At 70.2% G+C, this 54261-nt stretch carries 63 protein-coding genes, 1 tRNA gene and 1 riboswitch (1 of these 65 only partly in view); of the genes, 33 read left to right on the forward strand and 31 right to left on the reverse strand.

The annotated features are described in order from the left end of the window. Nucleotides 1–123: 123 nt before the first annotated feature. Nucleotides 124–196: transfer RNA gene (locus tag KXC43_RS13820), tRNA-Asn, on the reverse strand. 190 nt (nucleotides 197–386) lie between these two features. Between KXC43_RS13820 and KXC43_RS13825 the strand changes: the two genes are divergently transcribed. Next, nucleotides 387–701: a hypothetical protein gene (locus tag KXC43_RS13825; RefSeq protein ID WP_221376449.1), complete on the forward strand. Its 315-nt coding sequence runs from the start codon at nucleotides 387–389 to the stop codon at nucleotides 699–701. 70 nt (nucleotides 702–771) lie between these two features. Here the strand turns inward: KXC43_RS13825 and KXC43_RS13830 are convergent, their stop codons facing one another. The 3 genes from KXC43_RS13830 to KXC43_RS13840 form a co-directional block, all read right to left on the reverse strand. After that, nucleotides 772–1776: a sugar phosphate isomerase/epimerase family protein gene (locus KXC43_RS13830; RefSeq protein WP_221376450.1), complete on the reverse strand. Its 1005-nt coding sequence runs from the start codon at nucleotides 1774–1776 to the stop codon at nucleotides 772–774. Between the two features lie 159 nt (nucleotides 1777–1935). Next, on the reverse strand, nucleotides 1936–2790 hold the full coding sequence (locus tag KXC43_RS13835; RefSeq protein ID WP_308129075.1) for a sugar phosphate isomerase/epimerase family protein: 855 nt from the start codon (nucleotides 2788–2790) through the stop codon (nucleotides 1936–1938). Between the two features lie 470 nt (nucleotides 2791–3260). Continuing rightward, a complete protein-coding gene (locus KXC43_RS13840; protein WP_221376452.1) occupies nucleotides 3261–3902 on the reverse strand; it encodes a response regulator in 642 nt (213 codons plus the stop codon). Between the two features lie 82 nt (nucleotides 3903–3984). Between KXC43_RS13840 and KXC43_RS13845 the strand changes: the two genes are divergently transcribed. From KXC43_RS13845 to KXC43_RS13860, 4 genes are all read left to right on the forward strand, one after another. Continuing rightward, nucleotides 3985–5646: a GAF domain-containing sensor histidine kinase gene (locus tag KXC43_RS13845; protein ID WP_255644074.1), complete on the forward strand. Its 1662-nt coding sequence runs from the start codon at nucleotides 3985–3987 to the stop codon at nucleotides 5644–5646. Nucleotides 5647–5721: 75 nt separating this feature from the next. Further along, nucleotides 5722–6672, forward strand: a complete 951-nt coding sequence (locus KXC43_RS13850) for an Acg family FMN-binding oxidoreductase (protein ID WP_221376453.1) — start codon at nucleotides 5722–5724, stop codon at nucleotides 6670–6672. Between the two features lie 11 nt (nucleotides 6673–6683). Next, on the forward strand, nucleotides 6684–7643 hold the full coding sequence (locus tag KXC43_RS13855; RefSeq protein ID WP_221376454.1) for an Acg family FMN-binding oxidoreductase: 960 nt from the start codon (nucleotides 6684–6686) through the stop codon (nucleotides 7641–7643). A gap of 488 nt (nucleotides 7644–8131) precedes the next feature. Further along, nucleotides 8132–8362: a hypothetical protein gene (locus tag KXC43_RS13860; RefSeq protein WP_221376455.1), complete on the forward strand. Its 231-nt coding sequence runs from the start codon at nucleotides 8132–8134 to the stop codon at nucleotides 8360–8362. A 56-nt stretch (nucleotides 8363–8418) separates the two neighbouring features. Here KXC43_RS13860 and KXC43_RS13865 read toward each other — a convergent pair whose 3' ends face one another. The 3 genes from KXC43_RS13865 to KXC43_RS13875 are packed head-to-tail and all read right to left on the reverse strand — an operon-like array spanning nucleotide 8419 to nucleotide 10004. Beyond that, nucleotides 8419–9225, reverse strand: coding sequence for a metallophosphoesterase family protein (locus KXC43_RS13865; protein ID WP_221376456.1), 807 nt, complete (start codon nucleotides 9223–9225; stop codon nucleotides 8419–8421). Between the two features lie 6 nt (nucleotides 9226–9231). Beyond that, nucleotides 9232–9609, reverse strand: a complete 378-nt coding sequence (locus KXC43_RS13870; protein WP_221376457.1) for a hypothetical protein — start codon at nucleotides 9607–9609, stop codon at nucleotides 9232–9234. Further along, nucleotides 9600–10004 (reverse strand): hypothetical protein, encoded by a 405-nt coding sequence (locus tag KXC43_RS13875; RefSeq protein WP_221376458.1) that lies wholly within the window; start codon nucleotides 10002–10004, stop codon nucleotides 9600–9602. Before KXC43_RS13875 ends, KXC43_RS13870 begins: the two co-directional genes overlap by 10 nt. 432 nt (nucleotides 10005–10436) lie before the next feature. Between KXC43_RS13875 and KXC43_RS13880 the strand changes: the two genes are divergently transcribed. Continuing rightward, the gene (locus KXC43_RS13880) at nucleotides 10437–10964 is read left to right on the forward strand and encodes a hypothetical protein (protein ID WP_221376459.1); all 528 of its coding nucleotides are present in this window, start codon (nucleotides 10437–10439) and stop codon (nucleotides 10962–10964) included. A gap of 5 nt (nucleotides 10965–10969) precedes the next feature. Beyond that, nucleotides 10970–11302 (forward strand): hypothetical protein, encoded by a 333-nt coding sequence (locus KXC43_RS13885; protein WP_221376460.1) that lies wholly within the window; start codon nucleotides 10970–10972, stop codon nucleotides 11300–11302. 36 nt (nucleotides 11303–11338) lie between these two features. Here the strand turns inward: KXC43_RS13885 and KXC43_RS52690 are convergent, their stop codons facing one another. The 5 genes from KXC43_RS52690 to KXC43_RS13910 all read right to left on the reverse strand — a co-directional run bounded on the left by KXC43_RS52690 (nucleotide 11339) and on the right by KXC43_RS13910 (nucleotide 18483). Next, nucleotides 11339–12529, reverse strand: coding sequence for a DUF1996 domain-containing protein (locus tag KXC43_RS52690; RefSeq protein ID WP_221376461.1), 1191 nt, complete (start codon nucleotides 12527–12529; stop codon nucleotides 11339–11341). 73 nt (nucleotides 12530–12602) lie between these two features. Beyond that, a complete protein-coding gene (locus tag KXC43_RS13895; RefSeq protein WP_221376462.1) occupies nucleotides 12603–13193 on the reverse strand; it encodes a class I SAM-dependent methyltransferase in 591 nt (196 codons plus the stop codon). A 94-nt stretch (nucleotides 13194–13287) separates the two neighbouring features. After that, the gene (locus KXC43_RS13900) at nucleotides 13288–16629 is read right to left on the reverse strand and encodes a helicase HerA domain-containing protein (protein ID WP_221376463.1); all 3342 of its coding nucleotides are present in this window, start codon (nucleotides 16627–16629) and stop codon (nucleotides 13288–13290) included. After that, on the reverse strand, nucleotides 16629–17258 hold the full coding sequence (locus tag KXC43_RS13905) for a hypothetical protein (protein ID WP_221376464.1): 630 nt from the start codon (nucleotides 17256–17258) through the stop codon (nucleotides 16629–16631). The genes KXC43_RS13900 and KXC43_RS13905 overlap by 1 nt, the downstream gene beginning before the upstream one ends. Next, nucleotides 17245–18483 carry an endonuclease domain-containing protein gene (locus KXC43_RS13910; RefSeq protein ID WP_255644060.1) on the reverse strand — a complete coding sequence of 413 codons (1239 nt, stop codon included), beginning with the start codon at nucleotides 18481–18483 and terminating at the stop codon, nucleotides 17245–17247. The genes KXC43_RS13905 and KXC43_RS13910 overlap by 14 nt, the downstream gene beginning before the upstream one ends. Before the next feature lie 324 nt (nucleotides 18484–18807). Between KXC43_RS13910 and KXC43_RS13915 the strand changes: the two genes are divergently transcribed. The 7 genes from KXC43_RS13915 (at nucleotide 18808) to KXC43_RS13945 (ending at nucleotide 21759) form a co-directional block, all read left to right on the forward strand. Continuing rightward, complete coding sequence (locus tag KXC43_RS13915) at nucleotides 18808–19293, forward strand: hypothetical protein (RefSeq protein WP_221376465.1); 486 nt, start codon at nucleotides 18808–18810, stop codon at nucleotides 19291–19293. A 43-nt stretch (nucleotides 19294–19336) separates the two neighbouring features. Next, on the forward strand, nucleotides 19337–19663 hold the full coding sequence (locus tag KXC43_RS13920) for a glycoside hydrolase family 18 protein (protein ID WP_221376466.1): 327 nt from the start codon (nucleotides 19337–19339) through the stop codon (nucleotides 19661–19663). 6 nt (nucleotides 19664–19669) lie between these two features. Then, on the forward strand, nucleotides 19670–19984 hold the full coding sequence (locus KXC43_RS13925; protein ID WP_221376467.1) for a hypothetical protein: 315 nt from the start codon (nucleotides 19670–19672) through the stop codon (nucleotides 19982–19984). A 26-nt stretch (nucleotides 19985–20010) separates the two neighbouring features. Further along, nucleotides 20011–20385: a YbaB/EbfC family nucleoid-associated protein gene (locus KXC43_RS13930; protein ID WP_221376468.1), complete on the forward strand. Its 375-nt coding sequence runs from the start codon at nucleotides 20011–20013 to the stop codon at nucleotides 20383–20385. Further along, nucleotides 20378–20692: a type VII secretion target gene (locus KXC43_RS13935; RefSeq protein ID WP_221376469.1), complete on the forward strand. Its 315-nt coding sequence runs from the start codon at nucleotides 20378–20380 to the stop codon at nucleotides 20690–20692. The genes KXC43_RS13930 and KXC43_RS13935 overlap by 8 nt, the downstream gene beginning before the upstream one ends. After that, nucleotides 20689–21381 carry a WXG100 family type VII secretion target gene (locus KXC43_RS13940; RefSeq protein ID WP_221376470.1) on the forward strand — a complete coding sequence of 231 codons (693 nt, stop codon included), beginning with the start codon at nucleotides 20689–20691 and terminating at the stop codon, nucleotides 21379–21381. The genes KXC43_RS13935 and KXC43_RS13940 overlap by 4 nt, the downstream gene beginning before the upstream one ends. Before the next feature lie 66 nt (nucleotides 21382–21447). Next, nucleotides 21448–21759, forward strand: a complete 312-nt coding sequence (locus KXC43_RS13945) for a hypothetical protein (protein WP_221376471.1) — start codon at nucleotides 21448–21450, stop codon at nucleotides 21757–21759. A 70-nt stretch (nucleotides 21760–21829) separates the two neighbouring features. Here KXC43_RS13945 and KXC43_RS13950 read toward each other — a convergent pair whose 3' ends face one another. The 13 genes from KXC43_RS13950 to KXC43_RS14010 form a co-directional block, all read right to left on the reverse strand. After that, complete coding sequence (locus KXC43_RS13950) at nucleotides 21830–23017, reverse strand: Gfo/Idh/MocA family protein (RefSeq protein WP_221376472.1); 1188 nt, start codon at nucleotides 23015–23017, stop codon at nucleotides 21830–21832. Nucleotides 23018–23058: 41 nt separating this feature from the next. Continuing rightward, entirely contained in the window at nucleotides 23059–24105 is a 1047-nt protein-coding gene (locus KXC43_RS13955) for a substrate-binding domain-containing protein (RefSeq protein WP_221376473.1), read from the reverse strand. A gap of 48 nt (nucleotides 24106–24153) precedes the next feature. Continuing rightward, nucleotides 24154–25170 (reverse strand): ABC transporter permease, encoded by a 1017-nt coding sequence (locus KXC43_RS13960; protein ID WP_221376474.1) that lies wholly within the window; start codon nucleotides 25168–25170, stop codon nucleotides 24154–24156. After that, nucleotides 25167–26684: a sugar ABC transporter ATP-binding protein gene (locus KXC43_RS13965; protein WP_308129083.1), complete on the reverse strand. Its 1518-nt coding sequence runs from the start codon at nucleotides 26682–26684 to the stop codon at nucleotides 25167–25169. The genes KXC43_RS13960 and KXC43_RS13965 overlap by 4 nt, the downstream gene beginning before the upstream one ends. A gap of 110 nt (nucleotides 26685–26794) precedes the next feature. After that, complete coding sequence (locus tag KXC43_RS13970; protein WP_221376476.1) at nucleotides 26795–28039, reverse strand: ROK family transcriptional regulator; 1245 nt, start codon at nucleotides 28037–28039, stop codon at nucleotides 26795–26797. Nucleotides 28040–28284: 245 nt separating this feature from the next. After that, the gene (locus KXC43_RS13975; protein WP_221376477.1) at nucleotides 28285–29388 is read right to left on the reverse strand and encodes a YihY/virulence factor BrkB family protein; all 1104 of its coding nucleotides are present in this window, start codon (nucleotides 29386–29388) and stop codon (nucleotides 28285–28287) included. A 257-nt stretch (nucleotides 29389–29645) separates the two neighbouring features. Then, nucleotides 29646–30455 (reverse strand): ABC transporter permease, encoded by an 810-nt coding sequence (locus KXC43_RS13980; protein ID WP_221376478.1) that lies wholly within the window; start codon nucleotides 30453–30455, stop codon nucleotides 29646–29648. A 2-nt stretch (nucleotides 30456–30457) separates the two neighbouring features. After that, on the reverse strand, nucleotides 30458–31216 hold the full coding sequence (locus KXC43_RS13985; RefSeq protein WP_221376479.1) for an ABC transporter permease: 759 nt from the start codon (nucleotides 31214–31216) through the stop codon (nucleotides 30458–30460). Next, nucleotides 31216–32163 (reverse strand): ABC transporter ATP-binding protein, encoded by a 948-nt coding sequence (locus KXC43_RS13990; protein ID WP_221376480.1) that lies wholly within the window; start codon nucleotides 32161–32163, stop codon nucleotides 31216–31218. The genes KXC43_RS13985 and KXC43_RS13990 overlap by 1 nt, the downstream gene beginning before the upstream one ends. A 42-nt stretch (nucleotides 32164–32205) precedes the next feature. Continuing rightward, on the reverse strand, nucleotides 32206–32736 hold the full coding sequence (locus KXC43_RS13995) for a hypothetical protein (RefSeq protein ID WP_221376481.1): 531 nt from the start codon (nucleotides 32734–32736) through the stop codon (nucleotides 32206–32208). Then, nucleotides 32733–34595: a DNA primase gene (gene dnaG, locus KXC43_RS14000; protein ID WP_221376482.1), complete on the reverse strand. Its 1863-nt coding sequence runs from the start codon at nucleotides 34593–34595 to the stop codon at nucleotides 32733–32735. Before dnaG ends, KXC43_RS13995 begins: the two co-directional genes overlap by 4 nt. 11 nt (nucleotides 34596–34606) lie before the next feature. Next, complete coding sequence (locus tag KXC43_RS14005; protein WP_221376483.1) at nucleotides 34607–35821, reverse strand: deoxyguanosinetriphosphate triphosphohydrolase; 1215 nt, start codon at nucleotides 35819–35821, stop codon at nucleotides 34607–34609. 29 nt (nucleotides 35822–35850) lie between these two features. Next, nucleotides 35851–36204: a VOC family protein gene (locus KXC43_RS14010; protein WP_221376484.1), complete on the reverse strand. Its 354-nt coding sequence runs from the start codon at nucleotides 36202–36204 to the stop codon at nucleotides 35851–35853. Nucleotides 36205–36322: 118 nt separating this feature from the next. Between KXC43_RS14010 and KXC43_RS14015 the strand changes: the two genes are divergently transcribed. The 7 genes from KXC43_RS14015 to KXC43_RS14045 all read left to right on the forward strand — a co-directional run bounded on the left by KXC43_RS14015 (nucleotide 36323) and on the right by KXC43_RS14045 (nucleotide 41698). Then, on the forward strand, nucleotides 36323–36853 hold the full coding sequence (locus tag KXC43_RS14015; RefSeq protein WP_221376485.1) for a DUF4388 domain-containing protein: 531 nt from the start codon (nucleotides 36323–36325) through the stop codon (nucleotides 36851–36853). Between the two features lie 176 nt (nucleotides 36854–37029). Continuing rightward, nucleotides 37030–37377, forward strand: a complete 348-nt coding sequence (locus tag KXC43_RS14020) for a roadblock/LC7 domain-containing protein (protein ID WP_255644061.1) — start codon at nucleotides 37030–37032, stop codon at nucleotides 37375–37377. A gap of 17 nt (nucleotides 37378–37394) precedes the next feature. Then, nucleotides 37395–38417 carry a DUF4388 domain-containing protein gene (locus KXC43_RS14025; RefSeq protein WP_221376487.1) on the forward strand — a complete coding sequence of 341 codons (1023 nt, stop codon included), beginning with the start codon at nucleotides 37395–37397 and terminating at the stop codon, nucleotides 38415–38417. 36 nt (nucleotides 38418–38453) lie between these two features. Further along, nucleotides 38454–38942, forward strand: a complete 489-nt coding sequence (locus KXC43_RS14030) for a roadblock/LC7 domain-containing protein (RefSeq protein WP_221376488.1) — start codon at nucleotides 38454–38456, stop codon at nucleotides 38940–38942. A gap of 70 nt (nucleotides 38943–39012) precedes the next feature. Next, nucleotides 39013–39384 carry a hypothetical protein gene (locus tag KXC43_RS14035; RefSeq protein WP_221376489.1) on the forward strand — a complete coding sequence of 124 codons (372 nt, stop codon included), beginning with the start codon at nucleotides 39013–39015 and terminating at the stop codon, nucleotides 39382–39384. Between the two features lie 71 nt (nucleotides 39385–39455). Beyond that, on the forward strand, nucleotides 39456–40541 hold the full coding sequence (locus KXC43_RS14040; protein WP_221376490.1) for a DUF2786 domain-containing protein: 1086 nt from the start codon (nucleotides 39456–39458) through the stop codon (nucleotides 40539–40541). A 68-nt stretch (nucleotides 40542–40609) separates the two neighbouring features. Continuing rightward, nucleotides 40610–41698: an MFS transporter gene (locus KXC43_RS14045; RefSeq protein ID WP_221376491.1), complete on the forward strand. Its 1089-nt coding sequence runs from the start codon at nucleotides 40610–40612 to the stop codon at nucleotides 41696–41698. Here the strand turns inward: KXC43_RS14045 and dusB are convergent. After that, nucleotides 41695–42813, reverse strand: a complete 1119-nt coding sequence (gene dusB, locus KXC43_RS14050; protein WP_221376594.1) for a tRNA dihydrouridine synthase DusB — start codon at nucleotides 42811–42813, stop codon at nucleotides 41695–41697. The two genes, KXC43_RS14045 and dusB, sit on opposite strands and share 4 nt — an antisense overlap. A gap of 55 nt (nucleotides 42814–42868) precedes the next feature. Here dusB and KXC43_RS14055 point away from each other — a divergent pair, with 55 nt between their 5' ends. Both KXC43_RS14055 and KXC43_RS14060 read left to right on the forward strand, forming a co-directional pair. Then, nucleotides 42869–43321: a hypothetical protein gene (locus KXC43_RS14055; RefSeq protein ID WP_255644063.1), complete on the forward strand. Its 453-nt coding sequence runs from the start codon at nucleotides 42869–42871 to the stop codon at nucleotides 43319–43321. A gap of 37 nt (nucleotides 43322–43358) precedes the next feature. After that, nucleotides 43359–43841, forward strand: coding sequence for an XdhC family protein (locus KXC43_RS14060; protein ID WP_221376492.1), 483 nt, complete (start codon nucleotides 43359–43361; stop codon nucleotides 43839–43841). Between the two features lie 3 nt (nucleotides 43842–43844). Here KXC43_RS14060 and KXC43_RS14065 read toward each other — a convergent pair whose 3' ends face one another. The 3 genes from KXC43_RS14065 to KXC43_RS14075 all read right to left on the reverse strand — a co-directional run bounded on the left by KXC43_RS14065 (nucleotide 43845) and on the right by KXC43_RS14075 (nucleotide 46148). Next, nucleotides 43845–45224: a glycine--tRNA ligase gene (locus tag KXC43_RS14065; protein WP_221376493.1), complete on the reverse strand. Its 1380-nt coding sequence runs from the start codon at nucleotides 45222–45224 to the stop codon at nucleotides 43845–43847. A gap of 70 nt (nucleotides 45225–45294) precedes the next feature. After that, a complete protein-coding gene (locus KXC43_RS14070; protein WP_221376494.1) occupies nucleotides 45295–45789 on the reverse strand; it encodes a hypothetical protein in 495 nt (164 codons plus the stop codon). Between the two features lie 17 nt (nucleotides 45790–45806). Continuing rightward, complete coding sequence (locus KXC43_RS14075; RefSeq protein ID WP_221376495.1) at nucleotides 45807–46148, reverse strand: antibiotic biosynthesis monooxygenase family protein; 342 nt, start codon at nucleotides 46146–46148, stop codon at nucleotides 45807–45809. On the opposite strand from KXC43_RS14075, the gene KXC43_RS14080 reads away from it, so the two are divergent. From KXC43_RS14080 to KXC43_RS14110, 7 genes are read left to right on the forward strand one after another with little or no spacing between them, the layout of a single operon-like run. Then, entirely contained in the window at nucleotides 46083–46424 is a 342-nt protein-coding gene (locus KXC43_RS14080) for a DUF6703 family protein (protein ID WP_308129076.1), read from the forward strand. The genes KXC43_RS14075 and KXC43_RS14080 overlap by 66 nt on opposite strands. A 49-nt stretch (nucleotides 46425–46473) precedes the next feature. Next, nucleotides 46474–47379 carry a metal ABC transporter substrate-binding protein gene (locus tag KXC43_RS14085; RefSeq protein WP_221376497.1) on the forward strand — a complete coding sequence of 302 codons (906 nt, stop codon included), beginning with the start codon at nucleotides 46474–46476 and terminating at the stop codon, nucleotides 47377–47379. Then, nucleotides 47379–48230: a metal ABC transporter ATP-binding protein gene (locus KXC43_RS14090; protein WP_221376498.1), complete on the forward strand. Its 852-nt coding sequence runs from the start codon at nucleotides 47379–47381 to the stop codon at nucleotides 48228–48230. Before KXC43_RS14085 ends, KXC43_RS14090 begins: the two co-directional genes overlap by 1 nt. 2 nt (nucleotides 48231–48232) lie before the next feature. Next, nucleotides 48233–49105 (forward strand): metal ABC transporter permease, encoded by an 873-nt coding sequence (locus KXC43_RS14095; protein WP_221376499.1) that lies wholly within the window; start codon nucleotides 48233–48235, stop codon nucleotides 49103–49105. After that, complete coding sequence (locus tag KXC43_RS14100; protein WP_221376500.1) at nucleotides 49102–49398, forward strand: ArsR/SmtB family transcription factor; 297 nt, start codon at nucleotides 49102–49104, stop codon at nucleotides 49396–49398. Before KXC43_RS14095 ends, KXC43_RS14100 begins: the two co-directional genes overlap by 4 nt. Continuing rightward, the gene (locus KXC43_RS14105) at nucleotides 49395–49799 is read left to right on the forward strand and encodes a Fur family transcriptional regulator (RefSeq protein ID WP_221376501.1); all 405 of its coding nucleotides are present in this window, start codon (nucleotides 49395–49397) and stop codon (nucleotides 49797–49799) included. The genes KXC43_RS14100 and KXC43_RS14105 overlap by 4 nt, the downstream gene beginning before the upstream one ends. Before the next feature lie 27 nt (nucleotides 49800–49826). After that, entirely contained in the window at nucleotides 49827–50435 is a 609-nt protein-coding gene (locus tag KXC43_RS14110) for a hypothetical protein (protein WP_221376502.1), read from the forward strand. On the opposite strand, the gene KXC43_RS14115 is transcribed toward KXC43_RS14110, so the two are convergent. After that, nucleotides 50401–50949: a DUF6328 family protein gene (locus KXC43_RS14115; RefSeq protein ID WP_221376503.1), complete on the reverse strand. Its 549-nt coding sequence runs from the start codon at nucleotides 50947–50949 to the stop codon at nucleotides 50401–50403. The genes KXC43_RS14110 and KXC43_RS14115 overlap by 35 nt on opposite strands. Nucleotides 50950–50980: 31 nt before the next feature. After that, entirely contained in the window at nucleotides 50981–51802 is an 822-nt protein-coding gene (locus KXC43_RS14120) for an alpha/beta fold hydrolase (RefSeq protein ID WP_221376504.1), read from the reverse strand. A 66-nt stretch (nucleotides 51803–51868) separates the two neighbouring features. Beyond that, nucleotides 51869–51971, forward strand: a riboswitch (TPP riboswitch). A gap of 73 nt (nucleotides 51972–52044) precedes the next feature. On the opposite strand from KXC43_RS14120, the gene KXC43_RS14125 reads away from it, so the two are divergent. The 3 genes in view from KXC43_RS14125 to KXC43_RS14135 are tightly spaced (at most 19 nt apart) and all read left to right on the forward strand, a layout consistent with a single transcriptional unit that may run on beyond the window. Beyond that, nucleotides 52045–52617: an ECF transporter S component gene (locus tag KXC43_RS14125; protein WP_221376505.1), complete on the forward strand. Its 573-nt coding sequence runs from the start codon at nucleotides 52045–52047 to the stop codon at nucleotides 52615–52617. Nucleotides 52618–52636: 19 nt separating this feature from the next. Continuing rightward, nucleotides 52637–54124: an ABC transporter ATP-binding protein gene (locus tag KXC43_RS14130; RefSeq protein WP_221376506.1), complete on the forward strand. Its 1488-nt coding sequence runs from the start codon at nucleotides 52637–52639 to the stop codon at nucleotides 54122–54124. Next, nucleotides 54121–54261 carry the start of an energy-coupling factor transporter transmembrane component T family protein gene (locus tag KXC43_RS14135; protein WP_221376507.1) on the forward strand. The gene runs 660 nt beyond the window's last position, so only the first 141 of its 801 coding nucleotides appear in the window; its start codon is at nucleotides 54121–54123; the stop codon falls past the right edge of the window. The genes KXC43_RS14130 and KXC43_RS14135 overlap by 4 nt, the downstream gene beginning before the upstream one ends.

The raw sequence follows: 54261 nt of genomic DNA on the forward strand, positions 1-54261 counted from the left end.
CGCAGGCAAATCCCGCACCGGATGACCGCACCGTGGGGTTTCAGGGGGCTCGGCCCCCTGAGCAGACATGCGACAAAGGCCCCCGGTTCGCGCGTTCCGCGAACAGGAGGCCCCGCCGACTCGCTCCCCCGATTGGACTCGAACCAATAACCTGCCGGTTAACAGCCGGCTGCTCTGCCAATTGAGCTACAGGGGATTGCTGCGCCGCTTGAGGCTTGCCCCTAGCGACGGAGAACAGACTACATGACAGCCGGGGCGGGGCGCGAAGGGGTTACCCGCCACGCCGTCGAGGACGGCAAACGCAGGACGCAGGCATACGAAAGCGGCAGCATGGGTAAGCACCGAGCAACGACGCACGCGCGTCACGAACGGAAGGAGCCGCCATCATGCGCGGAAAGCTGATGTTCATCACCGGTCTCGCGGCGGGCTTCGTCCTGGGCAGCCGTGCCGGCCGGGAGAAGTACGAGGAGATCCGGTCCAACGCCAAGAAGGTGTGGGAGCACCCGTCGGTCCAGGAGGCTGCCGGAGTGGCCCAGGCGCAGGCCAACAAGCTGTACAGCGAGAGCAAGGACAAGATCCAGTCGTCGAAGCTGGGTGAGAAGCTGAACACGACGTCCTCGACGTCCAGCAGCACCAGCGACTCGGACCTGACCCAGCCGCTCGCGTCCTCGAACAGCAAGCCCGGCGGCACCACTCTCTGAACGCCGGACGGATAAAGGCTCTGGGGCCGCCCTCAACGACGAGGGCGGCCCCAGCCTTGTCCGGGAGGCGTCAGGACCGCGAGAAGGCCGCGTCGAACGCCGCCGTCGGGGCGTCGAAGGCCAGCCGCCGCACGAACTCGAGCGCCTCGGGCGCGCCGATCAGGCGGTCCATGCCGGCGTCCTCCCACTCGATCGAGATCGGGCCGTCGTAGCCGATGGCGTTCAGCGCGCGGAAGCAGTCTTCCCACGGCACGTCGCCGTGACCGGTGGAGACGAAGTCCCAGCCGCGGCGCAGGTCGGCCCAGGGCAGGTGGGAGCTCATCCGGCCGCGCCGGCCGTCGCCGGTGCGAACCTTGGCGTCCTTGCAGTCGACGTGGTAGATCCGGTCCTTGAACTCGAGGATGAAGTTGACCGGGTCGAGGTCCTGCCACACGAAGTGCGACGGGTCCCAGTTCAGGCCGAAGGCGGGGCGGTCGCCGATCGCCTCCAGCGTGCGGCGGGTGGTCCAGTAGTCGTAGGCGATCTCGCTGGGGTGCACCTCGTGCGCGAACCGCACGCCCACCTCGTCGAACACGTCGAGGATCGGGTTCCACCGGTCGGCGAAGTCCTGGTAGCCACGCTCGATCATGGCCGGCGGCACGGGCGGGAACATGGCCACCGTGTGCCAGATCGACGAGCCGGTGAAGCCGACAACCGTCTTCACGCCCAGCCGGGCGGCGGCGCGGGCCGTGTCCTTCATGCGCTCGGCGGCCCGCTGGCGTACGCCCTCGGCGTCCCCGTCGCCCCAGATGTCGGCGGACAGGATGTCCTGGTGGCGCTCGTCGATCGGGTGGTCGCAGACGGCCTGCCCGACCAGGTGGTTGCTGATCGCGTACACCTTGAGGTTGTGCTTTTCCAACAACGAGCGCTTGCGGTCGATGTAGTCGGGTTCGGCCAGGGCCCGGTCGACCTCGAAGTGATCACCCCAGCAGGCGATCTCGAGCCCGTCGTAGCCCCACTCGGAGGCGAGCCGGCAGACCTCTTCGAAGGGCAGGTCGGCCCATTGGCCGGTGAAGAGCGTGATGGGTCGCGCCATGGTGTTTCTCCCTCGGAAATGAGCAGCTGGAGATTGGGCGGCGAGGGAGGCCGCCCGGTGGCACGACTGGCTGCGGGGTGTCACGACCGGCGGGGGTTGCGCCTCCCACGACCCGGACCACCCGTGGACAGCGGTGCCACGACTGACTCTAGACGGATTTCAGCGTACGGGGCAGGGCTCATTTTCCGGCGCCAGGCCGAGGGCGGCGAGCTCGGCCAACAGGTACGCCACATCGCCCGCGATCTGCTCGACCGGCTGGTCCGGAGCCCGGCCGACCAGGGTGAGGTTCTCGGTGAGCGGGCCCTGCCGGCCGAACAACCGGCTCAGGCCCTCACGCCAGGCGCCGGTGGTCGACCCGGCCACAGCGCTCAGCCGCACCTCGACGATGGCCAGGCCGGCGTCGGTGAGGGTCTCGACGCCGGCGGCCGGATCGTCCCAGTGTTCGGCGACGTGGCCCAGGTCGAGGCTGACGCCCAGCCTGTCCTTGTCGATCCGGCTGAGCGCGGCCACCGTCTGCTCGGGGCTGTCGAGCACCTGCCCGGTGGCGGGCTGGAAGCCCACCCGGACGGCGCGGCCGTTCTGCCAGGCGAGGTCGGCGAGGCCGTGCGACAGGCGGCGCAGGATGCCGGCGGCCGCCTTCTCCTCCGCCTCGCCCCAGCCCTCGCGGGCGCCGAGACCGATGGTGCTGACGTTGCCGCGCACGGCGTCCTCGTCGAGCAGGTCGAGCAGGATGCGCGCGAGGTCGAGGGTGTACTCGCGGCGGGCGGGTTCGGTCCAGGCCGGGGTCTCGCCGCCGCCCTCGCCGAAGGGCGCGCCGCTCAACGTGACGACTTCGAGCCGACGGGCGTCGAGTTCGGCACGAAGCCGGGTACGGGCGCGGCTCTCTACGGCAAGGGCGGCGGCGAGCGCGGGGGGAAGCCAGAGGCACACGCCGAGAGCGTCGACGCCGAGCCGGGCCCGGACGGCGCCGTAGGTGTCGAGCTGCGCGACGACGGCGGGTAGATTGCTCGCCACGGCGGGAGTGATCTCGCAGGAAAGGTGCACGATTCGGCCGGAAGGATGTCTCAGCCGCATCAGAGTCCTCCCCGGACAAGAGCACCGGCGCATCTGCACGTGCATCCGCACGTGCTCACGGGTCCAGTATGGACCACGTGGTGGCTGTTGCTCGACGCGCGCGTGGCGGGCTTGCGCGTGGTCATGTTGTCTCCATCCGTGGACTCACCTGCCCACGGATACGAGAGTCATGCGTTCTCAGGATCAGCGGCGTACGCGCCGTGCGACGCCGTGACCGGCCCGAACATGATCGAAGAGGCCTCAAGAAATAGGCAAGGGTCGATCATCACGGCCATTGTGACCTGCCGGTAGAACCGGAAAGGGTGCTGCCGAATCGGTTCCACAACGATCGATCGGTGTGCACCATGTGGTAATTCGGGCGCGCACAGAACGATCACACGTGCGAATGTCGGCGGATCTTGTCGCGTGCGTCAGTGCGGGAGCTCCCCGAGCAGCCGGGTGGCCAGGACGGCGGCCTGCGTGCGGCGCTCCAGGCCCAGCTTGGCGAGCATGCTCGAGACGTAGTTCTTGACCGTCTTCTCGGCCAGGAACATGCGGTTGGCGATCTCACGGTTGGTCAGGCCTTCGGCCACGAACTCGAGGATCCGGCGCTCCTGGTCGGTCAGGGCGGCCAGCTCTCGGGGCTGCTCCACGCCGTTGCGGATGCGTTCGAGCACCCGCTGGGTCACCGCGGGGTCGAGCAGCGACTGACCCTGGGCGACCCGGCGCACCGCGTCGACCAGATCGGTGCCGCGGATCTGCTTGAGCACATAACCGGAGGCGCCGGCCATGATCGCCGCGAACAGGGCCTCGTCATCCTCGTACGAGGTGAGAATGAGGCCCCGGATCGAGGAGTCGACCGCACGGACGTCACGGCACACGTCGATACCGTTGCCGTCGGGCAGCCGCGCGTCGAGGATCGCCACGTCGGGGCGCAGGGCGGGGATGCGCCGAGCCGCCTCCTGCGCGGAGCCGGACTCGCCCACGACCTCGATGTCACCACCGGACTGGAGCAGGTCGACGAGGCCGCGGCGGACGACCTCGTGGTCGTCGAGGAGGAAGACTCGGATCATTCGACCTTCCTATCGCGTACGGAAGCCCCGGCCCCAGGGTCTTAAGTCCCGCCACCGTTAATCTTCAGTGGTGGCGGAGCAGATGAAGCCCTCCCTCGGACTCGGTCCACTCTCCCGGGTGCACCTCGACGAGCTATTGCAAGAGATGCTCGACCGCGTCGGCGAGGTGATGACCAGCCGGGAACGCCTGCGCGCGCTGCTCGACGCCGTGGTCGGCATCGGCACCGACCTCGACCTGCGCAGCACCCTGCAGCGCATCGTCGAATCGGCCTGCGCCCTGGCCGGCGCGAGATACGGGGCGCTCGGGGTGATCGGGGGCGACCGCACCCAGCTGTCCGACTTCATCACGCACGGCATCGGGCCCGAGCTGCACGCGCGGATCGGCGACCTGCCGCACGGCCGCGGGGTGCTCGGGCTGCTCATCACCGACCCGCAACCCGTGCGTCTGCCCGACATCACCCGGCATCCCCACTCGTACGGCTTCCCGCCGCACCATCCACCGATGCACAGCTTCCTGGGTGTGCCCGTCCGGATCCGCGACCACGTCTTCGGCAACCTCTATCTGGCCGAGAAGCAGGGCGCCGCCGAGTTCAGCGACGACGACGAGGAGATCGTGGTGGCGCTGGCCGCCGCGGCCGGCGTCGCCATCGACAACGCCCGGCTGTTCACGCTGGCGCAGCGGCGCGAACGCTGGCTCGCGGCCACCGCCGAGATCACCGGTGTGCTGCTCGGGACGGTTCGCCGTACGGAAGCTCTGCAGTTGATCGCGCGCCGCGCGCGGGAGGTCGCCGACGCCGGCCTGGTGCTCGTGCTGCTGTTCGACGATTCCTCCTACACGATCGAGGTCGCCGACGGCGCCGACCCGGCGTGCGCGAGCCTGACCGGCGGCCGGATCGCCATGGACGACTTCGACCCCGGCGGCTACCGGGTCATCGACGACCTGCGCGCAGTGGCCGACTGGCCCGGTCCGGTGCCCGCCGGCCCGGCCGTCATCGTCCCGCTGACCGGCGCGGACACCCCGCACGGCCTGCTGATCGTCACCCAGGCGGCCGGCCAGCCGGTCGCCGACGAGGACGCGGTGCTGCTGTCTACCTTCGCCGGCCAGGCCGCGCTCGCCCTCGAACGGGCCCGCGCCCAGGAGGAACGCGAACTTCTGGCCGTGCTGGCCGACCGCGAGCGGATCGCCCGCGACCTGCACGACGTCGTCATCCAGCGGCTGTTCGCCACCGGCATGCAGCTGCAGGGCGCCGCCTCGCAGACGTCGAGGGCCGAGACGACCAAGCGCATCAACGCCACCGTCGACGACCTCGACGAGACGATCCGCGACATCCGCCGGTCGATCTTCGAGCTGCGGGCGCCGGTCGGGCCGTCGCTGCGGGCCGCGCTGCGCGAGACCGTCGAGGCGGCAGCTCTCGGGTTCCGCCCCACCCTCGATACCAGCGGGCCGGTCGACAGCGCGATCCCCGACGACATCGTTCCCGAACTGCTCGCGGTGCTTCGCGAGGCGCTGTCGAACGTGGCCCGGCATGCGAACGCGACGGCCGTACGGGTCTCCGTGCACGCGGGCTCGGCCGTGAGCCTGCGGGTCGAGGACAACGGGGCCGGCATCCCGCCCGAGGCGGCGGCCCGGGGCGGCCTGCTCAACATGGCCGAGCGGGCCCACGACCTCGGCGGCTCCTTCACGGTCGAGCCCGGGGCGGGCGGCGGCACGGTGCTCACCTGGCGGGTGCCGATTTCCTCCTGAGACGGGACCTTTGACCCTGCACTTCGGGGGTGGCCGGGGCACAGGCTGGGGGCGCACAGGAAATCGGAGGTCCCCATGACACCCCTCGAGCAGGCCGCCACTGCCGCGCTGCACGCCCCGTCCGTCTTCAACACCCAGCCCTGGAGCTGGCGGATCGACGGCGACACGATGGAGCTTCACGCCGACGCGTCCCGCCGGCTCGACACCACCGACCGGGACGGCCGGCTGCTGGCGCTCAGCTGCGGGGCGGCTTTGCACCACGCGCTCACCAAGCTGGCCGCTCTGGGCTGGTCCTTTGATGTGAGCCGGCTGCCCGACCCGGCGCAACCGTCGCTGCTGGCACGCGTTCACCTCGGTTCGCCGGTGCCGCCGGCTTCGGTGCGCCTGGCTGACGCAATTCCGCAGCGCCGCACCGACCGCCGCCCGTTCGGCACCCGCACGGTCTCCGACGAGGAGCTCACGAAGTTGCGGCAGCTGGTCGAGGCGGCCGGGGCCTACCTGCACGTCGTGCCGCGCGACCAGATCACCGCGCTGGCGATCTCGGCCGAACTGGCCGGCCACGCCGAGCTGAACGACCCCGAATACCGCGAGGAACTGAGGCAGTGGACCCATCGCCCGGCAGGCTCGGGCGACGGCATTCCCGCGGCGACGGCGGTCGAGCCTGGCTTGCGCCGGGTTCCCGTACGGGACTACGTGCCGGACGAGCAGGCCGGCCTCCCGGTCGGCGCCGCGCACGACGAGGGCGCCTCGTTCGTGATCCTCTTCGGCCGCGGCGACGCCCCCATCCAGCTGCTGCAGGCGGGCGAAGCCCTGTCGGCGCTGCTGCTGCAGGCGACGGCCGACGGCCTGGCAACCGCCCCGCTGAGCGACGCCATCGAGGTGGAGTGGCCGCGCGTCCTGGTCCGTGGTCTGCTGGCCGACCTGGGCGAGCCCTACCTGGCCGTCCGCCTCGGCTACCCGGCCGACATCACCCCGCTGCCGCCGCGCCCGCGCCGCACCGCCGCCGACGTAATCGTCTCGACCTGAAGGAAGTGGTGATGATGGTCGGCTACGGCCGGGAGGACCTCCTGCGTGCGGCCTCCGCCGGCATTCGCGCACCCTCCCTGCACAACACGCAGCCGTGGATGTTCCGCCTGCGCGAAGGCACGATCGAGATCCTGGCCGACCCGTCCCGCCGGCTCGCCGTGGCCGACCGGGCGGGCTGGGCGGTGCGCCTGGCCTGCGGCGCCGCCACCTACAACGCGCGCCTGGCCCTCGCCACGGCCGGCCGTCCGGCTGAGGTCACGCTCCGCCCCGACCGCGCCCAGCCCGACCTGATGGCCCGCCTGACCCCGGCCCGTTCCCGCCGCCCGACGTACGCCGAAAGCGACCTCTACGCGGCGATCCCCCGCCGCCACAGCCACCGAGCCCCCTTCTGGCCCGACCCGGTGCCGGCCGAGACCCGGCGCCGCCTGCTGGACGCCGCCCGCGCCGAGAACGCGTGGCTCGACCTGCTGGTGGGCATGGTGCCGCTGGCCGGCTTCGCCGAGATAGCGCACAGCGCCGACCGCGTCCTCCGCCGAGACGCCCGCTATCAGCTCGAGATGTCCGGCTGGACCCACGCCGACGCAGCCCTCGACGGCATACCGGTGGCCGCCGGCGCCCCCACCCCCGAACCCCAGGATCTGCTGCCGCAGAGATCCTTCACGGAACGCCGCCGCTCCCCCGGCCGCGACTACGAGCCCGAACCGCTGGTGGCCGTCCTGGGCTCGGCCGGCGACCGCCCGGCCGACCAACTACAGGCAGGCCAGGCCCTGCAACGAGTCCTACTGACCGCCACCGACTCGGGCCTGGCCGCCTCGATGATTTCCCAGCCCATCGAGGTCCCCGCCGCCCGGGAACAACTACGCCGCTCCTTGAGCCGTTCCGGCTTTCCGCAGTTGGCCTTGAGGGTCGGCTACGGCCAGTCCGCGCCCACCACCCCCCGCCGCCCCGTCGCCGACGTCCTCGTCAGCTGATGATGCGCTCCGGCGCCCAGGGGATCGCACGGTCACAACCATGACTGGACGGCCGCGGACACCGAAAGGACCGCCCAGCAATCATGGACCCCGCATCGGTGCCCGCCCCGTGTCCACGGTCGCCCAGGCTCAGGACGCGGTTGGAGCTTCAGCCGTGGAAGGCCGCATCGGCACCGGGATGTCAGGTCCGAAGGACGACGCCACTCGGCTGACCCATGGTGGCCATTCCAACCGCCCTTATGACAATGCCGACTTCGAACGCCTGGATCGTTGGGCAAATGCCGCCTACGACGACATCCGAGCCAATCCGGACGCCCACGTCATCGCCGGCCATCTGCGTGACGTCGAACGTCTCGACGGCTCGACAGACTTCTCCGACGAGGAAATCGACGAATACGCGACCACGTCTTCTTCGAAGGACATCCGCTGTCCGACTACGACGGCGGAATCGTCCATCACGAGGACTACTCGGAGCCGTGGAGGTAACGATGGGAATGATGGTTGTCGGGCGCAAGGTCGCCGAGACGGAGGACGAGGTGCGGTACGAGTTCGGCCTCGATCGTCAGTTCGACCGGATCCTGACCATCGACAAGCGCACCTGGCACGCGTCCGCCGAGGACGGCCGTTTCGACTCAGCTGCGGGCGCCGTCGCTTCGAAGATCAAGCGCGCCTGGCAGGACCGAGGCGAATTCCCGCCCGGCGTTGTGTTCTCCAGCTAGCGACCCATTGCTGTTGGGAGGTTCCTAGCTGAGCAGCCGTGGGAGCGTTGTCCCCGTCAGCTGGAAGACCCTGGTACGAGAACGACCACGCGGGCGTCCACGTTGATGACGTGACCGGCGCCCAGGAGCGCGGTGGGGCGCGGCCAATGCACGTGGCCGCACACCGTGAGGGCCGGAGCGCGGCGCTCGATCAAGGCGCGGAGGGCTGGATTGCCGCGCTGGTCGGCGGAGTCACCAGTGGGCCCCTCATGTAGGAGCAGCACGTCCGGGGATGGAGTCACGGCTGCCTTCACGGCTGTGTGAAAGTCCTCTTCGGTACGCCGTAACGGACGGCCCGGATCGCCGATGACGCCGCTGACACCAGCGACCGTCAGACCCCCGAAGTGCCGCCGGTCGCCATCGAGCAGCGCGACATCGGGTCCGAGCGCGGCGACCTGCGCGGCGGTCACCTCATCGTGATTGCCCGCCACGCCGAATACGGCGGAACACCCGGCGGCCACGAAGGCCAGCCACACGTCGTCCACCGGGCCGGAGGCGCCGCGACGGTCCGCACCGGGAGCCGAATACAGGTCGCCGGCGAGAAGGACACCGACCTCGGACGGCGGCGGCAGCAAGCCTTGCCCGGCCCAGATCTCGAGATAATCGGCGACCGCGATGCCCAGCAGCCCGGGCCGTCCACCGAGCGGCGACGGCGCGACGCCTTGCAGGTCCCCGGCCGCCAGGATCGCCCGGCACCCGTCCGGCACCGAGTCGACGCGCAGCCGCTCGACCGCGAGTTGCACGCTTTCTGTTCCCCCACCGGGCGCAGCCGCCTGATACGAAACAGTCGCCAGCCGCTCGGCCCGGCCGTCGAGCAGCCGCATCACCGGTCAGTCCAGCTCTCGCCGCCGCAGAAAGGCCCACTGCGGCAGGCCCGCCAGCCGCTGTCGTACCTCGTCGGGCTGCTGCGACTTGTTGACGAACAACAGGAAGCGGTGATCAGGAAAGTCGGGCAGTTGAAGATAATCGCCGGTTTCATCCCGGAGGTCGTTGGACTGCAGAACCAGGCGACCACCGATCGGGGACGGGCCCTGGGCTTGGAAGTACTCGCCGCGGTAATCACTGCGCCGCTGCTCCCAAGTGACGCCCAGGACCTCGGCGAGCAGTGCCGGCTCGTTGCCGAGCGTGGGCTCGGCCAGCCCGTACACGTCATAGATGAAAGGCACGCCCGTCTTCCATTCATTCAGGCCCGGACCGGTCAAAACCATACCTTGATGGTCGGTTTGCGGTCGGCGGCGTCGGCGATCGAACGGTAGATCATCACGTTGACGGGCCGGCCGGCCTCGTCGGACGCGTCGCTGACGATGTCCTCGAGTCCGAGGACATGCAGATCGTCGTCACCGAGCGGGCCGGTCGACACGCCATCGCCGCGGAACGGTACCCCCCGCTCACGAGCGGCGGCGTACAGGGAATCGCCGGAGATGGCGATGTCGAAGTCACTCGTACGGCCCAGGTCGAAAGGTTTGTGTTCGTCGGCGCTGCGTCCGGTGACCGCGCTGCCTTGAAAGCCCATCTCGAGGTCCGGGTACCGCTCACGCATGCGTTGTCGTAGCGGCCCAGCGAAATTCTGGAAAGCCTGGAAGCTGTCGAAGCCGTGCGGCACAGTCCGACGGTCCGGCGGTCGCGTTGCGCCGGTGCCCGTCCCGGAGGCGTCGAGACGCCCACCCACGGCGGCGTCCCCCGCCTGCCCCTCTGCTGCCCGGATGCTTTGCGGCGGCCCGCTCCCACCGCCCCGCGGTCCTCGACGTCGACCCGTCACGACGGCCGGCGCTTCGATCCGGCCTCTTCCTGCGTTAGGCCGTGACTGCGAACGCGGTGCGAACAGAGAACCATGTGACATCCCCGATCCATGGCAAGGCGACGCCTCTCAGCCGCCGCATCGTATCGACGGTTGTCACGTGAACGTCGCCATTTCAGGGGACGGCGAGGACTGCCCATTCTGGACGCGGGTTGTTAGCTTCACAGCCGTGGGCAGCCTCTCGAGGCGAAGACGGCCATGACTGGACGTCCTCGATCTCCCGACGAGGAGATCACCGTGGCCGGTACTGCACCGGGCCGCGGACGCACGGCTGCCGAGAACCCATCGCACAATGCCGGCAGCGTGACCCAAGCCCACGAAGCCGTCACAAGCGTGGCGCGGAAAGGACGATCGAGCACCGATGACGGTCTGATTGGTCTGCGCCGGGAAGGCGACGGCATCGTCCGGAACAAAGAAAAGATCTTGATGAGCCGGGAGAACGTTCTCGCGGTCGCCGAGAAATACGGCGTGGACATGGACGGCGTCAGGTTCTCACTGGACATGCTCCGTCGCGGATCGGGGCCGGGGCGGGAATTCTTCGGAGTGACCATGCCCGACGGCGAGATCAAGCTGGCCCGCGACGCGTTCATGAACGAGGAGCAACTGGCTCGCACCCTCGCGCATGAGCGGTTCCACCTCGACGAGCTTCGAAGTGGCAACAAGTTCCCTTGGGAGGAGGCTGCCCGCGCCGCCTACGAGAGTCGTGCGTACGCCTATGAGGAACGATGGTGGCAGGCGCACAAGCACCTGATGGATGCGGAGTAGATGGCATGGCCGAGATGACGGATTCCCAGCGCACCTGGGAGGCTTGGTTCGACGCCTTCACGAGAATCAGGGATGCGTGGCCCACGCGGATCGATGTGCCCTGCCCGGACGGCGATGGCGGGCGCCTGCACATCACCTACACCGGGAGTTTCGAGACCCGTATCGGCTTTGCGACCCTGTGGTGCGACGTGGGACGCAACGGCATTTTTCTGTCCAGGGTCGGCATCCCGGAGGGCGCCGACATGCTCTCCTTCGACGCGACCCCCGAGCAGCGCGCCGCCGTCATCCCGGACATCAGGCTCATTCCTACTGACCCCTACGTTTCCGACGAGGATTAGAGGGGTCGCGGCTGAGGCGTATTGAACGGCCCGGAGTTATCGCAGATAGCCGTTGTTGTCACAGGTGCGGCGCTGGAGGATGCAGTTCTTGGTCTGCTTGGCCATGAAGTCGGGGTCCCACATGACGAAGGCGTCGCCGTGCATGGAGGAGGCGCTCTTGCCCTGTTTGTCGGACGAGAGGTAGTAGCCGGCCTTCGTGCCCGTCACGCCGTACTGGATGTCGAACGTGATGGCTGGGATGCGGACCGGATGGCTGGAGGGGCAGGCCCGGCCGGAGCCGAAGGTCACGTGGGCCTTGTGGGTGGGGCTGTCCAGGTTCTTGCCGTCCCAGCAGTCGGGGAACTGCATCATGAAGTGGAACGTGGCGCCCTTGCCGCAGATCGGCCAGTTGCCGTTGTCGCTGCGGGCGACGCCGTCGAGGTCGCCGGGGCCGTAGAAGGCGCAGTAGAACTGGCCCTGCGCGCCGCGTGGTGTCGGCTCCTTCTTCTTGGCGTCGCCGGCGATCATGCGGAGGCCGTTGGGCATCGGCAGCACGTCGCCTGAGTTGTCGCGCAGCGAGCGGTAGTACACCCGGAAGCCGGTGGTCTCGACCGGTTTGCCGGTGGCGTTGTCGTAGAGCGTCGGCACCCAGTACGCGGAGTGGTCCTGGGCCGGCTTGCAGGTGCTGGCGGTGAACTTCATCAGGTCGCCGGCCGTCGTGTACGCGTCGAGCTTCTTGTTGCCGACGAACGAGTGCATGTGCGAGGCGCCGGGCAGGCCGGGCAGCACGATCGGGTCGTCGGCCCGCCGGTGGCTGTATGTGCAGTCGGCCCGGAACTCGGGCAGGTTGCCGACGCTGCCGGGCGCGGGGTCGATCTTCCTGCCCTTGTACGCCGCCACCTGCTTCTTCCATGCCGGCTGATCGACCGGGATCCAGCCCGCCTTGGGAACCGGGCGGACGAGCGGCGCCGCCTCGGCCGTTTTGGAAACGCGGGCCGACGGCTTCGGGGCAGCGCTGGGCGAAGTGGCGGAGGGAAGCCCTGCCGGTCGGGACGTGACGACGACTGCCGGTACTGCCGGTGCTGCCGTCGACGGCTCATTCCCCGTATCCGCCAGGGCCACCGCGCCCACCGTCACCGCCACCGCGGTCACAGCGATGCCGGCGCAGACGACCGCCAGCGCCCGGCGGGGCCGGCGGCGGTGCTGCGGCCCGGCCGCCTCGGGCCGGTTGTCCGTCGCGTACGACACGGGTTGCTCCTCACCAGGCGCTTGATCACTGGCTAGGGAGACGTGGTGCGAGGACACCGATAACCAAAAAACGCTACTCAGTGCGCAGAACCGCGACCAAGAACTCCGCCTCCGGCCCGAACGGGCGCAGGTCCCACGTCGCGAGCAGAAGGTCGCTGGTGAGGCCCGCGGACGCCGCGTCGGCCAGGAAGTCGTCGAAGGCGTACCCGCGCCCGGCGCCGAACCCGACGACCAGCCGGCCGCCGTCGCCGAGGTGACGGACGAACCGGCGCAGGATCTCGACGCGGGTGCTGGGCGCCACGAAGGTCATCACATTGCCGGCGCTGACGATGACGTCGAACCGCTCGGGCAGATCGAGCTCGCTGAGGTCCCCCACCAGCCACCGGGCGTCCGGATGGTTCGCCTGAGCCTCGGCGATCAGGGCCGGGTCGAGATCGACGCCGACCACCTCGTGCCCCGCCGCGGCGAGATAGCCGCCGAGCCGGCCCGTGCCGCACCCGGCGTCGAGCACCCGGGCTCCGCGCCCGAGCATCGCGTCGACGAAGCGCGCCTCGCCGGCCAGATCGGCGCCGGCCTCGGCCATCGACCGGAACCGGTCGATGTACCACTGCGAGTGCTGGGGGTTCTCGTCGAGCAGCTTGAGCCAGCCGTTCTGATCACTCATTTCCCCGATGCTAACCGGCGGCGCGCTTCACCAACTCGGCAATGCGCGCCTCGACCTGCACCCGCTCGGCCAGCTCCGGTCCTCCCCCGACATCTCAGCGCGGCTCTTCCGGACCTCCTGCGCCCGCTCCTTCATCGCGGCCCGCTCCTCGGCGGTGAAGTTCTCGGCCATCTCCGGCTCCTCCCACGTTTCCGCTGTTTACGAGCCTTACGGTAGGGGCCTCACCGGACCCGCCGCTTCTCGAGAACTGATCGCTTGAGCGAGCCCGTTCCAGCACCTCCTCGGCGGTCAGCGGGCTGCGCGGGTGGTGTGTGAGGGACAGCGCCGTACGGATCTTGCGGGGTGCGGCGCCCTCAGCGGCCAGGTAGAACTCGCCGACCGTGAGGCGGGAGATGTCGGGGACGTCGCCGCCCTTGGCCTTGGCCATGTCGCGGGCGGCCTCGATCTGGATAGGGCTGTTCATCAGGCCGTACATCTGGGTGGCGGCGTTGCCGGGGATGCGGTTGTGCAGGCCCTTGGGCGCCTGGGTGGCGAAGATCAGGCCCAGGCCGTACTTGCGGGCCTGCGCGGCCAGTGCCAGCGTGCTCTGCGTGCAGGCGGTCATCGCGCCGGACGGGGCGAACGTCTGGGCCTCGTCCATGACCAGCAGGCCGAGCAATGGGCGGTCGCCGGCCGGGTTCTTCCTGATCCAGGCGAACAGCGCCATCTGCAACTGGTTGACGAAGCTCTGCCGTACGTCGTCGGACGGCAGCCCTACGAGGCTGACCACCGAGACGCGGGCCCGCTTGCCCTCGGCCGGGGTGAGCAGCAGCCCCGGATCCATGGGCGTGCCGTGGCCGCCGAACAACGGGTCGTTGACCATCGCCGCGGTGAGGGTCTGCGACAGCGCGAGCCCGATCTTGTCGGCGTCGTCGATGTCGATGAGGCCGTCGGGCAGGTTGCCGAGCGTGTCGATCAGCCCCTTGAGGCGAGTGCCGCCCCGCCGGCCGTAATGCTCGACGGCTTTGCGCAGCACGGCCAGACCCAACTGCGTTTTGTTCGTACGACCGGTGAGCCCGGCCCGTGGCGTGAGGGCGGCGACGGCGGCCTCGACCGCCTCGTGGAACTCGTCCTCGTCGTCGCGAACGCTGCGGAAGTCGGGCAGCGGCTGAAAGCTGAGCGGCCGGCCGGATGCGCGCCGCGGCGTCCATACGACGACGTCGGTGTTCGCGAGATAGTCGGTGGCCCGGGCGGCGTCGTCCGGGCCCCACTGCGGCGGCGGTGACGGCCATCCTTCGCCGAGGCGGGCCAGGTCGTTGTTGGGGTCGAGCACGATCGCGGAGACGCCCTGCAGCGCGCACTCCTCGACGATCCGCCGGATCAGCACCGTCTTGCCCGAGCCGGATCCGGCGAAGATCGTCGCGTGCTTCCGTAGGGCCTCGAGCGGCAGCCGCGCCGCCGAGCCGTCGTGGTAGTCGTACCCGACGGTGAATGCGGGTCCGGCAACCGACGAGACCGGCGTTACGACGGAGCTGCTCGCGGGAACAGCGACCGGCCGGACAGGAGTTGGCAGCGCTCGATCGACGCCGGATTCCACAGCGGCACCGGCCACCGACCGTGCTCCACCCACGCGCTGTTCCACATCGGACAAGGCTTGCTGCAGGAAGGAGATGCCATGCGCCGGCCGTCGCTCGGCCAGCCACCCCTGCAGGTCCATTGTGGTTTCAGCCAGCATGACCCGGAGAGCCGACATCGTCCGCAGGTCGTCCTCGCTCAACGCGAGAGTTCCCCCGCTCCCCTCCTCCAGCTTCGCCACCGCAGCCCGAGTCCGCTCCCCCGCCGCCCATTTCCCGTTACGCAGCAGGAAAAGCTGCCGCTTCGGAGTGCCCGCATCCACCGCGGCCGCCATCGAGGCTTTGCGGATGCGCGACAACGCCGCGCTGTGGTGGTGCTCGTCGCTGATCGCGCGGAAGCACCAGTGCGCCTGGTCCTCGGTGTTCTCGTCCAGCGTGAGCCGCAGCCGGGCGTGCAACGGCGGATCGTTGCTCGGCGGCGGATCCACGCTGAACGCCTCGTCACCGCGCTCGAGAATCCAGGCCGTGAGCCCGGCCGCCAGCAACGGCGGCACCGTCTGATCCTCGGTCGCCCGGCCGAGCGGGGCCAGCACGTCGGCCGTCTTGCGCAGCTCGGCGAACCTCAAGTCGTACGCCTGAAGGTCTCCGCCCTGGGTGGGCAAAGGCCCCGGAGCGGACTCCCGAGGCTCGCCCAGCCGTTCCAGGATGCGCACCTCGCCGTCGGCGAGGCAGGCGCGGACGTGCTGGTCGATCTCGATCAGCAGCTGGCGCGGGGTGAACTGGCCCGCGTCGGCGAAGGCCTCCGCGGCGATCGGCCACGTCGGGAACGGCGGCTCGAAGCCCGCCTCCGCGTAGCGCAACCGGAACCGTTTCTCGATGATGGCCCGGGCCAGATCGTCGTCGTTGATGCGCTTGAGCTGCGGCGTCAGCCGGAACCGATCGGCCACGGTGTCGGCGGCGGTCGACGAGACGATGGTCCACGAGTTGGGGATGCAGGCCAGGACCGTCAACGTACGACGGGTGAGCTGCCGCAATGTCATGAGCCCGTCGGCCATGCGAGCCAGCATCAGCGCCTGCTCCGGTTCGACCACCGCCGTCGCGGCCAGGCTGGGGTCGCTCAGCACCGCGACCTGCGCGATGAGCGTGTCGATCTGGTCGATCGCGATCACCGACGGACCGGTGAGCGCGAGCAGCCAGGACAGGTCCTGCACGATGAGCCGCGCCGGGCGTGGTGAGCGGCGCATGCCCCAGGCATGGCGTTCGCCCGGCACGTTCTCCTCGCCCGAGACGAAGTAGTTCTCGGCGAGGTCGCGGTGGGCGACGTCCTCCGAGGCGCTCAGCGCGAGCGCCCGGGCCGTCTCCTGACTCGACCGCGCGACCTGCCGGTCGAACTCGCCGAGTCCCTCGATGAAGGCATCCAGATCGGCGCGGGTCAGCTCGGTGTCACCCATGACCGCGCGGCGCGACTTGCGGGGCGCGCCGACCATCGCCGACAGCCGGCGCAGCAGCACGGTGAGCTGGGTCTGATCGGCGCCGGGGATCGGCCGGGACAGCCCGTCGAGCATCGCGGCGAGCACACTGTCCCAGAACCCGCCGGCGTCGAGCAGGCTGACGAGGAAGAAGTATCCGCCCCGCTCCTGCACCTGCTGCCGCACCCAGCCGAGCAGGTGCGTCTTGCCGGAGCCGCGCTGCCCCTGAACGACCAGGCCGATGGGACTGGCGTCGCGGCTGGCCGTGGCATCGGCGAATCCGTCCGCGATGTCGCGCAGCGCCGGCAGGTGCAGGCCGTCGACGTGGAACGGCAGCGGCCGCCAGATGTCGTCCGGCACCGGCGCCCAGTTGAACCGCAGGGAGGCCAGCGCCGCCCGTTGCTCCTCGTTCATCACACGCCGATCGCCAGCAGGTGATTCTCCTGACCCCCGAGCCGCAGGGCGGCTTCGCGGTCGGCCGGGGTGAGAGCCTTCTGGTTGGACTCGGGCACGATGTTCACACCGTCGGCGCGGCTGAGGTCACGCAGGGCCTCGTCGAGCTCGTCCCGGGCGACGTCGGCGAAGAACGGGCGCAGCCGGCGCAGGCTCACCCACGCTCCCGGCTCGTCCGCGAGAGCGTTGTAAGCACTGGCGATACGCGGGCCCAGACCGCCGGTCGGCGCGCGCATCTCGCTCTGGGCAAACAGTTCGGTCAGGTTGGCAGCGCCGCTGCGGTCGAGGATGCGCTCGCGCAGATTGGCGTGCAGGGCGGTCAGCGCGGCGCCCAGAGCCTTCGCGCCACGCGCGTTGAAGTCGAAGTCGCTCTGCATGCGGACCCAGCCCTTGTCGTCCAGCTGCATCGCGACCGTGCGGCCGCTGCGGCGGCTCGACACGTAGTGCAGGCGGCCGAGTTTGTCGCGCTGTTCCTTGCGTACGTCGAGCCCGTACCGCTCTTTGAGCTCGGTGTTCAACACCTCACGGGCCTCGACCATCAGCACCATCAGGATCGCGCCCTCGGACGGGGTCAGGTCATCGCCGGCCATAATTGCTTCCTTCCGCTGTATCGCGCCGCCGGCTCCGCACAAAGGTGCCGATCTGGTGAACCACGGCGCCGACATCATGAACGATTCGGGCATTGGTGAAACGCAGAACGGCATAACCGTCCAGAGTCAGTCGCACGTCACGCCGCCGATCGAGCTCATACCGCTCGGGTCGGCAGTGTTCCGGCCCGTCGATCTCCACCACACACCGTTCCTCCGGCCACCAGAGATCCAGCCGTACGGGCGGAGTCAGCGCATTCGACCGGTAATCCTGATTCCAGCGGCGACCGGTCGCCCACGACTCCCGCGCCAGCGCCGCCTCGAGGGCAGCCTCGACCGTGCTCGCGGGATGGGGCCTACCCGCCTCCGCGACACTGCCGTTTGAAGGTCCAATTCGCGCCCGTACGGTGGGGAGCCGCTCGTTCCGCACGCCGACCAACCAGACGGCGGGCCCGCCGCTGCTCACGAGCCATTCGGCGCCGGCGACCATCGCGTCGCCGCTCATCCCGCCGCCCACCGCGCCTGCTTCGCCGCCGATTCCGTCCGCACCGCCGGCCACCGCGCCCGTACCGGCGTCCACAGCGTCGACCAGCAGCACCGTGCGGCGGCGCCCGAAGGCCTGGGCGACCAGCCGGGCCAGTTCCCGGGCGCGGATCCGGAGCGGTAGCGAGTGGTGCGGGCGACGCCCGGTGAGCGCGAGGACGGCGAGGTCACTGAGGAAAGCACGCGGGTATCGGCTCGTGCGGGCAGCCTCGGCCGCGAGAAGGCGAGCGGCGGCAAGGCCGCCGACGTCGGCTCGGCTCTCGTTCACGCCCGGCAGCCAAGCCGGCAACAGCCCGACGGCAGCCCGTTCCAACTCCTCGACCGCGGCCTCGGCGAAAGCGGACGGAGTGGCGCCGCGAAACGGAGTGCGGATGACCAGAGGAGCCAATTCTCCGTACCCGGCAGCGAGCGAATGTGCGAGATCATCGATATCTACATCGGGCAGCGCGACGACACGGTCGACCGGGATATCCGACAGTGTTCTCAACCCTTTCCCAGCCGCCACCGCACGTCCCGGACAGCCTACGAATCGGCCCCGGGCGACGCCATAGCGCGGATGTGACGCTTTTCTCGCCGAACGGCTGATTGCCGCGACGACCCTCCCCGCCGAGTCACCTTTCCGACTGATCTCCGCCTCGTTCCCCTGATCGCATTCCACCGTTCCTCGCACCAGAAAGATCCACAATGTGCGAACCGGATCGATTGCCGTCTGTTGTTACGCTGCTCGCGACCCGACGACCAGCGGCGACGAACGGACCGACCTGTGCCGACCCGTCCACGAAGCCACGGCGGCTCCGGCGGCGACACCCCGGAACCACCGTCCGGCGGCGGCTCCCGCCCCCACGGCGCCGGCGGCCCCCGTCCGGCCGGCAACATCGCCGCCGCCCAGCAGTCGACTCACGCGGTCGCCCAGCAAGGCCGAGCCGGCGCAGGGCACAACACCGCCGCCGCCAACGGCACATCGTCGGCCGCGCGGCCGAGTCCCGACGACATCGCGCTGGCCGACGCGATGCGCAAGTACGACCAGCTCGGCGAGCGTCCGCCGGCGTTCAATCTGGCCCGCAACGACGAAGCGTTCGACACCAGCGGTGCGCACACGGTCGAGCGTCACGGACCCGATATCCCCATGCGCCGGGATCCGAACACGCGAACCGTCGAGGGCCGCATCTACGGTGACCCGCCGTGGCCCGGTGCGGAGAATCGTTCGTTCAAGTGGACCGACCACACGACCATGAACCGTGAGGTCAACCGCTATGTGCAGGAGAACTGGGAAGCCATACGCAGCGACCTGGCGACGGTCGGAACCCACAAGGGCGGATTCGACGCCCACCATCGCGTCGGGGAGGGGTATTACAACAAGGGCATGTACGGCGCTGGGCCTCGTCAGGCCGAGTACGGCGCGACCAGCCTCATCACGATTCGCATCAAGCTGGTGCCCGGCTCGGACCCGCCGCAACCGTTCATCGTCACCGCTTTCCCGACCGGAGTACTTTGAGACCGTGGACCTGAGTCAGCTCCCGGAACCGATGCGTGCCCGCATGGCCGAGCAAGACGCTCGGCCGCCGCTGCGCAGGGTCCGCGATCTACTGCAGACCTATGTCCTGGACGCTGTCGACCTGGACGAAATTCGCGCGGACATGTCAGACACGGCGGGTTTCTCAACGTTCGCAGCCCGATCCCTGCGACAGGACCTCGAGGCGCTGGAGTGGGCTCTCACCGCTGACCTACCGGTGGGCACGCTGCTCCACCTCGTCGAGGACGACGCCAACTTCGGCCTGGACGACGACCCGACCGACGCCGGCGCCGCGGTGTTCCTGCGGCAGATCGCCGACATCCTCCGCGAGGTCCTCGGCCCGGCGAGGTAGGCCGAGGTGGACGCACAGGCCGCGGTCGACAAGGTGGGTTGGCTGATCCGCGGGCACGTCGCCGACACCGTCAGTGACGCCGAGGTCCGCGACGAACTGGGGATGACCGCCCGGCACAGCACGCTTTCGCTCCGCCAGGCGTTGGAGGCCCTCGACGAACTCCTGAACGAAGAACAGCCGCCGGGCACTCTGTTGGACCTGATCGCGTGGGACGGCGGCCGGGCGTTGGGCGACGACCAGACTGATGGCAGCGCGGCGGTCTACCTTCGACACCTGGCCGGCTTGGTGCGCGAGGCCATAGCGGAGGCGGGACATCGATGATTGACGTGGCGCGGTAGAAAGAAACGATGACCGAGCCTCTGCTGGACCCGGACAGTTCGCGGGAATACCTGCGGGACTGGAAAGGGCGCGTCGACCGGGCCGCCGCGGCCACTCAGGCCATGGCCGACCGGCTGGGTGACCTGCGGATCAGCGCCGTCGACGGGAACGGGCTGGTCGAGGTGACGATCGATTCCGGCGGCGTGCTGATCGACGTGCGGTTCACCGAGCGCATTCAGCGGGTCGCGCCCGACGTGGTGTCGCGGGCGGTCATGACCGCGATGGGGATCGCGCGGCGCAAGGTGGCTGCGCTCAGCAAGGAAATCATCGATGAGACGCTGGGGCCGGGGTCGGCGGCGGGGCGTGTGATCGAGGATCGGCTGCGGGGTGGGGTCGATGAGTGACGGGTTTCAGGTCGACGCGCAGCAGATCCGGGCGCACGCCACCAAGGTCGACGCCATTCAGCAGCGGTTCGCGGCGGTCAAGACGGCCAGTTCGGCCATTGTTCAAGACGATGCCGCGTACGGGCTGCTGTGCGGCTGGATGGCGGGCATTCTCGAGTCGCGGCACGCCAAGCAGGACGAGCTCTATGCGTACGTCGAAGAGAATCTCCGCCTGGCTTCGGACGCTCTCGTCCGTACGAGTCAGGACTACGCGCGTGCCGATGACGACGCGGCCAACCGGTTGCGCCGGGCCGGGGGTCTGTCGTGACCAACCTGATCGCTGTCGCGTCGACCGGGCCGGGGACGTCCGGCGCCTCGCTGGTCGACAGCTTCCAGGGTCTGCAGCAGTCGATCTCGGGTGGCAGCTGGGTCGACCAGGCGCTCGCGGGTGGGGCGTTCGCGCTCGAGGCCGCCTCGGCCGTGCTCGACCCGTTCAGCACGCTGCTGGCCAACGGACTGGGCTGGGCGATGGAGTACTTCGAGCCGCTGCGCGAGGTTCTCGACAAGCTGGCGGGCATGCCCGACCGGGTCGCCGCACACGCCGCCACCTGGGAGAACATGGCCCGTGAGCTGTCCGCCATGTCGGCTGACCTGCAGGGCGCCCTGGCCGCCGACGTGCCCGACTGGACGGGCCCGGCCGCGATGACCTACCAGAGCCTGATGGCCAACAACGTCGACGCCTTGGGCGGCCTCTCCTCCCTGGCGGCCACGATGTCCTCGGCCACCCAGGCCGCCGGCAACCTCGTCATGTTCACCCGTGACCTGGTCCGCGACCTGATCGCCGACCTGGTGGCCCGGGTGATCGTGTGGGCCGCCGAGGCGTTGCTGGTCGTGACCATCCCCATCGTCGCCGCCCAGATCGCCTCGGCCGTGGTCAAGTGGGCCGGCCGCATCCTCGGCTACACGACCGCGCTGGTCACGAGCTTGACCAACCTGACCCGCCTCGTGAACGGGTGACATCCGATCACTCCGCCGTGTGAGACCGGTAATCACTTCGGCCGGTAGCCGTGTCATGGTTCGCATGTGAATGATCAGCGCCGGGCGCCCGCCTACGTCGACGAGCTGCGCCCGCTGATGGGCCGGGTGATCGCGTCCGACGACCCGTCGATCCCGGCCGCCGAGATACTGGCCGCCCTCCACGACTACCTGGAGACCGAGGTCTTCGCGACCAGCCTCTATCTGGTGTGGGGGTGCCTGGGTGAGAGCGAGTGGGAATCCGACCGGGCCGCGGATGCCGCTCGCGAGTGGCTGGCCCTGGACCACCACGACCTCGACGCCGTGCGTCGCTACTACGACCACTGGTTGTACGACGTCTGCGGCTACCAGCGGCCTTGAGTTCCGTCACGGGCCGGCCTGGCGTGGGGCGCAACCACGCCTTCCCTCGCCGGCCCGCGACGGACGTCTGTCAGACGGCGGGCTCGAGTGCCGGCTCCACCGTGGCCCACTGGGCAGTTTCGGCCGAGCGGCTCACCGCGTCCAGCACGAGTTGCACCTGCAGGGCGTCGGCGAACGACGGGGTCGGCTGCTGACCGGTGGCGATCGCCTCGATCAGGTCGCGGACCTCGTGGGTGAAGGTGTGCTCGTAGCCGATGCCGTGGCCCGGCGGCCACCAGGCCGACATGTACGGGTGCTCGGGCTCGGTCACCTGGATGAGGCTGAAGCCCTGCTCGGCGCTGGGCAGCGTGGCGTCGTAGAACTCGAGCTCGTTGAGCCGCTCGAAGTCGAACGCCAGCGAACCCAGTGAGCCGTTCAGCTCGACCCGCAGGGCGTTCTTGTGGCCGGTCGCGAAGCGGGTCGCCTCGTACGTGGCCACTGCTCCCCCGTCGAGCCGGGCCAGGAACAGGGCGGCGTCGTCGACCGTAACGTCGCCCAGGTTGTTGCCGTCGGACGCCGCCGACAGCCCGGACGAGCCGGACGTGAGCGGGCGCTGCTTGACGAACGTCTCGGTCAGCGCCGACACCGAGCTGATCGACTGACCGGTCACGAACTGGGTCAGGTCGATGATGTGGGCGCCGATGTCACCCAGCGCCCCCGAGCCCGCCAGTTCCTTCTGCAGGCGCCAGACCAGCGGGAACTGCGGGTCGACGATCCAGTCCTGCAGGTAGCTGGCCCGCACGTGGCGGATCGTGCCGATGCGGCCGTCCCGCACGAGCTGCCGCATGAGGGCCACGGCGGGCACCCGGCGGTAGTTGAAGGCGCACATGGCCCGTACGCCGGAGGATGCCGCCTTGGCGGCCGCGGCCGCCATTTCGCGGGCCTCGGCCACCGTGTTGGCCAGGGGCTTCTCACACAGCACGTGCTTGCCGGCGGCCAGCGCGGCCAGGGCGATCTCGGCGTGGGTGTCGCCCGGGGTGCAGATGTCGATCAGGTCGATGTCGTCCCGGTCGATCAGCGTGCGCCAGTCCGTCGTGTGTTCAGCCCATCCGAGTTTCGCGGCGGCGGCCGCCACCCCTTCCGGGGAGCGGCCGCTCACCGCGGTCATCTGTGCCGACAGCGGCAGGTCGAAGGCGTGGTTGACAGTGCGCCAGGCCACCGAGTGCGTGGCGCCCATGAAGGCGTAGCCGACCATGCCGACCCGCAGCTGCTCCGACATCGATTCTCCTCTGTTCGTAAAAGCCCGGCCGGGAGGCTCGGTCAGAAGCCGAGCTTCGCGTACTGCGCGGCGTTGTCCTTGGTGATCGTCTCGGAGGCGAGAGTGATCTCCTGGGGCACCTGCAGCTCGACCAGGTCGCTCATGCCCTTGCCCTGACCGATGAGCCGGGCCAGCGAGATGGCGGACGACGCCATCGACGGGCTGTAGGTGACGGTCGCCTTGAGCACCGAGTCGTCCTTGGTGATCGCGTCGATGGCCGCCTTCGAGCCGGCGCCGCCGACCATGAAGAACTCGCTGCGGTTGGTCTGCTTGATCGCAGCCAGCACACCGATGCCCTGGTCGTCGTCGTGGTTCCAGAGGGCGTCCATCTTGGGCAGCGCCTGCAGCAGGGCGGTCGCGGCAGCCTGGCCGGAGTCGGCGGTGAACTCCGCCGGACGCCGGTTGGCGACCTTGAAGCCGTACTCGGCCAGCGCGACCTTGAAGCCCTCGCTGCGCTCCTGGGTGAGCTCCAGCGAGTCGATGCCCGGGATCTCGCCGATGATCGGGTTGGTCACGCCCTTGGCCTTGAGCTGGTCGCCGATGTAGTGGCCGGCGGCGGTGCCCATGCCGAAGTTGTCACCCTTGATCTGCAGGCGGAAGGCCGCCCGGGACGGGAACGCGCGGTCGAGGTTGATGACCGGGATGCCGGCCTTCATCGCGTCGAGAGCGGCCGCGTCGAGCTCCTTGCCGTCGGCCGGGAGCATCACGATCACGGTGGGCTTCTGGGCCACCAGCGTCGCGATCGCGGCGCGCTGGGCGGCCGCGTCGGCGCCCGACTCGACCGGCTTGAACTCCACGTCGGGGTACGCCGCGGCCTGCGCCTTGGCGTTGTTGGTGATAGCCGCGAGCCAGCCGTGGTCGGCGGCCGGGGCCGAGAAGCCGATGATCACCTTCTTGCCGGCGGCGGCGTTCGGGTTGGCACTGGCGTCGGTATTGGCGTTGACCTGAGCGTTGTTCTCGGGCTCGTTGCTCGTGCAGGCGGTGAGAAGGGCGCCGGCGCCGACGGCCGCGCCGCCGAACAGAATGCGCCTACGGGACAAAGCGGACATGATTCCTCCCAAGGGGGTACCCGGCCGGGCGGATCCGGGCGAAGAAGATCAGCGCTTGAACAATTGCGTGAGTGATTTGTAGCGGAACTGCTGGATCAGGACGGCGGCCACGATGATCGCGCCCTTCACCATGTTCTGGACCTCGGTGGAGAGGTTGTTGATGGCGAACAGGTTGGTGATGGTGGAGAAAACCAGCACCCCGAAGAGGGCGCCGACGATGGTGCCGCGGCCGCCGCTGAGCAGCGTGCCGCCGATGATGGCCGCGGCGATCGCGTCCAGCTCGTACAGGTTGGCCATGGCGGCCTGGGCGCTGGTGGCCTGTGAGGTCAGCATGATCGCGGCGATGCCGCAGCACAGACCGGACAGCGCGTACAGCAGCATCGTGTGCCGCTTGACGTTGATGCCGGCCAGCCGGGCCGCCTCGGGGTTGCCGCCGACGGCGACCGTGCGCCGGCCGAAGGTGGTGCGGTTGAGCAGCACCCAGCCCGCGGCGACGACCAGGCCCAGGATCCAGACCAGCAGCGGGATGCCGAGCAGACGCTCACTGGCCAGGCTGTTGATCGTGTCGTTGGCCGAGACCTGAGTCTGCTTGGCGGAGATCTGAGCGGCCAGGCCCCGCGCCGCGACCAGCATCGCCAAGGTCGCGATGAAGGGCACCAGTTTCCCGTACGAGATCAGAACGCCGTTGACGAGGCCGACCGCGATGCCGACGACCAGCGCCGTGAAGATCATGCCGCCGGCGCCGTAGCTCTGGGTCGCCAGTGTCGTGGCCCAGACCCCGGCCAGGGCGATGATCGCGCCGACGGACAGGTCGATGCCGCCCCCGATGATCACGAAGGTCATGCCGACCGTGACCACGCCGATCGCCGACGCCTGCTGCAGGATCGTCAGGAAGTTGTTCTTGACCCAGGTCGGGTCGCTGTAGAGGTCGGGCTTGGTGATGATCCCGACCACGATCAGGAGGACCAGCACGCCGACCAGGCCCAGATTGCGCAGGACCCCTTCGTCGAGCTTCCGGCGTTCCTGCTTGGTGGGCGCCTCCGGGGGCGCCGTCTGGGTAGTCATGCTGGCTCCCCTTCCAGAATGGACTCAGTGGTGAGCGACCCCGCCATGATCAGGTCGAGGACAGCGCCCTCGTCGATCTCACCGGCCGGGGACTCGTGGATGATCCGGCCCTCGCGCATCACCAGCACCCGGTCGGCCAGACCGAGCACCTCGGGCACCTCGCTGGAGACCAGCAGCACCCCGACGCCGCGTTCGGCCAGGTCGTGGATGACCTGGTAGAGCTCGGCCCGGGCGCCGACGTCGACACCGCGGGTGGGCTCGTCGAGCAGCAGCAGCTTGGTGTCCTCGAGCAGCCACCGGCCGACGACGACCTTCTGCTGGTTGCCGCCCGAGAGGGTGCGGATCGGGCGGTTCACGTCGCGCGGCCGCAGTTCCAGCGCGTCGGCCGTCCGTTCGGCGGCCTTCCGCTCGCCGCCGACGTCGGTGAACCCGGCCTTGGCGAAGTTGCTGAACGAAGCGAGCGTCATGTTCTTGTAGACCGGCTCGTCGAGCAGCAGGGCCTGGCTCTTGCGCTCCTCGGGCGCCATGCCCATCCCCTTGCGGACGGCGCTGCCGACGCTGGTGATCCGCTTGCCGTCGAGGGTGACGGTGCCGGCGTCGGCCCGGCGCGCGCCGAAGATGGTCTCGAGCAGCTCGGAGCGCCCCGACCCGACCAGTCCGGCGATGCCGACGATCTCGCCCGGCGCCACGGTGAGGCTCGCGTCGGCGAATTCACCCGTGCGGGCCAGCCCGTCGACCACCAGCAGCGGGTCGCGCTGCTCGGCCGGGCGGCGGGGCGGGAAGACGTACTCGATGGTGCGGCCGGTCATGCGGCTCACCAGGTCGCGCGTCGGCGTGCTGCGGGCCGGCAGGTTGGCCGCCGTGGTGCGGCCGTCCTTGAGCACCGTCACGCGGTCGCCGATCTCGCGGATCTCCTCGAGCCGGTGCGAGATGTAGATGACCGCGATGCCCTGGGCCGTGAGCTCCCGGATGATGCGGAACAGGTTCTCCACCTCGTCATGAGCGAGCACGGCACTGGGCTCGTCCATGACGATCAGCCGGGCGTCGTGCGAGAGCGCACGGGCCATGCTGACGACCTGCTTGCCCGCGGCCGGCAACGACCGCACCGTCTGCCGCGGCGGGATCTCGGCATGACCGAGACGGGTCAGGATCTCGCGGGTCCGGGACGCTGTGGAGCGCCGGCGGGTGAAGCCGAACCGGGTGTCCTCATGGCCCAGGAACGCGTTCTCGGCGACGGAAAGGTCGTCGACGAGGTCGAGCTCCTGATAGATCGTGGCGATGCCGGCGCGCATGGCGGCCTGCGGCGTGGCCGGGGCGAACGGCTGACCCAGCCAGGTGATCTCGCCGCCGTCGGCGTGGTGCACGCCGGCCAGCGTCTTGATCAGGGTGGACTTGCCGGCGCCGTTCTGCCCGAGAAGGCAGTGCACCTCACCGGCGCGCACCTCGAGCTGCACGCCGTCGAGGGCACGGACGCCCGGGAAGGTCTTGACCACGTCGGTCAGGCGCAGGACCACGTCGCCGGGGCCCTCACCGTTGTCGTCGACCGGCGGGGCGGGCACTGTTTCATCGGTCTTGAGGGCGGTGGACGCGTCGGCCGTTGCGCCGTCGCGCGGGGCGGGAATGGTCATGATGCCTGCTCGAAAGCCGTGTCGCTGGCCAGCACGGCGGCGCCGGTGACGCCGGCCCGGCTGCCCAACTCCGAAAGGACAACGGGGAGGTTGCCGGTAGCCAGAGGCAGCGACCGGCGGTAGACCACACTGCGGATCTCGGCGAGCAGCACATGACCCAGCAGGGCCAGGCCCCCGCCGATGACAATCATCGAAGGGTTGGAGAAGGACACCAGGGTGGCCAGGACGCCGCCGACGCGGCGGCCGCCCTCGCGGATCAGACGAATGCAGGTGACGTCACCCTCGGCGGCGCCCTCGGCGACGTCGCGGGCGGAGATGTGGACGGCCGGCTCGGTGCGCTCGTCGTCGCCCTCGCCCCCGGCCTCGCCGGCCGCCTGGAGCGCGGCCTGATAGGCGGCGAGGCGCTCGGCCAGGGCCGGTGACTCTCCGGAGCGGGCGACCGCCAGCGCGTCCCGGGCCAGAGCGAAGCCGCTGAACAGCGCCTCGAGGCAGCCGGTGTTGCCGCAGGAACAGACCGGGCCGTTCGGGTCGACCTGGATGTGGCCGATGTCGCCCGCGCAGCCGTCGACACCGCGGTAGACGGTGCCGCCGAGGTGGATGCCGCAGCCGATGCCGGTGCCGATCTTGACGAACAGGAAGTCGTCGACCGAGTGGGCGACGCCGCCGTGGCGCTCGCCGATGGCCATGATGTTGACGTCGTTGTCGACGACGGCCGGGCAGCCGTGCTCGCGGGCCAGAAGCTCCCGTACGGGATAGCGGTCCCACCCGGGCATGATCGGGGGCGACACCGGGACGCCGTCGCGGTAACTCACCGGGCCGGGAACGCCGATGCCGACCGCGTCGAGCCGGTCGTAGGCGCCGTCGGTACGAGCCTTGTGCAGCAGCTCGTTGACCCGTTGCAGTATCTGCCGCGGCCCCGAGCGGATGTCGGCCGACTCGCGGTAGGTCGCCACGGGCTCGAGCCGGCCGTTCGTCACCTCGATGTCGATCGAGCTGGCGCCGAGGTCGACGGCCGCGAAACGCAGCCGCGGGTGCAGTTCGACCAGCGTCGAGCGCCGCCCGCCGCGCGAGGCGGCCATGCCGGCCTCGGCGATCAGGCCCGCGGCGACGAGGCGCTCGACCTCGGCCAGCAACCGCGGCCGGGTCAGCTCCAGGCGATCCCCCAGCTCCGCTCGGGACACCGGTCCCTCATCCCTCAGCAGGCGAAGAACCCGCAGGTGGGGAGCGTCGGCGACGTGCACGAAAAGACCTCCGGAGGCGCTTAACACCGGGGTAACCCCTCGGTGTTGTGCCCGTCACAGTAGGCGCGTGGTGGCTCCGGAGTCCATACCTTCTCGAAGATCATCGCTAACTTTTGTCTACTGGAGCAAAAGTTAGGTTCGTTACCCGCCGTTGACCTAGCTCTGCTTGTGCCTTCCCGCGGGCTGCGCCGGGCACGAGAAGACCCCCGGCCCAGGGTGGTGGCCGGGGGTCTTTCGTTCTCGGATCAGTTCGTACTCAGGCCTTGTTCGCTGCCCTTCTTGAGCTTGCGGTCGTCGCGCAGCTCGAGGAACGGCTCGTCGGACGGGTCGTGGCCGACGGCGATGGCGCGGCCCCGCTCGAGTTCGGCGTCGAGCTCGGCCCCGAGCAGGATCGCGATGTTCGAGATCCACAGCCAGACCAGGAAGGCGATGACACCACCCAGGGTCCCGTACGTCTTGCTGTAGTTGGCGAAGTTGGCCAGGTAGATCGCGAAGGCGCCGGACGCGACCAGCCACAGCACCACGGCGAAGATCCCGCCCGGGCTGACCCAGCGGAACCCGCCCGTCTTGGCGTTCGGCGAGGCCCAGTAGAGGATCGCGAACATCAGGCTGACCAGCAGAATCAGCACCGGCCACTTGGCGATGCTCCACACCGTGACGGCGACGCCGCCGAGCCCGATCTTCTCGCCGACGACCTGGGCCAGGTCACCGGTGAAGACGACGATGACGGCCGAGAGGATCAGCATGATGCCGATGACCGCGGTGACGCCGACCCGGATCGGCAGCGTCTTCCAGATCGGCCGGCCCTCGGGCACGTCGTAGACCGCGTTCGAGGCGCGCATGAAGGCGGCCACGTAGCCGGACGCCGACCAGAACGCCAGGACCAGACCGATGATTGCCGCGAAGCCGGCTGTGCCTGTGTCCTTCACCTGGCTGAGGACCGTATTGACGAGCTCCTCGATCTGCTGGTTGTTGGCGATCTCGCCCACCGTGTCCTGCACGGTCTGCTGGCCGTCGTCGCTCAGCATGCCCAGGATCGAGACCAGCACCAGCGCGCCCGGGAAGATCGACAGCACGCCGTAGTAGGTGAGCGCGGCCGCCCAGTCGGAGACGTTGTCCTCCGAGAACTGCTTGAACGTCCGCTTCACCGCCGCGAACACGCCCTTGCCCTTGAGCTCGGTCGGGCTGTCCGGACCGGCGTCGGGCGACGGCGCCGACAGGTCGTTCGCCTTGTCCTCCCCGGTCTTCGTGGAGGCGACGTCGTAGTCCTCGGCACCCTTCGTCCGGGCGCGATCCGTGTCGGGCGAGGAATTCGCCTTCTCGTCGTCGTGCTTGTGCCGCAGCTTCATGGTCGTTCCTCCAGGCGCACACCGTCCTCGGCCGGGTCACTCGGCACGTGCCACAACATCGCGGTGACGTGCGCCGACGACCCACAGAGGTGATGCCCGCCACCCACCCGCCTTAACCACCTTCTCCCCCATCGGGAACGCCGATGTTCACAGAGCGCTGCTCCATAAACTCTGGCTCGCCGGCACCAGAGCGACGCGTGGATCACTGAGCCCTCAAGCGGCCACCAACGAGCGCAACGACACTGAACGCGGCGCCCTTACTTGCAGAGTTGTTTCTGCATGCGACGGCCCGCCACGGTCAGGCCCACGGTCATCAGAACCAGCAGATAGGCCACGTCCAGCAGTTGCAGCCAGCCCGTGGTGCCCGTGCTCAGGGCGCGAATGAGGTCGACCGAGCGGTAGAGCGGCGTCGCCTCGATCAGCCAGCGCACGACCGCGGGATAGGCGGTCGGCGGGACGAAAGTGCCGGAGAACAGGAACAGGGCGAACTGGCCGGCCGCGATGAGGTCGAAATCCTGCCAGCTGCGGATGATGGTCGCCACCGCCATGCCCAGCGCCCCGAAGGCCAGGCCGACCAGCAGCGTGGCCGGCAGCATGGCCAGTGCCCGGCCCCAGGTGGTCAGGCCCATCAACGTCATGATCACCACGAACGCGGCCGAGTAGATCACGCCGCGGACCATGGCCCAGGCCAGCTCGCCCAGCGCGATCTCGATGGGGCGCACGGGCGTGGCCAGGATGCCCTCGTAGAGCCGGACGAACTTCATCTTGCCGAAGAAGTTGAACGTGGTCTCGGCCAGCGCGCCCGTCATGGCCGACGCCGCGAGCATGGCCGGCGCCACGAACTCGGCGTAGCCCACGACCTCGCCACCGGGCAGCGTGATGTCGCCGATCAGCGCGCCCACGCCGACACCGATCGAGAACAGGTAGAGCACCGGCTCGAGGAAGCCGGACACCATGACCACCCAGTAGGCCGACCGCAGCGTCGAGATGTTGCGCTCGGTCACCGAGGCCGCCCGCCGTCCCGTGCCCTCGAAGGACAGCAGCCGCGGCATCACCAGACTCACCATGATCAGACCACCAGCCGCCGGCGGAAACGGGCGTTGACCAGCAGCCAGCCGGCCGCACACCAGGCCAGCAGCACGGCCACGTGCACGATGCCGAGCACACCCGGGTCGCGGCCGAGCATCGCGTCGCGGCTGAGCTCGACGCCGTGCCACAGCGGGAAGACGTAGGCCACCCAGCGCAGCAGCACGTGCAGCGATTCGACCGGGAAGAAGACGCCCGAGAACAGCGACATCGGCAGCACGGCGAACCGCATCAGGATGATCAGGTAGCTGTCGCTGGTGATGCTGGCCGCGTACGCCATGGTGGGCGCGGCCGAGGCCATGCCCACGAGCAGCGCCACGACCAGGGTCATCGGCGCCCACCACGAGTGCAGCGTGCCGAAGAGCGCCGCGATCGCCAGGAAGGCCGCCGCCGTGAGCAGCACCCGGAACAGCATGAAGGCGAGATGGCCGCCGATGATGTCGGCCACCCGCAGGGGCGCCGCGGCCTGCGCGAAATAGACCTTGAGCCACTCGAAGTAGCTCAGCACCGGCCAGGTGGCCTCGCCGAACGCCGCCTGCAGGGCCGTCGACGCGATCAGGCCCGGCACGATCCAGTCGATGTAGGGCACACCGTCGACGCCGCCCCGCACGTAGGCGCCGACGCCGACGCCGAACCCGAGCAGCGTGAGCAGCGGCATGACGAGCGTCGACAGCGCGCTCGACCGCCAGGTGCGGCGGTAGTTGACCAGATGGTATTCGAGAACGGAGAGCGTGGCCGTCATCAGTCCACCAGCGTCCGGCCGGTGAGGTGCAGGAACACGTCTTCCAGGCTGCTGCGGCGCACGAGCACGCCGGCCGGGCTGAGCGAGCGGCGGTTGACCTCGTCGACCGCGCCGTCACCGTCACCGACGTAGAGCAGGATGCGGTCGGGCAGCACCTCGAGCCGCTCGCCGATGCCGGCCAGCTTGTCGGCGTAGGCCGCCTGATCGTCGGTGTTGAAGCGCAGCTCGACGACCTCTCGGGTCGAATACCGCTCGATCAGCGTCCGCGGCGAGCCCTCGGCGACGATGCGGCCGCCGTCCATCACGACGAGCCGGTCGCACAACTGCTCGGCCTCGTCCATGTAGTGGGTGGTGAGCACCAGCGTGACGCCCTGCTGCTTGAGCCGGAACAATCGCTCCCACACCAGGTGGCGGGCCTGCGGGTCGAGGCCGGTGGTGGGCTCGTCGAGCAGCACCACCTCGGGCTGGTTGACCATCGCGCGGGCGATCGTGAGCCGGCGTTTCATGCCGCCCGAGAGCGGCTCGACCTTGCTGTCGGCCCGCTCGGCGAGCTGGACGAACTCGAGCAGCTCGTCGGCCCGGCGGCGGGCCTCTTTGCGCGGGATGCCGAAGAAGCGCGCGTAGGTGGTGAGGTTTTCCCGCACCGTCAGCTCGATGTCGAGGTTGTCGAGCTGGGGACAGACGCCCAGCTTGGCCCGGATCCGCGGGCCGTCACGGCGCGGGTCGAGGCCGAGGATCTCGAGCACGCCGCCGGTCGGCGGCGACACACACCCGATCATGCGCATGGTCGAGCTCTTGCCCGCGCCGTTGGGCCCGAGGAAGCCGAACGCCTCACCGCGGCGCACGTCGACGTCGATGCCGTCGACCGCCGTGAAGTCGCCGAACCGCTTGATCAGGCCACGGGCATGAATGAGGGCGGCGAGCGGGGTGGTTGGTTGGGAGTCCACGGTCAGAGGCTAGAGAGGGGGTACGACAGAAACGACCGGAATTCAGTCCGGCGCGGCCATCGTGCCCTGGGCCGTGGCCACCAGCTGGTCGGTCAGCTCGACGACGGCGGGCAGCTCGACCGGCGTGCCCGCGTCGTAGCGGACCGCCCAGGTGAGCCCGTTGCGACCGGCGACGCGCCGCCCCACCACCCGCGCCCCGCCCGCGCCGGACGCGAGCGGGTGGTGCGTCGTGTACGCCACCGACTTCGTCACCCGGGTGCGCACCTGGTCGGGTAGATCCCCCGGCTCGAGCAGCAGGAATGTCAGGATCGGGCCGTCGACGAAGACGGTGTAGCTCTCCCGCTCCTCGGCGATCTCGGCCGGGGTGATCCGCAGCTCGCGCCCCGACCAGGCCGCCTTGTGGATGTCGTGCCAGCCCAGGAACTCGGGCGAGCCGGGCAGCCACAGGCCGTGGTTGGTCGCGACGACCGCCTGGTCGCCGGCGACCAGCGACCACGCCACCACCCGCTCGTCGGGCGAGAGCCGAGGCTTGAGCGCCGCCGGGAGGGACGGCTTCCGCCGAAGGAAGTTCACTCTCCACCTGCTGCCTGGTCGCGCAGGGCACGGGCCTGCTGTTCGAGCGAGAAGAGCTCGCCGGCGAGGGCGAGATAGGCGTCCTTGTTGGCCACCGGGTTCATCCGCTGCACCTTGGACTTGAGATCGCGGATCCGGGTCGTCACCGCGCCCCACTGGAGGCGGGCCAGCGTCTTGCGGACGTAGATCGGGTCGACCGCGCCGTCGACGCGCAGCGGCTCGACCGCGAGCTCGGAGATCAGGCCCTGCCCGGCCAGGTCGGTGCAGGTGTCACGCACCTTCTCGATCCACACGACGCCGCCGGACGACACCGAGGACGCCCCGCCCGCGCCGTCGACCGCCACCCGGATGGACGCGTAGACCGGGTCGGCGTAGTTCTCGGCGCCGACCACGTCGAACATCGGGCCGGCGAGCACCGGCTCCTGCAGGGCGAGCTTGAGCGCCTCGCGTTCGACGAGCCGCTGCGGGGCCTCGGCGACCGGCGCGGGCCGGCGCGGCTGTTGCTCCGACTCGGCGCCGCGCTGGGCGGCGGCGACGGCCCGCTGCACCGGTTCCAGGTCCATCCCGAGGTCGCCGGCCAGCTTCCGCGCGTACTCGGGCCGCTTCTCCCGGTCTTTGATCTTGGCGACGAGGGGGGCCGCCTTGCGCATGGCCTCGACGCGGCCCTCGACCGTGTCCAGGTCGAAGCGGCTGATGGTGTGCCGCAGCGCGAAGTCGACCAGCGGCTCCCGCCCGGCGATCATGTCGCGGACGGCCAGGTCGCCCCGGGCCAGCCGCAGCTCGCAGGGGTCCATGTTGTCGGGGCTGACGGCGATGAACGTGCGCCCGACGAAGCGCTGGTCCTCCTCGAAGGCGCGCAGGGCGGCCTTCTGCCCGGCGGCGTCACCGTCGAACGTGTAGATGATCTCGCCGGTGAAGCTGTCGCTGTCCATCAGCAGCCGCCGCAGCACACCGATGTGATCGATGCCGAACGCCGTGCCGCAGGTGGCGACCGCGGTCGGCTCGCCCGCCTCGTGGCAGGCCATCACGTCGGTGTAGCCCTCGACGATCACCGCCCGGCCGCGCTTGGCGATCTCGCGCTTGGCGTGGTCGATGCCGTAGAGCACGTGCGACTTCTTGTAGAGCGGCGACTCGGGCGTGTTGAGGTATTTCGGGCCGTCGTCGTCGTCGAACAGCTTGCGCGCGCCGAAGCCGATCACGTCGCCCGAGAGGTCGCGGATCGGCCACAGCAGACGGCGCCGGAACCGGTCGATGAGCGAGCCCGATCGGGCCGGCTTGGTCAGCCCGGCCGTGTTCAGCTCCTCGGCGGTGAAGCCCTTCTGCCGCAGGTGTTTGGCGAGCGCGTCCCACGAGTCGGGGGCGAAGCCGCAGCCGTAGCGCTCGGCCGCGTCCCGCCCGAAGCCGCGCTGCGCCAGGAACTCGCGGGCCTTGCGGGCCCCCGGCGTGCCGAGCTGGTCGCGATAGAAGTCGGCCGCGGCGGTGTGCGCGGCGAGCAGCCGCTGCTTCTGCCCGACCTGCGGCCGCGGCCCGCTGGGAGCCCCGTCCAGGTCGTAGCGCAACTGGATGCCGGCCCGCCCGGCCAGCCGCTCGATCGACTCGATGAACGACAGGTGCTCCGCGTCCATGAGGAACTTGATGGCGTCGCCACCCGCCCCGCAGCCGTGGCAGTAGTAGACGCCGCGGGCCGGCGCCACGGTGAACGACGGGGTTTTCTCGTCGTGGAAGGGGCACAGCCCCTTGAGGTTGCCGCCGCCCGCGGGACGCAGCGTCACCGACTCACTGATGATGTCGGCGATCGACGTGCGGTCGCGGACGAGCGCGATGTCTTCGTCCTTGACCCGTCCCGCCACGGCATACATCCTGCCTCGCCTCAGGCCCGGGCTGCCACCAGGGTCCGGTGCCAGTTCACGGCGGCCGTGTCGGTCAGCGACGCCACCTGGTCGATCACCACCCGCAACGCCTCGGCATCACTCTGCGCAGCCTTGAAAATCGGGGCGAAGATCTGGTCAAGAGCCTCCGGCGTACGCAGGATCGCCGCCACCAGCTCGACCAGGATGACCCTCTGCTCCTCGTACCACCCCTCGGCCGCTCTCGTCCGCATCACGTACCGCAACGCCATGCCCTTGAGCAGCGCGCACTGGTTACGCACCGTACGCGGCACGATCAGGTCGGCGGCGTAGCGTCGTACCGGATCCGTTCCGTACCGGCTCTGGGTCGCGCCGACCGCCGAGGCGACGAACCGGCCGGTCAGCACGCTGGTCATCCGTTTGAGGCCGACCTGCGCGGCGTAGCTGCCGTCGTAGCCGGCGACCTCCCTCACCACCGGATCGGCCAGCAGTTGATCGAGGGCCGCGGCCAGCTCATCGACCGGCTCGTCGGAATAGGTGGCGGCGACGTCGGCGCACAGCGCGGCTCGCTCGTCCGGGTCGCTGAGCAGCGGCAACAGCTTGATGTACTCGCCGTGCACCCCGTCCTCGACGTCGTGCACCGAGTAGGCGACGTCGTCGGCCCAGTCCATCACCTGCGCCTCCAGGCACCGCCGTTCGCCCAGCTCGGCCGGCCGCACCCAGTCGAAGACGGGCCGGTCGTCGGCGTACACCCCGAACTTGCGCCGCCCGGGCCCGAGCGCCCACGGATATTTGCAGCACGCGTCGAGCGAGGCCCGGGTCAGGTTGAGCCCGGCCCCGGGCACCTTCGCCTCGAGCCGGGTGAGCACACGCAACGTCTGCGCGTTGCCCTCGAAGCCGCCGCACGACTCGGCGACCTGGTGCAGCGCGTGCTCGCCGTTGTGCCCGAACGGCGGGTGGCCGAGGTCGTGGGCCAGCCCGGCCACGTCGACCACGTCCGGGTCGCAGCCGAGCCGCTCACCCATCTCGCGCGAGATCTGCGCCACCTCGAGGGAGTGCGTCAACCTGGTCCGCAGGAAGTCGTCGGACCCGGCCGTGTGCACCTGGGTCTTGGCGGCGAGCCGGCGGAACCCGGCGGAGTGCAGCACCCGGGCCCGGTCGCGTTGATAGGGCGTACGTCCGTAGCCGCTGTCCTTCGCGGGCTCGGGGATCCAGCGCTGGGCCTCGAACGCCTGCATGGGGTCAACCCTAGGGCTCGGCAGGCTGGCTATTCGCGCTTCGAGGACAGGACGCAGAACTCGTTGCCCTCGGGGTCGGCCAGCACGACCCAGCTCACTTCGCCCTGGCCGATGTCGACGTGCCGAGCCCCCATGTCGACCAGGCGCTCGACCTCGGCCTCCTGGTCGTCCGGGCGCAGGTCGATGTGCAGGCGGTTCTTGACCGTCTTGGCCTCGGCCGACACACCGAAGAGCAGTCCGGGCAGCTCGTCGCGGCTGCGGCGGATCTCCACCTCGTCCGGCTGGTCGTGCACGATGACGTAGCCGAGCGCCTCGGCCCACCACCGGCCCAGCCGCGCGGGGTCCTCCGCGTCGACGACGATCTGCTCCCATTGGCTCGGCATACACGTTCCCTTCATCGAGAAGTGGCGATCATGTTACGCGCACACCCCGATTGTGCCTTCTCGGAAACAGCGGACCCGGCGTCCGGCGACGGTCCTCGATGCCGCTGAGGATGTGTCCGTGATTCCAGGTTCACCGGCCACCGCGGGGCTGCGGCGCCAGCTGATCGAATTGGGCGAGTCGGCGCGCACCGGCGCGTTGCATGTCGGCGGGCGCCCGGGTGGCGTCCTCTATCTGGTGGCGGGCCGCATCGTGTACGCCGAGACGCCGGCCAGCCCCGGGCTGGGCGACCGCCTGGTCGCGTCCGGGCGGGTCGCCGCCGCCACGTGGCAGGCGATGCTGGCCGAGGGCCGGGGCGCCCACCGGGTTGGCCGGCTGCTGCTGCGCGACGGCGCGATCGGGCAGAACGAGCTGGCGCTGCGCGTGGTGGCGGCGATCGCCGACGCGACCCACGAGCTGATGCAGTCGGCCGAGGCGCCGGTCCGTTTCGTAGCCGGGGAACGGCATTGGCTGGGCCCGGTAGACGGCGCCGGCCTCAGTGCTCTCGGTCACCTCACTGCCCGCCGCCTTCGGGTCGGCCCGAGCCGCGACGCGCGCTTCCCGGGCCCTGCCGCACGGCCGCCGACCATGACGCACAGCGGGTGCGACTGACCGCCGTCCCCCGGCCGGAGGATGGCCCACGGTGACGGCGAGGCGACGTGAAGCGGCGCGGCGCCCGAACCGACCGGAGGCTCGCCGGTGACCGCGGCAACGATGCACGGCACGGCGGGAGCAGCGCAGCGCTGAGGAGAGATGTGCCCGGCGTCGACCACTGTCTACAGGAGGCCATGGCGATTCCTGGCGCTGTCGGCGCCAGCATCGTCGACTACACCACCGGCTTCCCGGTCGCCACGACCGGGGCCGCACCGAATTCCGACCACGAGGCCGCGGCGACCGGCACAGCTGACGTGGTGCAGGCCGCGAACAGCCGCTCGCTGTACGTCTCGGCCCTGCCGCACGACCTGCTGGAAGACCTGATCATCACGACCGCCGGCGGCTATCACCTGCTGCGGATGGTCCGGACCGACTTCGACAGCCGGCTCGTGCTCTACGTCTGGCTCGACCGGGCGCAGGGCAACCTCGCGGTGGCCCGCCGCCGCATGCAGAAACTCGCCGACGAACTCGTCGCTTACTGACGGGGATGGGATTGACCGTGACAGCCTCGAAGACCGTTCCGCCGGGGCGCCTGCTCACGCAGGTGGCCGGCGAGCGGCAGACCGGCGTGCTGGTGGTCGGGGGCCACCCCGGCGGCGCGGTCTACGTCCTCGAGGGCCGGGTCATCTACGCCGAGTCGCCGGCCGCGCCCGGGGTCGGCGAGCTGCTCACCGCGTCCGGCCGGTTGGCCGGGCGCACCTGGCAGAACGCGCTCGACCTGGGCACCTCGACCGCCCGGGTCGGCCGGCTGCTGGTCGAGCAGGGTCACCTGACCCAGGGCGAGCTGGAGCTCTGCGTGCTGGGCGCGATCTACGACGCGGCCTATTTTGTGCTCTCGTCCGCGGCGGCGCCGGTGGAGTTCCTGACCGGGGCGACGCACTGGCTGGGCCCGGTGGTGCACGTCGACCCGGCGGCGATCAACCGCGAGGTGGGCCGCAGGGTGGGCCTGCTCGACGAGATCTTCCCGGACCGCCGGATCGACACGGCCGCGGTCGCCCCGGTGACCCGTCCGCCGCGGGAGCGGGTCACGCTCACCTCGTTGCAGTGGGAGCTGCTGGTGCACGCGGACGGTCAGCGCACGCCGGCCGATCTGGCGCTGCTGCTGGGCCGGGCCGGCTACGCCACGATCCAGGAGCTGCGCCGGATGGCGGCCATGGGCCTGCTCGAACTGCCCGAGGCCCGCAGCGAGACGCCGGAGTTCGTGCGGCTGCCCCGGGCCCGGGGCACCGCTGTGGACGTGGAGCGTCCGGTCGTACGGCCGCAGGAGACACCGGCCGTTCCGGTGGTGGCCGGCGCGCGCGCCTCCGTACCGGCTCCCGATCCACCCCCCGACCCGCCGCGTCACCCGCTCGCCGAGGAGTCCGGGGCCAATCAGCTGGTCTACCGGCCGCCCCGGCTGGCCCGCCGCAAACCCGGCGCCAAGCTACCCAAGGAGGTCGCCGGCGAACCTCCGCCGGTGCATCAGGGCACCGACGAAGTCCTGCTCAAGCGCATCCGCACCGCATTGCGGGCCTTGCGGTGACACGCGCACCCCCGCACGAGAAGGAGTGAGGCTCCGATGACGGTGGACCCGGCGGTGCTCGAGGAGCTCGACCGCCTGCGAGGACGGCTGCACGAACTCTCCGGCAGCGTGCTGGCCACCACGGACGGGCTGGTGGTCGCCCACGATGCCCACGGCATCGAGCCGGACAGCATCGCCGCGCTGGCCGCCGCGCACCTGGCGCTGGCCCGTCGCTTCGCGCACGCCGTCAGTCACGGCGAGCTGCGGGAGTCGGTGGTGGAGTGCGACCGCGGCTACATCACCTCGTACACCGCGGGCCCGAACGCTCTGCTCACCTTGGTCACCACGGGCGACGCCAACCTGGCCATGGTGCACCTGGAAGCGCGCCGGTGCGTACGCCGGCTCGTGCGGATCCTGAAATTGGAGAACAAGCCGCCCGTACGGCCGGAAATCCCGCAACAGGCAGGACCGCCGAGCCCCCTCGCCCGGCGCACACCGATGGCCACCCTGTCGACCAATGCCCGCCGTCGGCAGGCAGCGGGCTGAGCCCCGCTCGTTCCGAACGGTCCGCCGACGAGACGCGGACCGCCATCCCACCGCGTGAGAGGACAAATCCATGGCTGACATGGACACCGCACTCAAAGAGATCATGGAAATCGACGGCGCCGTCGGCGTCGCGCTGGTCGACCACACGAGCGGCATGGCCCTCGGCACCGTCGGCGGCGGCAAGGAGCTCGACCTGACGGTCGCCGCGGCCGGCAACACCGATGTGGTGCGGGCCAAGCTGCGGGCGATGGAGATGCTCAACATCACCGAGAAGATCGAGGACATCCTCATCACCCTGGACAGCCAATATCACCTGATCCGGCCGCTGACGAGCCGGGCCGGGAAGGGGCTGTTCCTCTACGTGGCGCTACGACGCGACCGGTCGAACCTGGCCATGGCCCGGCACCAGCTCAAGCGCATCGAGAACGACATGGACGTCTGATCCTCGGACGCCAGGCACGGTGGGGAGGGCCACGTTGGCCCTCCCCACCTGCGTTCTCTAGGGTTTGACGTGTGTCTGTGCCGGAAATCCTGCGCGACGTCGTGGGCGGCGCGATCGCGTACGAGGCCGGTCTGGACGCTCTGACCGTCGCCCCGGCCGCCGAGGTCGACGCGGCGCTGGGCGCCGCGCTCCGCGATGCCCTGGAAAGGCTGTTCCGGGGCGGCTGGCAGCCGGCCGAGCTGCATCGGGTGGTGGCCCGGCTCGGCGACCCGGTGAAGGCCGGGCTCGTCGCCTCCGGCGCGGCGGCGTACGCGTCCCGGTTCTCCGACATCGATCCCCGCTGGCAGCAGCAGGTCTCCTCCCTCCCGGCGGCGCCGTCACGGCGGCCCGACCGGATCACGCTGCTCGACTCGTCGCTCGGGCTGCTCACCGAGTTGCGCCGGCTCCCGGCCGTCGAGGTGCTCATTCCCCCGCCCGGAACGATCGGCGTGAACCGATCACCCGCCGCGGACGACCGCGTTCTGGAACGGGTGCGGGCGCTGCTGGCCAAGGCCGAGTCGACCGACTTCCCGGCCGAGGCCGAGGCGTATTCGGCCAAGGCGCAGGAACTGATCGCCCGGCACAGCATCGCCGAGGCGCTGACCAGCGCGAACCGCGCCGAGGTGGTGCCTTTCGCGCGGCGGATAGGCGTCGACCACCCCTACGAGAGCGAGAAGGCGAGCCTGCTCGACGCGGTGGCGCGGGCCAACCACTGTCACACGGTGTGGTCGCCCGAGCTGGGCTTCTCCACGCTCTTCGGCTTCGACGCCGACATCGACGGGGTCGAGCTGCTCTACACGTCGCTGCTGGTGCAGGCCAACCGGGCGATGGCGCGCGACGAGCCGCCCAAGGGCAAGGCGCGGATCAAGGCCTTCCGGCGGAGCTTCCTGGTGGCGTACGCGGCCCGGATCGGTGAGCGTCTGGCCGCGGCGACCCGGCACGAGATCGCCGCCCAGCCCGGTGACCTGCTGCCGGTGCTGCGCAACCGCGAAATCCAGGTGCGCGAGGCCATGCAGAAGTCCTTCCCCCGTACGGTGCGGTCGCGCGGCAGCCGGGTCGACAGCCTGGAGGGCTGGGAGTCCGGCCGGGCCGCCGCCGACGAGGCGAAACTCGGTTGAGCCGCCCCCGCCCGTCGGGTCAGACTGAGGGCATGTCTCCTCCACGTTGACGCTGAACCTTCTATGCGGTGCGGGCCTGTTCCGAGGCCGTGCCGCTCTATCCGGTGTACGCGCTGCTGTTCGCCGACACCGGCCTTTCGACGGCCCAGGTCTCGTCGCTGTTCGCGATCTGGTCAGTGGTGGCGTTCGCCGCCGAGGTCCCGTCCGGCGCGCTCGCCGACGCCTGGTCCCGCAAGCGGCTGTACGCGCTCGGTGAGCTGCTGACGGCGGCCGGATACCTGCTGTGGATCCTTTGGCCTTCGTACCCCGGCTTCGCCTTGGGCTTTGTGCTGTGGGGTCTGGGCGGTTCGCTCGCGTCGGGCTCGCTCGAAGCCCTCGTGTACGACGAACTGGCCGCCTCCGGACGCGAGGCCGACTACGCCCGCGTGGCCGGCCGCGGCGGCACCATCGCCATTCTCGCCATGCTGGCCGCGACCCTGGTCGCCACGCCCGCGTGGCAGTGGGGTGGCTACGCCCTGGTCGGCGCCCTCAGCGTCGCGATCAAGACGGCCGGCGCGCTGCTGGCCTTGCGTCTGCCCGAAAACCGCTCCAGTCCAGCCTCCTCCGAGGATGACGACGAGAGCTATTGGGCGACGCTCCAGGGCGGCGTGCGCGAGGCGTTCGGCTCCCGCCTCGTGGCCCGGGCAACCCTGGTGGCGGCGCTCGTGCCCGGCTTCACCGCGCTCGACGAATACCTGCCGCTGCTCTCCCAGGAAAAGGGGGCGTCAACTGCTGCCGTGCCGCTGCTCTACGCCGTAACGGCCCTCGCCATGGCCGCCGGCAGTGCGCTCGCCTCACGACCGTTCCCACTGCTGGTGACGCTCCCGCTGGCGGCAGCACTGCTGGCTGTCGGCGCGCTCGTGCCGCACCTGGCCGGCATGGTCGCGGTCTCCGCGGCGTTCGGGCTGCTCGAATACTCGATCATCCGCTCCGAGACCCGCCTGCAGGACACGATCACCGGCCCGGCCCGCACCACCGTGCTCTCGGTGGCCGGGTTCGGCGGGGAGGTCTTCGCCGTGCTGCTCTACGCCACCTTCGCGCTCCCGCTCGAGATGCCGCTGCTGTTCGCCCTCTGCGCCGCGCCTTTGCTGCTCACAGCCCTGATCGCCCGTCGTTAACCGCCGCTGTTCTCCATCTCGGCGTCCTCGGGGACGATGTCGTCGTCGCGGCTGTCGAGCCAGCCGTGCGGCAGGGAAACTTTGCCCGGCGCGTTGATCCGGCCACGCGGCTTGCCCAGCTCGGCCACCGGGAAGGGCTCGCCCGGGTCGAGCTTGCCCAAAAGGTCGTCCAGCTCGGCCAGCGACGAGATCATGGCGAGCCGCCGCCGCAACTCCCCGCCGATCGGGAAGCCCTTCAGATACCAGGCGACGTGCTTGCGGAAGTCGGCGCAGCCGTGCTTCTCGTCGCCGAGCGCGTCGACCAACAGCTCCGCGTGCCGCGACATGATCTTGGAAACCTCGCCCAGCACCGGCAGCACGGGCTTGTAGTCGGCGCCCTGCGTGAAGGCGGCCTCGAGGTCGGCGAAGAGCCACGGACGGCCCAGGCAGCCCCGGCCCACCACCACGCCGTCGACCCCGGTGTGCTCGACCATGCGCAGCGCGTCCGAGCCCTCCCAGATGTCGCCGTTGCCCAGCACGGGCACGTCGAGCGCCTGCTTGAGCGTGGCGATCGCATCCCAGTCGGCATTACCCGAGTAGCGCTGCTCGGCCGTGCGCGCGTGCAGCGCCACCGCGGCCACGCCCGCCTCCTGGGCGGCCAGACCGGCTTCGACGTACGTCAGATGGTCGTCGTCGATGCCCTTGCGCATCTTGATCGTGAGCGGAATGCCGTAGGGCCGCGCCGCCTCGACGGCCTGCCGCACGAGCCGCCCGAACAGCCGGCGCCGCCACGGCAACGCCGACCCCCCGCCGCGCCGGGTCACCTTGGGCACCGGGCAGCCGAAGTTGAGGTCGATGTGGTCGGCCAGCCCGTCCTCGCCGACCATCCGCACGGCGGCCGCCGTCACGTCCGGGTCGACCCCGTACAGCTGCAGACTGCGAAAATCCTCGTCCTCGTCGAACGCGATCATCTTGAGCGTCTTGGGGATCCGCTCGACCAGCGCCCGCGTCGTGATCATCTCGCACACGTAGACGCCCCCGCCCTGCTCACGGCAGAGTCGCCGGAAGGCCACGTTCGTGATCCCCGCCATCGGGGCCAGCACAACGGGCGGTTTCACGGCGTGGTCGCCGAGCATGAGCGGTGCAGTCACGTCGTACAGGATAGTTGCCCTTCCTCCGTACCCTCGATTCATGGAGGCCCGGAAAACCAGCGCCTGGAAGAGCAACTACGTCGTGACCGACCGTGGTCGCGAGATCGCCACGTGGGACAAGTCGACCTGGAAGAGCGGCGGTGAGTTCACGCTCGAGGGCCGCCGCTACCGCGTCCGCTCCAACGGCTGGGGCAACAAATACACGATGACCGACGACTCGGACACGGTCCTCGCCGCCGCCGACCGTGTGGGCCGCAAGCGCTGGACGGTGACCGCGAACGGCCAGACCTACCACTTCCGCCGCCGCTCCTTCTGGGCCAGCGAGGAAGAGCTGGTGCTGGGCGAGACCCGCGTCGGCAGCGTCCGCAAGACAAGCTTCTGGCGCGGCGACGTGAACGTGGAACTCCCCAGCCTGACGCCCGCCCTGCAGCTCTTCATCCTCGGCGTGGTCATCAGCAAATGGGACGCCGAAGCGGCCGCAGCAGCCGCCTAGAGGCGGCACGCCTGCGGTGATCTGGCACAGTCGGGGCATGGGTGATGTCAACGGGGCCCGGCGGCTGGTTGTGGTTTTCGAGTCGCCGGTGGCCGAGGCGATCCTGCGGCTGACGCCGGATCTGGGCTTTCAGACTGTGCTGGTGGAGCCGGACGCGACCAGGCTCACCGGGACGCCGCGGGCCCGTGGGGACAGGGTCGTGCACGACCTGGCGGCGGCCAACCTCGATGCGAACACCGATGTCGTCCTCACCGACCATGATCGGGCGGAGGTCGGGGACGTGCTCGTGGAGGCCTTGGCGGCTACGACCCGGTACATCGGGATCATGGGGAACCCCAAGAAGGAAGGGCCGCACGTGGCGGCCCTTCGCTCTCGGGGTGTGGGCGAGGAGCTGATCGCCCGGGTGCACCGGCCGATCGGGCTCAACATCCGGGCCCGGACGCCGGCCGAGATCGCCGTGGCGACCATGGCCGGGCTCATCGCCGATCGCAACGACCGGCCCGGTGGGTTCGAGTTCTGAGACTCAGCAGCCGGGCAGGCGCTTGATCAGGTAGTCCTCGATCTGGCTGAGGGCGACCCGCTCCTGCTTCATGGTGTCGCGGTCGCGGACCGTCACAGCGTCGTCGGTCAGGGTGTCGAAGTCGACCGTGACGCAGAACGGGGTACCGATCTCGTCCTGGCGGCGGTAGCGCCGGCCGATCGCCTGCGAGTCGTCGAACTCGACGATCCAGCGCTTGCGCAGCGTCTCGGCCAGCCCGCGGGCCTTGGGCGACAGCTCCGGGTTGCGGCTGAGCGGCAGCACCGCCACCTTGATCGGCGCCAGGCGCGGGTCGAAGCGCATGACCGTGCGCTTGTCGACGCCGCCCTTGGTGTTCGGGGCCTCGTCCTCGTCGTACGCCTCGAGCAGGAACGCCAGCACGGCCCGGGTGAGGCCGGCCGCCGGCTCGATCACGTACGGCACCCAGCGCTCCTGCTTCTCCTGGTCGAAGTAGGAGAGGTCGACGCCGGAGTGCTTGGAGTGGGTCGACAGGTCGTAGTCGGTGCGGTTGGCGATGCCCTCGAGCTCGGCGAACTCGGTGCCGCCGAACCGGAACCGGTACTCGATGTCGACCGTGCGCGTCGAGTAGAACGACCGCTTCTCCGCCGGGTGCTCGTAGAAGCGCAGGTTGCTCTCCGAGAGGCCGAGACCGCGGTACCAGTTCCAGCGTTCCTGGAGCCAGTACTCGTGCCACTTCTCGTCGGTGCCGGGCTCGACGAAGAACTCCATCTCCATCTGCTCGAACTCGCGCGTACGGAAGATGAAGTTGCCCGGGGTGATCTCGTTGCGGAAGCTCTTGCCGATCTGGGCGATGCCGAACGGCGGCTTCTTGCGGGCCGCGGTGGCCACGTTGTTGTAGTTGACGAAGATGCCCTGCGCCGTCTCGGGCCGCAGGTAGTGCAGGCCTTCGGCGCTCTCGGTCGGACCCAGGAACGTCTTCATCAGGCCGTTGAAGTTCTTCGGCTCGGTGAAGGTGCCCTTGTTGCCGCAGTTGGGGCAGTTCAGCTCGGCGAGGGACGCCGGCGGCGAGCCGTGCTTCTCTTCCCACGCCTCTTCGAGGTGGTCGGCCCGGAAACGCTTGTGACACGACTGGCACTCGGTCAGCGGGTCGGTGAACGCCTCGACGTGGCCGGAGGCGACCCACACGTCACGCGAGAGGATGACGGCGGAGTCGAGTCCGACGATGTCGTCGCGCTGCTGGACCATCGTGCGCCACCACTGGCGGCGGACGTTCTCCTTCAGCTCCACGCCCAGCGGACCGTAGTCCCAGGCCGAGCGGGTTCCTCCGTAGATCTCGCTGGAGGGGAAGACGAAGCCGCGGCGCTTGGCCAGGCTGACGACGGAGTCGATACGGTCGGCGGGCATGTTCCTCCTACGCCGGCTGGGTGTCGGCGGGGACAAGAATCGGGACGTACGATCAGGACAAAGGGAGAGATTACTCCCCGAGCTCGCACACCTCGAACGCGCCCGTGGACGTGTTCTGGTCGAGCGAGGCCTCCAGCTGGTCGCGCTGGCCGTCCTCGTAGGTGGCGTCGACCGGCACGGTCATGTTGATCGTGTCGAGGGCGCCCAGCTGCCAGTCGGTGATCCGTTGGCCGCCCTCGATGCGGGTGCGGAACTCGGACGCGGACTCGGCCCGCCTGGCCTGGGCGCAGAGTTGCCCGTACGCGTCGTCGTAGAGCCTCGCCTCGAGCGCCTCGAGGTAGTCGTCGACGGCGGCGTGCGCCTGCTCGTCGAGCGCACCCTGCACGGAGGTGCCGAGCCCGATCAGCGCGGCCACGCCACCACCGCAGATGAGCAGCACGACACCGGCGCCGATGCCCAGGCCCCAGCCGATGCGTTTGCCCTTGCCCTCGACGGGCGGGGCCGGGAACGGCGGCTGGACACCCGGCCCTGGCGGCGGGGCGGGAACGTGCGGCGCCGTCGTCATGACGCCAACATTAGTCGTCAGCGCCAGGGCTCGGCGGCCCGGTCACTTTCCGCGACCTCGACCGCGCCGCCCGGCGAAGCGCTGGCCAGCGTCTCGAAGGCGGACGGCTCGTCGACCGACCGGGCGAGCAGTGGGGTGGCGTGCACCTTGACGTCGAAGGCGCCCAGAGCCCGCCGGTAGGCTCCGACGGACTCCCACTCGGTGAGCAGGGTCCACGCGGCCGGGTCCTCGAGCGCGCGGGTCAGCCGGCCGGACAGATAGCCCGGGCAGGCGGCGAGAGCGGCCAGCGCGGCGTGCGCCTGCACGACGAAGCCGTCCTGGGTGTCGGGCGGGACGACGAAGCGGTTCAGCACAAGCATGCGACGAGGGTACGCAGCGAACAGGAGTGGCCAGTGACACCCATCCAACGCCTGTCCAAGGTGAGCCCGACCAAGGCGTTCATCGTCGCGCTGGTGGTGATGATCGCCGGCCTGTTCCTGCCCGGCATCGTCGGCGCCGCGCTGCTGGCCGTGCTGGCGGCCGGCCTGATCGCGCTGACCTTCACCACCTGGCCGGTGCAGACGCCGGCGACCCGCGTACTCCGCCTGCTGATCCTCAGCCTGCTGGTCGCCGTGATCGTGGCCAAGGCGCTCTAGACATATGCGGTTTTGACAATCATTATCATTCTCGGAGACAGTGGTTGCTATGCGCCGCCGTCTGCTTCCTGCTCTGCTCGTCACCGCCGCTCTCGCCGGCTGCGGCGGCCAGGCCGGGACGGCGGACGGGAAGTTCGAGATCGTCACGGCGTTCTATCCGCTGCAGTTCCTCAGCGAGCGGATCGGAGGCGACGTGGTCAGCGTCACCAACCTCACCAAACCGGGCGCCGAGCCGCACGACATCGAGCTCACCCCGCGCCAGGTCGGTGACGTCGCGGAGGCCAGGCTCGCGGTCTACATCAAGGGCTTCCAGCCGGCCGTCGACGAGGCGGTCGCCCAGGAGGCGAAGGACCGCTCGTTCGACGCCGCCTCGGTTGTGACCCTGCTGCCCGCCGGCGGCGAGGACGACCACGGGCACGAGCACGAGGAGGCCGGGCACGGCGAGGACCCGCACGTCTGGCTCGACCCGGTGCGGTTCTCGACGATCGCCGGGAAGCTGGGCGAGCACCTCGCCGAGGCCGACCCCGAGCACGCCGCCGGCTATCGGGAGCGGGCCGCGGCCCTGGTGGCCGAGCTGGGCACGCTGAACACGGAGTTCGCCGACAGCCTCAAGACCTGCGAGCGCCGCGAGCTGGTGACCAGCCACACGGCCTTCGCCTACCTGGCGAGCCGCTACGACCTGCACCAGGTGGGCATCTCCGGTATCGACCCCGAGGCCGAGCCCTCGCCGCAGCGGCTCGCCGCCGTGGCCCAGGAGGCCCGGGCGACCGGCACCACCACGATCTTCTTCGAGACCCTGGTCAGCCCGGCCGTGGCCGAGACCATCGCGCGGGAGGTCGGCGCCAAGACAGCCGTCCTCGACCCGTTGGAGGGGCTCGTGGATGCCCAGGGTGACTACCTCGGGGTCATGCGGCAGAACCTGGCCGCGTTGAAGACCGGATTGGGGTGTTCGTGATGAGCGTCGAAAACAGCAACACCCGCAGCGTGGAAAGCAGCAACACCCGCAACGCGGAGAGCGGCAACACCCCCAGCGTCGTGACGGTGCGCCACGCCGCGGTCGGCTACGACGGCCGCGAGATCCTGCACGACGTCTCGTTCGAGGTCGGCGCGGGCGAGGTGGTGGCGATCCTCGGGGCCAACGGCTCCGGCAAGTCCACCCTGATCCGGACGATCCTGGGGCTGACCCCGCTCACCCGGGGCGAGATCGACCTGTTCGGCACGCCGCAGCGCCGATTCCGCGACTGGGCCCGCGTCGGCTACGTGCCGCAGCGCCTGGGCGCCGGCAGCGGCGTGCCCGCCACGGTCGGCGAGATCGTGGCCTCCGGACGACTGGCCCGGCGCGGCATCTTCCGGATGTCCCGGGCCGCCGACAGGACCGCGGTGCGCGACGCCCTGACCGACGTCGGCCTGCTGGATCGGATCAACGACCCGGTGACCACGCTCTCGGGTGGACAGCAGCAACGGACGCTCATCGCCCGCGCCCTGGCCGGCCAGCCCGATCTGCTGGTGCTCGACGAGCCGACGGCCGGGGTGGACGCGGCCAGCCAGGAGGCGTTCGCGGCCGCGCTGAGCCGGTTCCAGTCCACCGGCGGCGCGATCCTGCTGGTCGCGCACGAGCTCGGCCCGCTGCGGCCGCTGATCGACCGGGCGGTCGTGGTGCACGAGGGCCGCATCGCGCACGTGGGCCCGCCGCCCGAGCCGGCCGGCCACCACGCCGAGCCCGACCACGACCACGTTCACCCGCACGCGGTGCCCCAGGCGACCGGCATCTGCGTCGCCCCCACCGACCGGATCGCGGCCAACTAGCGATGGATCTCTTCCAGTACGACTTCATGATGCGGGCCCTGATGGGCGCGCTGATCATCGGCTTGGCCGCCCCCGCGCTCGGCATCTATCTGGTGCAGCGCCGGCTCTCGCTGATCGGCGACGGCATCGGCCACGTGGCGCTGACCGGTGTCGGGGTGGGCCTGCTGCTCAACCAGTCCCCCGTGATCAGCGCGGTCATCGTGGCCGCGATCGGCGCGGTCGGCGTCGAACTGATCCGCGAGCGCGGCCGCACCTCGGGCGATCTGGCCCTGGCGCTGCTGTTCTACGGCGGCATCGCGGGCGGCGTGGTGCTGGTGGCGCTCTCCGACGACGCCAGCAGCAACAGCCTGGTGCAGTACCTGTTCGGTTCGCTGATCACCACGTCCCCCGAGGACATCGCGGTGATCGCCGTGCTCGGGGCGGCGGTGCTGATCGCCATGCTGGCCTTCCGGCCGGCGCTGTTCGCGGTCTGCAACGACGAGGAGTACGCCCGGGTCAGCGGCCTGCCGGTGCGCGCGCTCAACATCCTGATGGCGGTGACCACCGCCGTGACGGTCACGATCGCCATGCGTACGGTGGGATTGCTGCTCGTCTCGGCCCTGATGGTGATTCCGGTCGCCGCCGCCCAGCAGGTCACCCGCGGCTTCCGCACCACGATGGCCGCGGCGATGGCGATCGGCCTGGTCGCCGCGGGCGCCGGGGTCGTCGTCTCGGCCGAGGCCGACACCCCGCCCGGCGCCACCACGGTGATCCTGGCCCTGGCCGTCTTCGTCGCGATCACGGTCGGCGCCGCCGGTTGGCGCGTGGTGCGGCGACGAGTCCACCCGCCCCACGAGGTCGAACCACCTGACGTCGTCCTGCAGGAGGTCCGATGACGAGCGGATACGAGGCGTACGAATCCGCCGGTGAGCTGCTGCGGGCCCTGTCCGCGCCGATCCGGGTGGCGATCGTCGCCGAGCTGGGCGCCGGCGAACGCTGCGTGCACGAGCTGGTCGAGAAGCTCGGCGCGCCGCAACCCCTGGTCTCCCAGCACCTGCGGGTGCTGCGGGGCGCCGGGGTGGTCCGGGGTGCACGACGTGGCCGGGAGATCGCATACTCGCTGGTGGACGATCACGTCGCGCACATCGTCGCCGACGCGGTCAGTCATGCGAGGGAGGTCCGATCGTGAGCACCGAACAGAACGTCGGGCAGCGCAACACCAAGCAGCGCACCGCGGTGAGCGCCGTGCTGGCCGAGGCCGAGGGCTTCTACAGCGCGCAGGAGCTGCATGCCCGGCTGAAGGAACGCGGTGAGCGCGTGGGCCTGACCACGGTCTACCGCACCCTGCAGGGGCTGGCCGACGCGGGTGAGATCGATGTCATGCGCCCACCCGGCGGCGAGCACCTCTACCGCCGGTGCAGCCAGGGCCACCACCACCATCTCGTGTGCCGGGAGTGCGGCAGCGCGGTCGAGGTGGAGGGCCCGGCGGTCGAGACGTGGGCCGACAAGGTGGCGAGCCGGCACGGCTACGTCGACGTCTCGCACACGTTGGAGATCTTCGGAACGTGCCCCACTTGCGCGAAGCGCTGACTTCGTCCCCATGGGACGCTGTGCGGCGTGAAGATCTATGCCGACCGGATCCCCGCCGCCGTACGCCAGCTCCTCACCGACATCCTCGTGGTTCTCTGGGTCTACGCGTGGATCCGGGCCGGACTGTGGGTCAACGACATGGTCGAGAAACTGGCCGTGCCGGGGGCCAAGCTCGAGAGCGCCGGCGGCGGCATCGCCGACAACCTGACCGACGCCGGCAGCAAGGTCGGCGGGGTGCCGCTCGTCGGTGACCAGCTGGTCAAGCCGTTCGAAGGGGCTGCCTCGGCCGCCCGGTCACTCGCCGAGGCCGGACGCCAGCAGCAGGACATCGTCGACACGCTGGCGCTCGTCGTCGCGCTGATCGCCGTGGCCGTTCCGCTGGCGCTGGTGCTGTTCGGCTGGCTTCCGCTGCGGTTGCGCTGGATGCGCCGGGCCGCGGTGGCTTCGGCCGTACGCGATCAGCCCGCCGGACGCGACCTGCTGGCCCTGCGCGCCCTGGCCGGCCAGCCGCTGAACCGCCTGGCCAAGCTCGGCCCGGACATCGCCCAGAGCTGGCGCAACGGCGACGCCGAGGCGGTCGACGCGCTGGCCGAGCTCGAGCTCAGGAGACTCGGTCTGCGGTCTCGCCGGGGGTGACCTTGGTCCGGCTGACCTTCTCGTCCTCCTCCTCGTCCTCGTCGTCGATCCAGTTGCGCCGGAAGAACGGCACAGCGGCCCAGAAGGTGAGGAAGAAGACGGCGGTGATCCCGGTGAAGACGAACGCGATCGTCCGGTCCAGGATGAAGTCGGTGACCAGCAGGACCGCGCTGACCATCGAGACCAGCAGGAAGAACAGGCCGCCGGTGGCCATCGCGTGGGCGTAGCGCACCAGCTCCGGCTTGCGACCCTGCCGGAAGAGCGCCCGGTGGAACGCGACCGGCGCGATGATCATGGCGGTGGCGCCGGCCGCGGCCAGCAGCGCCACCACGTAGACGTCCTTCTGGAACTGCGTGACCTCGGGGAACCGGTTGCTGAAGGGCAGGGTCAGCAGAAAGGCGAACAGGATCTGGATGCCGGTCTGGGCGACCCGCAGCTCCTGCAACAGATCGGCGAAATTACGGTCCCAGCGCTGCTTCGCTGTTTCGTGCTTGCCACGCACCTCGTCTGCCATGACGCTGCGGATTCCCCAAAGTGAACAGGAATCAAACTCCGCCGATCCGACGGAGCGCCGCCTCGGCGAGGGCGGTCGCGGCCTGCTCCGGTACCCAATGGCTGATACCCCTCATAGCAACCATTTCGTAGTCGGACTGGACCCAGTCGCGCGTGCGCAGAGCGGCGGCCAGCGAGACCACACCGTCCTTGTCGCTCCAGACGTAGGTGGTGGGCACCTCGATGAGGCCGGGGCCGTCGGGCGCGTTGCCGGTTGCCGCGCGGTACCAGTTCAGGCCGCCGGTGAGCCGGGCCGGGTCGTCGCGCATCGCCTCGACGTACTTGTCGCCGCGGTGGCCGATCGGCTTGAACATGGCCCGCAGCACGGCGCCGTCGCGGGCCAGCAGCAACCGCTCGGCCGGCCGGGACTGGAAGACCTTGAAGTAGGTCATCCGGGCCCGCTGGGACGCGCGGGTCCGCAGGACCAGGCCCAGCGCCTTGGGGTGCGGCACCGAGACGGCGGTCAGGGTGCGCACCCGATCGGGGTGGGCCGAGGCCAGCCACCAGCCGACGATCGCCCCCCAGTCGTGCCCGATCACGTGGGCCGACTCGATGCCGAGCGCGTCGAGCACGGCCACCGCGTCGGCGGTCGGCTCCCTCAAGTGGTAAGCGCTGACCTCGGCCGGGCGGGCGCCGGGCGAGGTGCCGCGCTGATCCAGGGCGTACGTCCGGAGACCGGCAGCGTGCAACTTCGGCGCGAGCAGATCGAACTCGCGGTGGTCCTGCGGGAAGCCGTGCAGCAGGAGCACCGGGTCGCCGTCGGCCGGCCCGCCCTCGTACACGTCGAAGGTCAGGCCACGCGCCTTGATCTCCATGTGATCACTCCCTCGCTGTTCGCCGCCCCGCTGCGGTGTTACGTTCATCGAAACACAGCACGAAAGCAGTTCCGACAGGGGAGCGCACAGCGCTGAGAGTGCGGGCGACCGCAGACCCTCGCACCTGATCTGGGTAATGCCAGCGCAGGAAGTTCGGTCTTTTCTCCAGCCGCGCCGTGTCCCGGGCCCGCCCCGGGGGACGGCGTGCGTCTCCTCCCGGTACAAACTGGGAGGTTCCAACCATGAACAACCGCTGGCGCACGATAGACATCGTGATCGCCTCGATCATCGCCGTCTCGTTCGGCGTGATCTTCTGGGCGTGGGGTCTGCTCTGGAACGGCCCCGCCGACGCCATCCCGCTGCCCGGCCGGGCCGTGCTCTACGGCGTCTGGCTGGTGCCGGCCGTCCTCGGCGCGCTGATCGTGCGCAAGCCGGGCGCGGCGTTCTACACGCTCTCGCTGGCCTCGCTCGTCTCGGTGGCCATCGGCGTGAGCTGGGGCTGGACGATCGTCGTGCAGGGCCCGCTGGAGGCGCTGGGCGCCGAGCTGATCTTCGCGATCTTCGCCTACAAGGTCTACCGCCTGCCGGTGGCGCTGCTGGCGGGCGCGACGGCCGGGGTGGTGGCCGCGGTCTACGACGCGTTCGTCTGGTACGGCGGCACGTCATGGGCCACCATGCGGATCCCGTACATCCTCATCACCGGGGTGTCGGCTCTGGTCATCGCGGGGCTCGGCAGCGTGCTGCTGACCCGCGCGCTGGCCCAGACCGGCGTTCTCGATCGTTTCCCGGCGGGCCGGTCGCGCGCGCTCGTCTGATTTTCTTCGATTGGCAGATATGAGTGAGGTCGTCCTCCGCGGATTCGGCTGGCGGCATGCCGGCCGGCGCGCCTGGGCTGTCCGCGACGTCGACCTGCACATCGCGCACGGCGAGCGGGTGCTCCTGCTCGGTCCTTCCGGGGCCGGTAAGAGCACCCTGCTCGCGGCGCTGGCCGGCCTGCTCCCGGAAGACTCGGGCGAGGCCGCGGGCACGATCGAGATCGACGGTCTCGATCCGCTCAAGGCCCGCCGGCGCGCAGCCACCGAAGCCTGGTCCTCCGGACGGCACGGAGAACCCGGGCAAGGGGTGGGCATCGTCTTCCAGGATCCGCAGACCCAGCTGGTCATGGCCCGCAGCGGCGACGACGTGGCGTTCGGCCTGGAGAATCGCGGCGTGCCACCGGCCCAGATCTGGCCCCGGGTCAGCGACGCGCTCGACCGGGTCGGCTTTCCCTACCCGATCACCCGGTCGACGGCAGCGCTGTCCGGCGGCGAGGCACAGCGGCTGGCGCTCGCCGGGGTGCTGGCGCTGCGGCCCGGCCTGCTGCTGCTCGACGAGCCGACCGCCAATCTCGACCCGGCCGGCGCCGAGCTGGTGCGCGAGTCGCTCGCCGCGTTGCGGGACCAGACCACGATCCTGGTCGAGCACCGTGTGGCCGAGGCGCTGCCCCTGGTCGACCGGGTGGTCGTGCTCGAGGCGGGCGGCGGGGTGCGGGCCGACGGCGCGCCCGAGATGGTGTTCGCGGCGTACGGCGACCGGCTGGCCGACGAGGGCGTCTGGGTGCCCGGCTTCACGATTCCCCCGCTCAGGTCGGCCACCACGCCCGGACCCGAGCTCGTCCGGGCTTCGCAGGTGGCGGTGAGCCACCGACTCGCGCCGGTGTCGCTGGCCGTGAACGCCGGCGAGGTGCTGGCTGTGACCGGCCCCAACGGCGCCGGGAAGTCGACGTTGGCGCTGACGCTCGGCGGCCTGCTCGCGCCGACCGGCGGCCGGGTGCACGGCTTCGGCGACGACCGGCCGCCGCACCGCTGGCGGGCGGCCACCCTGACCGGACGGATCGGCTCGGTCTTTCAGAACCCGGAGCACCAGTTCGTCACCGCCCGCGTCGCCGACGAGCTGGCCGTCGGCCCGCGGCGGCTGGGCCGGTCGGCGGCCGAGGTGACCCGGATCGTCGACGACCTGCTCGACCGCCTGCGCCTGAGCAAGCTGGCCGGGGCCAACCCGTACACGCTCTCGGGCGGCGAGGCCCGCCGCCTGAGCGTGGCCACCGCGCTGGCCGGCGCGCCCCGCCTGCTGGTGCTCGACGAGCCGACCTTCGGACAGGACAGGCGCACCTGGATCGAGCTGGTCACCCTGCTGGCCACGCTGCGCGACGACGGCCACGGCATCGTCGCGGTCACCCACGACGACGACTTCGTGCAGACCGTGGCCGACCGCACCCATCCCCTGGGCTCCGCCCGCCTGCGCGATCCCCTCCCCCATCGCCGCCCCGGCGGCCGCCCATGACTCTCGCGCTCCAGCCCGTCGCGAACCCCTCGGCCCCGCTGGCCCGCCGCAACCCGGTGGCCAAGCTGGCCGCCGCGCTGCTCTTCTCGCTTCCCCTGATCTCCACCCTCGACCCGCTGACCCCCGCCATCGCGCTC

Source organism: Paractinoplanes polyasparticus (assembly GCF_019710575.1).
Classification (GTDB): domain Bacteria; phylum Actinomycetota; class Actinomycetes; order Mycobacteriales; family Micromonosporaceae; genus Actinoplanes; species Actinoplanes polyasparticus.

Bases quoted from the DNA above. Each gene is read 5' to 3' on its own strand.
- KXC43_RS13825 (WP_221376449.1), top strand. From the start codon at position 387: ATGCGCGGAAAGCTGATGTTCATCACCGGTCTCGCGGCGGGCTTCGTC.
- KXC43_RS13830 (WP_221376450.1), bottom strand. From the start codon at position 1,776: ATGGCGCGACCCATCACGCTCTTCACCGGCCAATGGGCCGACCTGCCC.
- KXC43_RS13840 (WP_221376452.1), bottom strand. From the start codon at position 3,902: ATGATCCGAGTCTTCCTCCTCGACGACCACGAGGTCGTCCGCCGCGGC.
- KXC43_RS13845 (WP_255644074.1), top strand. From the start codon at position 3,985: ATGAAGCCCTCCCTCGGACTCGGTCCACTCTCCCGGGTGCACCTCGAC.
- KXC43_RS13850 (WP_221376453.1), top strand. From the start codon at position 5,722: ATGACACCCCTCGAGCAGGCCGCCACTGCCGCGCTGCACGCCCCGTCC.
- KXC43_RS13855 (WP_221376454.1), top strand. From the start codon at position 6,684: ATGATGGTCGGCTACGGCCGGGAGGACCTCCTGCGTGCGGCCTCCGCC.
- KXC43_RS13860 (WP_221376455.1), top strand. From the start codon at position 8,132: ATGGGAATGATGGTTGTCGGGCGCAAGGTCGCCGAGACGGAGGACGAG.
- KXC43_RS13865 (WP_221376456.1), bottom strand. From the start codon at position 9,225: ATGCGGCTGCTCGACGGCCGGGCCGAGCGGCTGGCGACTGTTTCGTAT.
- KXC43_RS13870 (WP_221376457.1), bottom strand. From the start codon at position 9,609: ATGGTTTTGACCGGTCCGGGCCTGAATGAATGGAAGACGGGCGTGCCT.
- KXC43_RS13885 (WP_221376460.1), top strand. From the start codon at position 10,970: ATGGCCGAGATGACGGATTCCCAGCGCACCTGGGAGGCTTGGTTCGAC.
- KXC43_RS13895 (WP_221376462.1), bottom strand. From the start codon at position 13,193: ATGAGTGATCAGAACGGCTGGCTCAAGCTGCTCGACGAGAACCCCCAG.
- KXC43_RS13900 (WP_221376463.1), bottom strand. From the start codon at position 16,629: ATGAACGAGGAGCAACGGGCGGCGCTGGCCTCCCTGCGGTTCAACTGG.
- KXC43_RS13905 (WP_221376464.1), bottom strand. From the start codon at position 17,258: ATGGCCGGCGATGACCTGACCCCGTCCGAGGGCGCGATCCTGATGGTG.
- KXC43_RS13915 (WP_221376465.1), top strand. From the start codon at position 18,808: ATGCGCAAGTACGACCAGCTCGGCGAGCGTCCGCCGGCGTTCAATCTG.
- KXC43_RS13920 (WP_221376466.1), top strand. From the start codon at position 19,337: ATGGCCGAGCAAGACGCTCGGCCGCCGCTGCGCAGGGTCCGCGATCTA.
- KXC43_RS13930 (WP_221376468.1), top strand. From the start codon at position 20,011: ATGACCGAGCCTCTGCTGGACCCGGACAGTTCGCGGGAATACCTGCGG.
- KXC43_RS13935 (WP_221376469.1), top strand. From the start codon at position 20,378: ATGAGTGACGGGTTTCAGGTCGACGCGCAGCAGATCCGGGCGCACGCC.
- KXC43_RS13950 (WP_221376472.1), bottom strand. From the start codon at position 23,017: ATGTCGGAGCAGCTGCGGGTCGGCATGGTCGGCTACGCCTTCATGGGC.
- KXC43_RS13955 (WP_221376473.1), bottom strand. From the start codon at position 24,105: ATGTCCGCTTTGTCCCGTAGGCGCATTCTGTTCGGCGGCGCGGCCGTC.
- KXC43_RS13960 (WP_221376474.1), bottom strand. From the start codon at position 25,170: ATGACTACCCAGACGGCGCCCCCGGAGGCGCCCACCAAGCAGGAACGC.
- KXC43_RS13975 (WP_221376477.1), bottom strand. From the start codon at position 29,388: ATGAAGCTGCGGCACAAGCACGACGACGAGAAGGCGAATTCCTCGCCC.
- KXC43_RS13980 (WP_221376478.1), bottom strand. From the start codon at position 30,455: ATGGTGAGTCTGGTGATGCCGCGGCTGCTGTCCTTCGAGGGCACGGGA.
- KXC43_RS13985 (WP_221376479.1), bottom strand. From the start codon at position 31,216: ATGACGGCCACGCTCTCCGTTCTCGAATACCATCTGGTCAACTACCGC.
- dnaG (WP_221376482.1), bottom strand. From the start codon at position 34,595: ATGTATGCCGTGGCGGGACGGGTCAAGGACGAAGACATCGCGCTCGTC.
- KXC43_RS14005 (WP_221376483.1), bottom strand. From the start codon at position 35,821: ATGCAGGCGTTCGAGGCCCAGCGCTGGATCCCCGAGCCCGCGAAGGAC.
- KXC43_RS14010 (WP_221376484.1), bottom strand. From the start codon at position 36,204: ATGCCGAGCCAATGGGAGCAGATCGTCGTCGACGCGGAGGACCCCGCG.
- KXC43_RS14020 (WP_255644061.1), top strand. From the start codon at position 37,030: ATGGCGATTCCTGGCGCTGTCGGCGCCAGCATCGTCGACTACACCACC.
- KXC43_RS14030 (WP_221376488.1), top strand. From the start codon at position 38,454: ATGACGGTGGACCCGGCGGTGCTCGAGGAGCTCGACCGCCTGCGAGGA.
- KXC43_RS14035 (WP_221376489.1), top strand. From the start codon at position 39,013: ATGGCTGACATGGACACCGCACTCAAAGAGATCATGGAAATCGACGGC.
- dusB (WP_221376594.1), bottom strand. From the start codon at position 42,813: ATGCTCGGCGACCACGCCGTGAAACCGCCCGTTGTGCTGGCCCCGATG.
- KXC43_RS14055 (WP_255644063.1), top strand. From the start codon at position 42,869: ATGGAGGCCCGGAAAACCAGCGCCTGGAAGAGCAACTACGTCGTGACC.
- KXC43_RS14060 (WP_221376492.1), top strand. From the start codon at position 43,359: ATGGGTGATGTCAACGGGGCCCGGCGGCTGGTTGTGGTTTTCGAGTCG.
- KXC43_RS14065 (WP_221376493.1), bottom strand. From the start codon at position 45,224: ATGCCCGCCGACCGTATCGACTCCGTCGTCAGCCTGGCCAAGCGCCGC.
- KXC43_RS14070 (WP_221376494.1), bottom strand. From the start codon at position 45,789: ATGACGACGGCGCCGCACGTTCCCGCCCCGCCGCCAGGGCCGGGTGTC.
- KXC43_RS14075 (WP_221376495.1), bottom strand. From the start codon at position 46,148: ATGCTTGTGCTGAACCGCTTCGTCGTCCCGCCCGACACCCAGGACGGC.
- KXC43_RS14085 (WP_221376497.1), top strand. From the start codon at position 46,474: ATGCGCCGCCGTCTGCTTCCTGCTCTGCTCGTCACCGCCGCTCTCGCC.
- KXC43_RS14090 (WP_221376498.1), top strand. From the start codon at position 47,379: ATGAGCGTCGAAAACAGCAACACCCGCAGCGTGGAAAGCAGCAACACC.
- KXC43_RS14095 (WP_221376499.1), top strand. From the start codon at position 48,233: ATGGATCTCTTCCAGTACGACTTCATGATGCGGGCCCTGATGGGCGCG.
- KXC43_RS14100 (WP_221376500.1), top strand. From the start codon at position 49,102: ATGACGAGCGGATACGAGGCGTACGAATCCGCCGGTGAGCTGCTGCGG.
- KXC43_RS14115 (WP_221376503.1), bottom strand. From the start codon at position 50,949: ATGGCAGACGAGGTGCGTGGCAAGCACGAAACAGCGAAGCAGCGCTGG.
- KXC43_RS14120 (WP_221376504.1), bottom strand. From the start codon at position 51,802: ATGGAGATCAAGGCGCGTGGCCTGACCTTCGACGTGTACGAGGGCGGG.
- KXC43_RS14125 (WP_221376505.1), top strand. From the start codon at position 52,045: ATGAACAACCGCTGGCGCACGATAGACATCGTGATCGCCTCGATCATC.
- KXC43_RS14130 (WP_221376506.1), top strand. From the start codon at position 52,637: ATGAGTGAGGTCGTCCTCCGCGGATTCGGCTGGCGGCATGCCGGCCGG.